A 57671-nucleotide genomic window follows, 5' to 3' on the forward strand; every position below is an offset into this window, starting at 1 on the left:
GTTGTGAGTAGCTTTCAAATAGTTCGTATCTTTGGTTAGCACAACATAGGTAGTCGTAACTCTTAGTAAATCATTGAGTTAGCTCTTGTTGTAGAATTAAAAAAAACGAAAACCCCCATCAGTTTTTGGTAATGATGGGGGTTTTTTACGTTCTATTTCGTCAAAAAAGCATGAGTTGCTGGCTACCCGAAGGTAATTTTCCGCGTTTTACCCCCTGAAAAAGTTGAATCATGCCGAACTGCTTGTCGGTTATTTTCATGATTCCTACTTGCCCTTTTTCGGGCAACCACCGTTTTACTCGCTCAATGTGTACCTCTGCATTTTCAGCACTGCTACAGTGCCGTACATAGATGGAGAATTGAAACATACGAAAACCGTCTTTCTGTAATTTTTTACGAAAGTCGGTATAAATGTGGCGCATTTCGGGCGTGTCCACGGGCAAATCAAAAAAAACCATGACCCACATGATTCGATATTGGCTTAGGCGTGTCATTGTTAAGTAAGTGGAAGTTGGAGTTCCAAATCGGGGGTATCCGATTCCGTAAAGCTTGGAAGGGCAAGCTTGCGAGTTTCGGATTCAAAACAGCGAAAGAGCGATACTGCCACCGTGTGAGTAGCATTAAAAAGGGGACTGCGTTCGGTACGAATACGAACGTCCAGTTGTGGTAACATCATCAGGCGGGCTTTATGTTCTTTGGTAAGCGTATCGTAAGGCTTTTTACCAACCACAATTTGCTGGACAATGGCATCGACAAAAGGGCGGAAAGGCTCCATAAGGTCATCGGCAAGCGCGTAGGCATTGTATTTGTTTGAATGGTGAAGACCTTGGGAGGGAAGTAGTCCTGCACCTACAATGGCTCGGGCTACCAATGCTCTTAAAATAGCATAGCCATAATTGAGTAGATTGTTGGGGGGAAGCTCGTCGCGGCCGCGTCGAAAGTCAAGGTCACTTGGAAAAAGGTGAGCCCAGTAGTAAGCGGCTGCCCGGGCTTCATAATTGTCGGGGTCGCCAGAACGTACGTTTTTGGCGTACGTCAGCAAAGAGGTATGGGGTTTGTTTAATTTTTGAAGTAGAGCGGCTTGGTTTTTAATTTTAGCCACAACTACCTGCTGCCAAAGTTGTTTACGGAGCGGTTCAGAAGAGGCTAGTTGTACCCGTTGACGCTCGGCAAGGGTGTGATGACCTTCAAGTGGGAGCAGGAGTGCAGTTGGCAGGTGTCGGTCATCGCAGTGAACGATAGCGGCATTGTGTTCTAAAAGCCGCGTAATCAATCCTTGGGTAATGGTAATTTGGGGATGATCAAGTACAATGAGGCCGATGTCTTCAATAGGAATTGGGTCGGCTTGTTTGACCAATTTGGGTAAGTTTTTGTCAACAGGTGCTTCGATAATGAGCTGCTCAAGTCGGCGGCTCAAATAATAAGGTTGGCTGAAATAGAGGGTACGTTTTATCATAACGGGAGTAATTGGAGTTATCCAACTACTCCCACTAAAAAGATGCCAAGTTTAGAAAAACTTATTAAACGGTTAAAGTTCTGATTTTGAGGAGCTATTCGCCTATTTTGATGATTTGTCCTAAAGGATTTAAGTGAACTTTAGTACCAGTCATTGAGCTTAAACTCGAAATTCTAATATACTTCTTTAGGGCTTTCGCAATTTCTGACTTATCATTCTGAGTTTCTAGATGGTGCCTAAACCAATAATCCCCTTCGGCAATACTCTGAACTCGGTACAGATGCTTACTGATGAGCGGCCAATCGTGCGATGAAACGGCTTCTTCGAGCAACTCAGGTTCGAGGCCAAAAATAAAATACTGATTTTGCTGAATGGAGACAAGGAGTCTCGCCCCGTTTTCGTGTGTGGGGTGGATAATCGGCTGTCCGTCGCGGCGACGCTCCACTGCTTCCCAAAACGTCACGGCTTGTTCGTAACGTTTGCCGTTGGCATCTTCATAAATGGCCACATGGTGATTGTTTCCAAGTTTAACAAATGCAGTGGGCTTATTATCGGCATCAAACCCAATGGGGGGCGCTTCGTTGAGGCGGGCAAAACAACGAACGGCTCTGATAGGAATTTGCTGGGCTTCGTTAAACCAAATAGGTTCTTTAAAAGCTTTAACTGTGTCGTTATTGAAGTCTTCTAGTCGTTTTTGCACTAATTCACGAACACGTTTATCCACGATAGTACCTGCTTTTTTTAAATCAAAACCTTGCCCTAACGTGTATTTGATGACGTATTTTGATTGTTGATTGTGTTTAATTCTGCCATAGATACTTTCTTCGTGTAGTGGTCCGCGTGGAGCATAACTAATCTGCCCTGTTTTTTCGTTGCGGCTAAGGGTGGCCACCTTTTTACCTGCTTTGAACGATACCAAAATTTGCGCAATGCTTTGGCGAGCATCGCGTACGAAGTGAGGCCAAGGCATCGGGAACTTCCACGCACTTTCTTTGGCTTCGTAGCGTTGGGTGAGCTGCTGGTTTAGGAGGTTGAGCCGTTGAATATAGGCTTGCTTCGTACAAGCAACAACCAAGGCGTCAATCGCGTGGTGGCGATGGTCATCTCGTTTGCTCCAGTCCTCAATCACTTTGCGGTTTCCTTCGATGCGGGTTCGCCCAGCGGCTTCGTATTTTTCAAAATTAAGGTCTTGTAAAACAGCATCAAGCCCCCAACTATGACGCAAATGGCTTGTGACTCCTCCTGTTGTTGTATAAACTTGATAGCATACCTCCGACAGCAAGTCCTTTACCATGCGAGCAATGTACTGCGTTTCACGCAATTGACGATTGACAAAGTCTTGTGGAATGTCGGCGGCGGTCATAAGAAGTCGTTCGCGTTTGGTTTTATTGATGCCATTTTGGCGCTCATACGCCAGTGCAATTCGCTCGGTATAAGCAGTAAAGGTTGCATCCCCTTGGCCGCGCATGAAATCGTAGGCCGTTTGGTCGCCTTTGGCTTCATTGAGATGGCGTTCGCACAGGGTTTTGTTGACAAATGAATCGTCGAATAGACGAGCCTTGGGAATAATGTGTTCTACATCAACTTCACCATTGATGAGAGAACTGAGCGAAATGGGGTTACCAGTGTAGAGCGATAGGTAGCCAGTTTCTTCCCATAATCGGTATTTTTCAATGAGAGAACTTGAAGGTTTCCGAACACCGTGCTCTTGGAGGTGCTTTTCTATTTTTTGCCGTTCGCGGTCGCGTTCATTATTGTTTTTAAAGGTGCGGTTGCGCTGTTCGGCATTTTGCTTGAGTTCTCGCCCCAGTTCTACCCTAATTTCGTCAGGTCGTCCAAGGTCAGGATGGGTTAAGATGGCATTAACAAGGTTCACCAGTTGATTAGTGATTTTTTCAACGGTTGGGTTACGGAGCGAATTAGGTTTGAGCAACGCTAGGGTGTCGGCCAAGGTGCGCTGTTTGTTTTCGGTTTTGGTGAGTGAATCAGAATGATTAAATCCTGCGGCCTCGCAGGCGTCGGAATATACCATACCTTGCTCCAAAAAAGGCAGGAGTTTTCGGATGGCACGGGTACTGAGGCTGCCAAATTCTGCTTTAAAACCCACTTTGGAAAGTTGTTGGGCCTCCTCCGCTTTGAAGAGAAAAGGGGGCTTTTGAAGAGCTGCCAGTAAATGTTCGGGCTCGTCGATGGAATATAACAAGTGCCAAAGCCGATAGAAAGGCTGTTGGTCGGGGTTGTCATAGGGGTCGAATGTGAACAAATCGGGGCGATTTATTTGGGCTTCGTTTGCAACTTTTAAGATAGCTGCGCGGGTTCGGTTTTCCTCAAATTTTTCAAAATTGAGTTTGAAATCGCGCGTTGGTTTTAGACCCAGTTCCTTCAAAACTTCCGTAGCCGAAAGGCGGTCTGTTTCGTTAAGACGAGCAAAAAGCTGTTTTCGTTGTTCAAGGGTGATGTCAACTACCTCACCTGATTTTCGTTCGATGCGAAGAGCGTTTAGGTTTTGCCACAACTTGAATAATTGAAAAACAGGCGAGCTTTTAGGGGCAACTTTATGATTTGGAAAAAAGCGACAGTCAGCCACTGATTCCTTTTGGGATTTTAAAGGTCGTTGGTAGTAAATGATTTCGTCGCGAAGTTGTTTTCCTAATGTGTCGGTGAGTACGTTTGGGTAGAACTCCTGCTGCGTTTTCCAAATAGTATCAAACTCAGTAATGTAACATTCGCGGGGAAAGATTTGTTGTTTGATACGGTAGTGAGTATTGAGCGAAAGCTGTTCGGCAAAATACTGCCCAACGGTTTGATTCTTTTCTTTTAAAATGGCTTTTCGATGGCTAATCGCTTGAAGATAATCGCCTTGTTGCTCGGTTTCAGCAGCATCTGATTTACGGCTACTTCGGTATCCGCGTTTTTGATTAAGGTGGTAGAGGATGCGGCCAATTTCAGCCAAACTAATCTGCTCGGATACGGCTTTAACTCTTAATTCGTACAGAGCTAAAGATGGCAGTCCAAACAACTCAGAGTTGGGTGACATACCGGTGCTGTCGAGCACTTTTTTGAGTAAATGTCGGCGCAATCGGTACCGTTGTAAATTCCGTCGGGTGGTACGTTTTTGTCTTCTTACTTGATTAGGGGAATAAGAAATGCCTTTGGTAAAGTTTTGTTTAGCGTCGGAGTTAAGTGGAACGATTCGTACGCCAGTTTGTAAAATTTGAGAGGTCTCAGTGCTGTTTTCAGCTTCTGATAGGTAAGCCCAGCCAATAGAAGCAACGCCAATGTCAATACCAAGTACTTTTTTCATGATGCAAAATGAAAAGATTAGGAACGCGTTGGAAATCTAAAAAATAAATACTAAGTTTACAACACGAACTTTTGAAAGCGACTCACAATAAGGTTTTACCGTAGTGAGAACATTCTTGGGCGGGGGCATTTGCTTCTCGCCCGTTTTTTTAGGTGGATTAAAGCCCACATCTCTTCTGAAGAAGCGCGTTATTCCTAGTACCTGTCATTTTATTACGTTAAAAGGATATTTCAATACAAAAACTGAACAAAATATGATTTTATAAGCATCTAAATGCCTTTTTTTGCGTATCTATACGAAAAGATTAACAAAAACAGACTAAAAGAAAGATGGTTATACGTTGGGGAATAATCGGGCCTGGGCGGATTGCTCATAAATTTGCTCAAGATTTAAAGCATGTCGAAGGAGCGGTTCTGACGGCAGTTGCATCGCGCGACAAAGGGCGGGCGGAAACATTTGCCAATGAATACGGGGCTAAATATGCCTATGGTAGCTACGACGAAATAGTGTCTTGCCCTGAGCTAGATGTGGTTTACATTGCGTCGCCGCACGTATTTCATTTCGAACATACGCTACTTTGTCTAAGCGCAAATATTCCTGTACTGTGCGAAAAGCCGTTTGCGATGAATAAGTTGCAGGTGGAGACAATGGTGGATTCGTCACGAGTTAGAGATACTTTCTTGATGGAAGCCTTTTGGACGCGCTTTTTGCCATGGACCCATAAGATGCTCGAAATCATTGAGTCGGGAGCCATTGGAAAAGTGATGGGCTTAAAAGCGGATTTTGGTTTTCGGGCAAACCAAGATTTGACGCAACGTGCCTACAACAAAGACCTTGGCGGAGGAGCGCTGCTGGACATTGGTATTTATCCTGTGTTTTTGGCATACTTAGTTTTTGGGATGCCTTACGAAATTGCGTCGCATTGTACGTTTGCCGAAACAAAAGTGGATGAGTCCACTGGGATGACATTGACCTATCGCGATGGTAGTTTTGCTTTTTTAAGCTGCACTTTTAGGGCTGAAACTACTTCTGATGCGGTTATTTATGGTGAAAAAGGCATGATTTTTATTGAACCTCGTTGGCATGAAAGCAAGGCATTTACGGTCAAATACCAGGATGGAACGACTGAGCGCTTCACTTTTGATCGTCCGACTTGGGGCTACCAATACGAAATAGAAGAAGTCAATACTTGTTTGAGGGAAGGAAGAAAAGAAAGTGATTGGTGGACATTGAGGGATAGCCTGAACCTAATCCAAATTTTGGACGCTGTTCGTAATACCATGGAGTTGGTTTATGAAGACCACGATGATGTACCCACGAGGCCGTTTAAGGGTTGATTTGTGAGCGAAAAGGCAGTATCGAGACGGTATGACTGGCTAGCAAGGGGAATTTTTGTTCCTATCGCCGCTTTCGTAGCCTCTCATGTGGTGTTTACTAAAAGCTTTCCATGGCAAGAAGGCTATTCTTTTCCCTGGCCTTATTTTCTGACGGTTGCTACGGTGATGCTGTCATGTTGGGAATTTAACCTCCGTTTGTTTTGGCGGTTAGATACCTCGCTACCATTTTATATCCACCCATTAAAGCGAATTGCTCGCCAATTAGTTTTTAATGGAAGTGCCACCTTACTTACATTTCTATTTATTTTTCCACTTGCACAGTGGGTGTATGTGGGGCGTTGGCCCACATTTGCGCTGTTGTTTACTGGAGCAACTGTTTGTTTTACCATTGCGATTGTTGTAAATGGAGCTTATATCGCCTTTTATTTACTCCGAACGATTTATTGGCAAAGAACAAATTTTTCTACTGAGAAAGGGGAGGGGGGATTACCCGAAAAGCTACCTGATGCGTTACATAAATCGTTGATTCGAATAACGACGCCCCACGGCCAGTTGGTAGTACAGCCAGCAGAAATAGCCTATTTTTATTCTTCGGGAGGGGTGATTTTATTAATCAAAGCCGACGGTAGCAAACATACTACAAGTTATGGTTCTTTGATAGCGCTTACTGAACAGCTGGGAGTTTATACCTGTTTTTTTGCCATTAGCCGCCAGTTTGTGGTTTCTATCAATGCCATAAAAGCGGTGAAGGAAGAGACAAATCGGAAGCTAACGGTGTCGTTAGTGCCAGCATTACGACAAGCAGATACCACAGAAGAAGTGGTGGTGAGTCGCTATCGGAGTAGTGAATTTAAAAAATGGCTGGAAAAAACGGTGCTTTCCTGACCATTCATCTTCAGAATTGTTACCACTCGTTTTTTAAAGAGGCAATATGCCTAAGATGTCGCCAAAAACTACGGTTACTTTGGGTGGGTAATAACGCCCAAATTTTAACCGTTGAATGATGCAGCCTAATCTTGATTTTCTTCTTGTTCCCATTTCTCAGGGGCTTTCTTGGGCTTTTGGAGGAGTCGTTGTTTGTTTTGGGTGGTTTCTTTGGGCTACGTTACGTACCGTTTCACGCCGTATTGCCTTCTATTTTTTGGGTTTTAGTGTGGCGTGGTTGGGTGTGCTTTGGGGACTTACCCAAACCCCCTTTTTTATTCAGTTGGATGCCAGACCTCCTCGCTTTCTAGCGGTATTAGGCCCGCCAATGGCATTGATTGTCTTCCTGTTTTTAACCCGTCAAGGGCGACATTTTCTCGACCAACTTCCGCTGAAAGCGTTAACGTGGCTACATACCGTTCGAGTAGCGGTAGAGGTGTCGCTTTGGTACTTGTTTTTGGAACATCAAATCCCGCAAATGATGACATTTGAGGGTTATAATTGGGATATTTTGGCGGGGATTACTGCACCATTACTCGCATGGTATCTTCAGCGTGAGACACGACCTCGTTGGGTTGTGTTGGGGTGGAACCTATTGGCGTTGGGCTTGCTAGTAAACATTGTAGGCATGGCGATTCTTTCGGCTCCGTTGCCCTTTCAGCAGCTAAATTTTGCTCAACCCAATGTGGGGGTATTCAAATCAACGTTCATTTGGTTGCCAGGATTTGTGGTTCCAGTGGTACTTTGGGCGCATCTGGTGGCTATTCGGCGCGTTTATGCCGTGGGTAATTGAAACCAAAAGCGGCTGCCTAAACCAATTTCACTTTCGACCCCAATGTTTCCTTTTTGGGCTTCGATAAACTCTTTAGAAATAGCTAACCCGAGTCCCGTACCTGCTTTGCTTTGGCCGTTGGAGGGCACTTGAAAGTAGCGTTCAAAGACCCGTTGTTGGTATTTGGGGTCGATGCCTTTGCCCAAGTCTTTGACCGAGAATTCAAGGTAATTAGCTTTTGAGTTGGGTTTAACTTCTACTTCAATGATTGATTTTTCGGGGCTGTGACGGATGGCGTTGGAAAGAAAGTTTAACAATACCCAAGTGGTTTTGTCCGAATCGGCTTGAACCAAAGGCAGAGTCGATGGTATCTGTACTTGAATGTCGATTTGTTTTTGTGAAGCAAAAAACTGAAGGGCTTCCACGGCGGGAGTCACGATTTCGGACGCGGAAACATTTCTAAAGTTAAGCTGAAGATTCCCCGTTTCGACTTGCGACAGGTCCAGCAGTTCCCCAGTAATTTTGAGCAACCGTTGGCTATCTTCTTGAATCTGAGTGACGAGCAGTTTTTGTTCGTCGTTAAGTTCGCCAATGCGGTCGTTTTCGAGCAATTTTAAGCTCATTTTTATACTGGAAATGGGGGTTTTAAGCTCGTGGGAAATGGTGGCTATAAAATTGGTTTTGGCGAGGTCGAGGTCATGAAACGGCGTAATGTTTTTGAGAACAATGACCTGCCCCAAGCGTTTTTCGTCGTTGGTGACTTCAAACGTTTCTTTGGAAAAATAGCTTTCTCGTTCGTTGGCAAAGATTTTGAGTGGCTTGGCCGTCGGTTCGTCGTTGAGGAGGCTACGAAGCAAGTCGTTTTTTAGGGCAATATCGGGGGCGTACCTGCCTACAATCTGGACGGCATCAAGCCCAAGCATGGTGGCGGCGACGGAGTTGATAAACAACAAATGATTGTGCTCATCAAGCCCGATAATCGCATCGTTCATTTGGTTGATGATGGTTTCGGTACGGCGTTTTTCAAACAACACCCTCGCCAAACTACTGTGTTCATATTCGTCGAGCTTTTGTGCCATTTGGTTAAATGCTTTGGCCATTTCGCCTAGTTCGTCGTTTCGTTCTACGCCTAGGCGCGGTTCGTAATTTTTGCGGGTAATCTCGCGTAAACCTTCAGTAAGCTGTTGAATAGGTTCGGAAATATACCGAGGGAAGTTAATAATGAACGAAAAGGCAATAAGCGCACAAAACGTAGCGATGAAAACTAGGTAGGAGTAGATTTCATCGGCTGTTTTTTTGACCTGTTCGTTTTTTTGAAAAATGGATTGCATGTTGAGTTGTACAATCGTATTCAGCTGTTTATTGATAAGCCCAATGCGAGTGCTGTCTCGGGTAGTCCGGAACGCATTAAAATGACTACGAACTTGCCGAGTACTCTCGCCCTCTCCTGGCTCTGTAATGTTTTGTTCTTGTTGAAAAAGGGCTTGATTAAATGATTGAAAATCTTCAGATTTCCAGCTGTTTTCGTCAATAATGCCACGCATAGTACGGGCATATTCGAGTGAAATGTAGTTGTCTTTTAGGACACCTTGAGCTTCTTGAGACAGTTTTTGCAGGTACCAAGCTCCCAATCCGCCAAGGAGAAGAATGACGACGAATAAAAAGCCAAGCGCTAGGCGTAATTTTGCTTTGAGTTTCATGGAGAGGGTTTTATTAAGGTCAGACGATAGTCAGACCGAAATCGTTGGTCTGACTGTCGTCTGACCTTTTAGCTAATAACGATTAAGTCGATGTCTTTGTCGGATACTTTTTGTAGTAATTTAGTAAAGAGAGAGGAGCCTGTTATGTGTTTCCAAAAGCTATCGTGAGGTTTGCCGATACAAATGGTCGTGCTGTTTTGTTTTTGTACTATTTCAAAAATACCCTGAACGACATCGTTGTTTTTGACTCGTATAACCTCACCGCCCAGCTCGGTCGCCAACTTAAAGTTATTGATAAGGTGTCGTTGGGCAGCCAACCCAATTTTGTCCGTGTCTTCTCGGTCGGTCTGTACGTAAAGAACGCACCATTTTCCTTGATAATAACTCGCTAGTCGGGCCGTTTTGCGTAAAATTTTGCGAGCAATTTCGTGGTTAGAACTGATACAGGCCAGAAATCGTTCGGGACGAAGCCCCACTTTTTGAACGATCTCCGTTTCTACTTTTCGTTCCACTTGCGAGGCTACTTCTTTGAGCGCCAACTCCCGTAGTTGTAAGATTTTTTCGGCTTGAAAGAAGTTGGCAAGGGCAGTCTCCACTTTCGATTGATCGTAAATTTTTCCTTCCTTCAGGCGAGTGATGAGCTCGTCGGCGGTAAGGTCGATGTTTACCACTTCATTGGCTTGTTGCAGCAGGCTGTCGGGAACGGTTTCTTTTACCTCAATGCCCGTAATGTTAAATACTTCTTCGTTGAGGCTTTCCAAATGCTGAATATTGACGGCAGAAATGACGTTGATGCCCGCGTCGAGAATATCAAGCACATCCTGCCAGCGCTTCTCATTTTTGGAGCCGTGGATATTGGTATGCGCGAGTTCGTCCACAATCACCACCTCAGGATGGATGTTCAGAATGGCCTGAATATCCATCTCTTCCAACTCTTTCCCACGGTAAAAAACCGTCCGATGGGGTACCATCGGTAGTCCTGCGAGCAGGGCGTGGGTTTCGGCGCGGCGGTGCGTTTCGATAAACCCGATTTTAACATTGACCCCGTGCCGCAAAAGCGTGTGTGCTTCTTGCAGCATACGGAAAGTTTTTCCTACGCCAGCACTCATGCCAATATAGACTTTAAATTTTCCTCGTTTTGACTTACGAATCAGGTCAAGGAAGTATTCAGCGTTGGGTTCGGCGGGGGGCTGAGGCATAGCGGTTGTGTTAGAATGAAATAGCTAGGGAGGTGGTAAGGGCAAACGTTTGTGATATAGCCTTACCTTGCTTCTCAAAAATAGCATCTTTGCTGCTGAGTTTGCGGGCTTCCATTCGCCAAGCAACGTTTGGCAAAGGGGTGTAATCGAGGTTACACGAAAAGCCTTGCGTAATAAAACCGTGAGGGGTTGCAGTGGCAATGACGATTCCTTGTTTATCCGTATATTTTTCGGCTCTTCCTGCCAACGCGAAATGCGGTGTGAGTTGATAACGAAGTATAACGGCCCAACTAGCCCAAGAATCATACACCGACGCTCCTGTTTGACGTTGTTCGATTCCGAAATCAACATCGGCAATCATCCCCCAGCGCTTGGTGAGTTGAAAAATGCCATAAAAGTTGTGAAAGAAACGATTTCGGTTTGTGTCGTCGGGGCGGCTACCAACAAAGGTACTTGAATTGAAAGTTAGCTTGGACGTAGGTTTATAGGTCACTTGAGTGCCAACTGCCAACCGCGTATTTCCGTCGGGACGACGCATTTGTTGCCAGCCATTCAGTACGAGCCCCGCTAGGTACCACTTTTCGTTGGGAGAAGTATAGCCAATTTTTGCCCCAGTTTCGTAGTAAGGCGTATTGTCGGCCATAAGGCTGCGGGTTAAAGCCCAACAATCTTTGGAAACCGCACTTTCAAAGCCAATGTGCGATGAAAACACGCCTGCATCGAGCCAAAGTTGTCGGTTTTTGGAAAGTTTAACTCCAACATTGGCTTCGTAAATGTTGCGTAAGGCGGCAGGTTCGGCTGCTAGATTAGCGTTTGAGTACGTACCTGCCATGAGCGCTACATTGGCCCGTAGTTGTTGGGAAGTGTAAGCCGCTTTCACAAAGCCTAAATTGATGTTGAACTCATTGTGACGGTTGTGGCTATAGACAAACGATGGGCGCTCATTGTGAGTAGGCTGATTGAAATCATAGCTGTAATAGGCTTCTACGTAGCCACTTATGCTAATTTTTGCCGTAGAGTCATTTTGTTGGGCAAAAAGAAGGCATGAAGGTAGCCCTGAGAATAAAGTGATTAAAAGCGTTTTCATCTTAATTTTTGGAAAATTGCCTGATTGATAGAATAAGTGTTATATTCTACCCCTTTTGTTTACTTCATTTTGTCCAATGCGATATTGAGCGCTAAAATATTGACTTTTTTAGGGCCAAACAACCCGAAGAGGGGGGCATCGGTATGCTGTTGGATGAGCGTTTTGAGTTGATTTTCAGAAAGATGTCTTAGGTTGGCGATACGAGCTACTTGAACATAGGCTGCTTGGGGCGACAAATGAGGGTCGAGTCCGCTACCTGAAGCCGTGACCAATTCGGCAGGAATGTCAGCCTTTTTGACGGAAGGGTTGTGTACTAAAAAGGTATCAATACGGGCCTGAACTTGTGCAAGGTATTCGGGGTTGGAAGGGCCTTTGTTGGAGCCGCCCGACCCCGCTGCGTTATAATCGACCGCCGAAGGGCGCGACCAGAAGTAGGCATCGTTGGTGAATTTTTGCCCAACTTTGGCAAAGCCCACCACGCGGCCGTTAAATTCGACCGTTTCACCGCGGCCTTGGGCGGGAGCTACCAACGCAGCTCCCCAAACGAGTAGGGGATATATGACGACCAATAACATAAACATTGCGAATGTCATTGAGAGTGCGGGAACGATGTGTGCTTTCATCTTTATTTTATAATTTTGAAGAAAAGAAATTCGACATGGAAACAATCATTAAAATACGCCCATCAGAATTGACTGTTAACCTCTTAGAAAAGTTACAGTACCTACTAAAGGGAAATGATAACTATGAGATTACCATTCAAGTGGCAGAGAAACCATCAGCTCCATTTTTACGTGTTGAGACGGACGAAGAAGCTAAAGAGCGAATTGATAAAGCGATTCAAAATGTTGAAAAAGGAGAGGAAGTAATCGCCTTTTCCTTTGATGAATTTGCGAGGTTGTCTAAATCGCTTTAATCTATGCGCAATATTTATTTTGACGCTGGTGCCTACAAAGACTACGTCGAATGGTCGTATAAAAACCGTGAAATTTTCAATAAAATTAACGACCTGATTTTTGATGTAACACGAGACCCTTTTCGAGGTATTGGGAAACCCGAGCCATTGAAAGGTAACTGGGCAGGTTATTGGAGTCGTCGGATTAACAGTGAGCATCGTTTGATTTACAAAGTTGACAATGAAAAAGTGTCCATCGTGAGCTGTCATGGTCATTATTAGGGAATTAGACTGTCTAGCTAAACAAGGCTACCCACCAATAAATCAATGAGTTTGATGCCAATAAAAGGAATGATGAGACCGCCCATGCCATACACCAGAAGGTTGCGGCGGAGTAAGGCACTCGCTCCGATGGGTTTGTAAGCGACTCCCTTCAACGCCAAAGGAATGAGCATCGGAATGATAATGGCATTGAAAATGACGGCCGATAAAATAGCACTCTGAGGGCTAGTAAGCTGCATGATATTAAGCGATTGTAAGGCAGGAATGGACGTCATAAACAAGGCAGGAACGATGGCAAAGTACTTGGCTACGTCGTTGGCGATGGAAAAAGTAGTGAGCGTGCCGCGCGTCATCAAGAGTTGTTTGCCAATCTCCACAATTTCAATAAGTTTCGTTGGGTCATTGTCCAAATCTACCATATTTCCCGCTTCCTTGGCCGCTTGGGTTCCGCTGTTCATGGCTACGCCTACGTCGGCTTGAGCAAGGGCAGGCGCATCGTTGGTACCGTCGCCCATCATGGCTACCAATTTCCCATTGGCTTGTTCGGCACGAATATAGTTCATCTTGTCTTCTGGCTTTGCCTCGGCAATAAAATCATCCACCCCCGCGACGGTTGCGATGTATTTGGCCGTAAGTGGATTATCGCCCGTTACCATCACCGTTTTTACCCCCATTTTACGCAACCGCTCAAAACGCTCTTGAATGCCAGGTTTGATGACATCTTGCAGCTCAATGACGCCCAATACCCGCTCATTTTCAGAAACGACCAGCGGCGTTCCTCCGTTTGAGGCAATTTCACGTACTTTGGCTGCCGTATCTTCAGGAAAACTATTACCAGTCTGTTCGACCAATCGACGAATAGCATCCTGCGCTCCTTTTCGAATACGAAGCCCATTTGGTAAATTGACACCAGAACAACGTGTTTCCGCCGTAAAGGGGATAAATAGCCCCCTAACCCCCAATGGGGGAATATTTGTCCCTCCATTGGGGGTTAGAGACGGTACGCCGCGCGGGCTAGCCAACTCAACAATGGACTTACCTTCGGGGGTATCGTCGGACTGAGAGGAATAAAGAGCGGCAGTGATAAATTGTTCTTTTTTAACGCCCGTAGTCGGCCAAAAGTGGGTTGCTCTACGGTTTCCGATGGTGATGGTTCCCGTTTTGTCCAATAAGAGCGTATCTACGTCGCCAGCCGTTTCTACTGCTTTCCCTGATTTGGTAATGACATTGGCACGAAGGGCGCGATCCATTCCTGCAATCCCAATGGCGGAGAGCAAACCACCGATGGTGGTCGGAATCAGGCAAACAAACAATGCAATGAAGGCCGAAATAGGAATGGGTGTATTGGCATAGTCGGCAAAAGGTTTGAGCGTGACACAAACAATCACGAAGATGAGCGTAAAACCCGCCAAAAGAATGGTAAGCGCAATTTCATTGGGAGTTTTTTGGCGGGAAGCTCCTTCCACCAACGCAATCATTTTGTCCAAAAAACTTTCGCCTGGTTGGGTGGTGACTTTGACCTTGATTTGGTCGGAAAGAACTTTTGTCCCACCCGTAACCGACGATTTATCCCCGCCTGCTTCACGAATCACAGGAGCCGACTCGCCCGTGATGGCCGACTCGTCGATGGTGGCAAGCCCTTCGATAATTTCACCATCAGCAGGAATGGCATCGCCTGCTTCACAAATAAAAATATCACCTTTGTTGAGTTGTGAAGAGCTGACTATTTGCCATTTATTACCCCCATTGGGGGCTAGGGGGCTTATTTTTTTGGCAGGCGTTTCTTCGCGGGTTTTGCGGAGGCTATCGGCTTGCGCTTTGCCACGGGCTTCGGCTATGGCTTCGGCAAAATTGGCAAAAAGTAAGGTGGATAATAAGACGATGAATACAAGGAGATTATACGCCAAACTACCCTGAGTAGTATCACCCCCGAACCCTATTTGTAGGCAAACGAAGAACATAACCAACGTACCTAACTCAACCGTAAACATGACGGGATTACGGAAAAGAATGCGGGGGTCAAGTTTGACAAAAGATTGAATTAGAGCTGTTTTGAGCAGTTCCCCTTGAAAGAGAGAAGCGGATTGAGAACGTTTCATATTTTTTGTAATTTTGAATAAAAAATCGTTAAACCATGTCTATTCAGCAGACCGAAGCATTGGTAGCCACAGTAAATGAATTGGGGTATGATTCCGTAGAAATATTTGCTCTGGAAAAAGCCAAAGAAGCCTTGCGCGCCGAAATGGCAATCTATCAGCGTGAAGTGACGGAGTTTGAACACAAGTACGGAATGAATTTTGCGTCATTTTTAGAAAAGTTTGATTCAGTAACTCAGGTTGACTTATTTGAGAAAGAAGATGACGAAATCGAATGGAAAGCGTGTTTAAAAGCAATTACATTGGTTGAAAACAAACTAAAAACGTTAGAAGACTGATGGCGCTACCCGATGGTACTGAAACCAACGTTCAACCTTCGGAACCAATGACACTGGAAAAAGTATTGACTTACATTATGTTACAGATCAACGTAAAGTGAAATATTCCGCCAAAGGCCCAAGGGCTAGGGCAGGGAAAAACGAAAGAGCGGCCACGATGAAAATGACGGCCAACACCATAAAACCAAAAGTGGCAGTGTCGGTTTGGAGCGTTCCTGATGACTCGGGAATGTACTTTTTGTTGGCCAAAATCCCTGCAATGGCTACTGGACCAATAATTGGTAAATAACGACTCAAGAGTAAGACAATGCCGCAAGTGATGTTCCAAAAAGGGTTATTGTCGGCAAGTCCTTCAAATCCTGAACCATTGTTGGCCGATGACGAGGTGTATTCGTACAGCATTTCGGAAAACCCATGAAAAGTAGGGTTATTGAGCCAGCCTACGTTGGGGTCTTGAACAAAAACAAAGCTGGATAAAGCCGTGAAGGCCAAAATCAAAAATGTATGGAGCAAGGCCACCAACGTGGCTATTTTCATTTCCTTTGCTTCTATTTTTTTGCCCAAAAACTCAGGTGTACGCCCCACCATCAAGCCAGAAATGAAAACGGCAATGATGATGAAAATGTAAAAGTTGAGGAAACCTACTCCCACGCCTCCGTAGAGGGCATTGATCATCATATCAAGCATTTGTAACGCGCCCGACAAGGGAGTCATGCTGTCGTGCATGGCATTGACCGACCCGTTGGAGGTAGCCGTGGTGGCCATTCCCCAAAACGCCGAAGCGGCCGCTCCAAATCGAACTTCTTTGCCTTCCATGCTTCCAAGTGATTGGTCAATTCCTAACCGTGATAGTGCAGGGTTTCCTTGCATTTCGGCGTAAATGGATGCGCCCGCCATTAATAGAAAGCCAAAAGTCATTACACCAAAAATCATCCAAGCCAATTTTTTGCGGTTGAGGTAGAAGCCTAACGCAAACACAAACGCAATGGGAATCAGTAGGATAAGAATGTTTTCGACGGCATTGGTTAAGTAATTGGGGTTCTCCAAAGGGTGTGCTGAGTTTACGCCAAACCAGCCACCGCCGTTGGTTCCCAGCTGCTTAATGGCAATCATGGCCGCAGCGGGCCCGCGCGACACCTGTACCGAATCGCCTTGCATCGTGACAATGGAGGCTTTGCCTTCCCAGTTCATAGGAACACCATTGAACACAAGCAATAACGCCGACGCCAACGATAAGGGGAGTAAGATACGGGTGCAAGATTTGAGGAAATAGACGTAAAAGTTGCCTAACCCCTCCCCAGCCCTCCCCTGAAGGGAGGGAGTTTTTGAATAAGAATCAGTAGCAGCGTATTTGCTACTTCCCTCCCTACTGGGGAGGGATTGAGGGTGGGGTTTCATCGCTTTAAAAACAATCGCTCCTGCGGCCATGCCTGTACCAGCAGTGACAAATTGCATAAACATCAACCCTGCCAGTTGCGAAAGATAAGTGACACCCGTTTCGCCTGAATAGTGCTGTAAATTACAGTTGACCAAAAACGAAACCGCAGTGTTAAAGGCTAAATGCGGGCTCATGGAAGGGTTCCCGTCGGGATTGAGTGGGAGCCAGCCTTGATTCATCAGAATAAACATCATCCAGAAAAACCAGAGGAAGTTGATGGTCAGTAGCGCGATGAGGTGCTCTTGCCATGTCATCTCCTTTTTGGGGTTGATGCGACAAAGCTTGTAAATGCGGTCTTCGAGAGGGGCAAGAAAATCTAGCCACGTAGGTTGGCCAAGGTAAACTTTGGCGATATAGCGCCCCAGCGGAAGGGCCAAAAGGACGCTCAAACTAAAAATGAGGATGATACCGAGAATTTCGTACGACATAGGAGTAAGATTAAAATTTTTCGGGCTTGAGAAGGACGTACACGAGGTAGCCAAAGACAGCCAATGCAAGAATGAATAGTAGAGAAAACATGTGTTTACCGTTTTGTGATTATCTGTCTCAGATACAGACAAAGCGATAGTTGCCAAAGCTATGCCACAGCGTTGAGTGATTATTTAAGTATTTGAAAATAAGGAGGTTGTGTTTTTGGCGGACGGGCGAATCGAAGTGTTTTCTTTTCAAAATGAAAAAGTCGTTTTTCATTTTGAAAAAGGGGGCTTCTCTGTGAAGCAAAGCTTATGGAATAGTCATGTCGCCCTCTTTTAACCGCATGCCTTTAGGCTGGGGATGATTTCGGGTAGCATTTTCACAATTTATACTCCTCAATCTTTCGATAAAGCGTGGTAAGGCCGATACCTAGCAAGCGGGCGGCTTCGGGTTTTTGTTGTTGGGTATGCTGGAGAACGCGGCGAATGTGCTGTTTTTCGAGTTCCGCAAGGGGAACAATCCCCAGAACCGACGAATCATGGAGCCCTTGTATGTCGTAGGGCAGTTCTTGTGGAGTTAACTCCGCCTGAGGAGGTAATAAGATGATGGCGCGTTCAACGACGTTTTTTAATTCACGGATGTTGCCTTTCCACGAATGTTGCGCCAGTTTTTGAAGAAATTCAGAGGAAATGGAAGGAACTGAACGGTTCATTTTTTTTGCATACAACTGCACAAAATGAGCCACCAAAAGTGGAATATCGCTCGGACGCTCACGAAGAGCGGGTAGCGTAATTTCGAATACCGATAACCGAAAGTATAAATCGAGTCGAAAGTGCTGTTGTTCCGCTTCTTGGCGTAAATTACGGTTGGTGGCGGCAACGAAACGTACATTGACGTGCGTGGGTTTCGTATCGCCCACTTTATAAAACGAGTTCGTTTCGAGTAGGCGTAAAAGCTTGGCTTGTAAGTCGAGGCTCATTTCGCCGATTTCATCCAGAAATAACGTCCCTCCGTGGGCTTCTTCTAGCAGTCCTTTTTTGTCCTTCAAAGCACCCGTAAAGGCACCAGCACGGTGACCAAAAAGTTCGCTTTCTAAGATTTCGCGACTAAATGCGCTGCAATTGAGCGCCACAAAAGGTTTGTCTCGTCGAGGACTTTCGTGGTGAATGGCTTGGGCAAACACTTCTTTGCCCGTTCCTGTTTCTCCCAAAAGTAGAACCGTTGTGTCGGTTTGAGCTACTTTTTGAGCGAGTAAAATGGCTTGTTGTAGTACCGCCGACGTTCCGATAATGCGTTCAAAACCTACTTTTTGGCGTACCTTCTCCTCAAGGCGCTTTACTTTTTGTTGAAGTTCGGCTTTTTCGACGGCCCGAGCCACCAAGGGGACGATTCGGTCGTTGTCATCGCCTTTAGTAAGGTAGTCAAACGCTCCATTTTTGACGGCTTGTACCCCGTCAGCAATCGTGCCGTAAGCCGTCAGAAGAATAAACTCGACCAGTGGGAACGCTGCTTTTAACTGTTTGGTGAGCTCTACGCCGTGGGCATCAGGAAGTTTGACGTCGCATACAACTACTTGAATGTCTTGTTTTTCAAGTAGTTGTATGGCTGATTTGGCATCGCCTGCCTCACTTACGTGGTATCCTTCCAACTCCAAAATGCGCTTGAGCAAGCCACGGAGTTTAATTTCGTCGTCGATAAGGAGTAAGTTGGGCATGGGTTTTTGTCACGCTGTAAGCGTCTATTTGTGGGTACATTAAATAGGCTTTTAGATGCCAACGGCTTGACAAATGCCTTATTTACCTTCATATTCCGCCAACGTTTCGCGCAAAAACTTCAAGAAAGGAGCCGAAAACTCCTTACGCTTGAGCGCAAATTTGACGGTAGTTTTTAAGAAATCAAGTTTATTGCCAATATCGTGGCGTTCGCCTTCGATGCGGTGCGCGTAGATATTTTCCCGACGTAGCAAGAGTTGGAAGGAGTCGGTCAACTGGATTTCTCCGCCTTTCCCTTTTTCTGTTTTCTCGATAGCCGTAAAAATTTCGGGCGAAAGAATATAACGACCTGCAATCGCAAGATTAGAAGGCGCAGACTCAATCGAAGGCTTTTCGATGAGGCTATCAAGTTTCATGATGGTTTCGCTCAAAGCTTCTCCACCCACAATGCCATAACGGTTTACTTTCTCACGCGGAACCGTTTCGACGGCAATCACTGTGCTTTGGTATTGCTCGTAGGTGTCGATGAGTTGTTGCGTTACAGGAATCACGGAATCCATGATGGTATCGCCCAGAAGTACGGCAAAAGGTTCGTTTCCTACGTGTTGTTTGGCGTAATAGATGGCATCACCCAATCCATTGGTTTCCCTTTGGCGAACGTAGTGGATATTGGCCATGTCCGAAAGACGGCGCATTTCGTTCCAAAGCAATTCGTCTTGTTTTTCTTCGAGTTTTGCTTCCAATTCCACATTACGGTCGAAATGGTCTTCGATGGCGCGTTTTCCACGGCCAGTAATAATAAGAATATCCTCAATTCCCGAATCCACCGCTTCTTGTACTACGTATTGAATCGTAGGGGTATCGATGATAGGAAGCATTTCCTTGGGTTGAGACTTAGTTGCAGGTAAAAATCGAGTACCTAAACCTGCGGCGGGTATAACGGCTTTACGAATCATTGTGGGGATTAAAAAATAGAACGTATGATTTTGCTTCTGACAAAATTGTATCTTTTTAACCCCAAGCCTTTAGGCTGGGGATAAAAAGATATAACCATTTTGTGGCTTTAGCCTTGATATTTTCTTATATAATATACCAAAAATTCAGGGCTAAAGCCGAATCCACTTAATTTATTTTGTGCCACGCCTTAAAGGACGTGGTTATTAAAATTAACACTTATTTCCCATACAACGCTTTTGCGGCAGGTTCGTATTTGTCGCCTGAAATCCAGTACGGTTTTTCTGATTTGTTGCCAATGAGACGCGCCGTATAGGCAAACGATTGGCAGAATTTGAGCAAATAATCAAAATCGACCGAGTCGGGGTTGTCGGCAGCTTGGTGGTAATACTTGGCAATTTCGCCGTCGAAGCTCTTAAAACCAGGGGCAAAATCAGGAGCAGGAATACCTTTAGCCGCTAAACTAACGTTGTCTGAGCGGTCAAATAGCCCTTGCTCGGGCGATGGGTCTCCAAAAACACCTAATCCAAATGCCTTACAACCCGCTTCGATTTCGGCTTTGCAGTTGGTGCGGTCAAGTCCAATGACGGATACAAGCGTTTTGTCGGCGTAGCCCGCACCGTCGCTGTTGAGGTTAAAAACGCATTGATTGAGTGGAACAAGTGGATGATCAGCGTAGTATTTACTGCCCAGCAAACCCACTTCTTCGCCCGTGTAGGCAATCAACAAAATAGAACGTTTGGTAGGCTTGAGCGAGAGAGTTTTGGCCGCCGTAAGCATAGCTACCGTTCCGAAGGCGTTATCGCGCGCACCGTTGAAAATACTGTCGGCAGCGGTATAAGTATTCCCTCCTTTTTTGCCCATTCCGACGTGGTCGAAGTGCGCGGTTACGACCACATATTCGTTTTTAAGGACAGGGTCAGTACCCTCAATTACGCCTACTACATTGTGCGATTTGACGGAGGTTTGTTCACGTCCAGTCGTTTTGAAGGTAGCTTGAGTAGCGCCACTTTTAAACAAATCGGCATATTTTTTCTGTTGTCCATTGACCCACACGTGCGCCACAGCGTCGCCTAAGCCATTGTCAAGGCTGGTTTTTTCACCCCCAAAATAGCGAGAAGCAAACGACCACGGGATTTGTGCCGTAAACAACTCAATCAACAATGCAGCTCCTTTTTGCGTCGCTAGTTTTCGTTTTTCGTTGGAAGCCGTAAAAAGTTCTTGGGGTGTTTTTGAGTCGGGCGTTCCAATCTGAGCCACCACAATTTTGCCTTTTACGTCGGTTTTATAGTCGTCGGCTAGGCCATAGCCTACAAAAACAATGTCGGCGGTGAGGTTAGCAGGGGCACTTCCCAAAATCACAAATTCTTTGTTGACCCGTAAGGTGTCGTTGTTGGCAATGAGGACGCCCTCTTTCGCTGATTTCTGAATGGCAAAAGGAACCGACTGTAAATAATCGGTTTGGCCAGGAGCGGGTTTGATGCCTAAAACGCGAAATTGCTCGGCGATGTAGCGCGATGCTACCAAATTGCCCTGTTCGCCCGTTCGGCGGCCTTGTAGTTCGTCAGAAGCTAAAAAACGCATGTGCATTTCAACTTCCGCCCGAGGATATTGGGTTTCGGGTAACTTTTTTGGGGCTTGTGCTATCGCGAATTGCGACGCCAAGGCAAACAAAATGGCTGTGCTTTTACTACTAAAACGCATAAAAATGTATGTTGATGATTGGTTTATGTTTGGATGTTTAGGAGGAAGAATAATTAGTAAGCTAAAAGTATTTCGGCAGGAATACCCAAGTGCTTGTGGATTTGTTTTATCATTTTAAGGGTAAGGTTTCTCTTTTTGTTTAGGACTTCCGATACCCTGTTTTCTCCTCCGAAGTAAGGCGCTACTTCTTTTTGAGTTAGTTGAAGTTGTTCAATACGCTCTTTGATGGCTTCGATGGGGTCAGGCTTAGGAATAGGATAGTGCTTTTTCTCGTATTCACTGGCCAGAATGGTTATAGCTTCCAAAATATCTAGTGCTTTTTGGCGCTCAACTTCATCTTGGATAAGGTCGGCATCAATCAATTCATCAATAATTGCCGAGGCATTGGCAAACTGTTCTTCGTTTGTAATGGGCTCAATTTTTATTGTTGATATGTCTAGTTTAGCCATGATTTTTAGAAATGTTAGATATGGGCAATATCTTTAATGTTATCGTACTCTTTGTGTGTCCCGATAAACCTTACAAAAACCAGCTTTTTCTCATACTCGAACTTCGCAATCAGTCGGTATTTATTACGGGCAATGTTAAAAACAATGGGAAGTTAGAAAAGTTATGCACTTTCCAAAATCTTTGGCCCGTCTTGGTTGATTTGAGAAACGTAGCTTTTGGTAGTGATACCGACACTTCCGAACGCTTCACTCATGGCTTTGGCAACACGGTCGGCGGTTTCGCGGCCACGGCTCAAAGCAAACATCGAAGGCCCCGCTCCCGAAATACTGCAACCCAAAGCGCCGTTGTCGAGGGCAGCTTGTTTTACGTGGTCAAATTCAGGAATGAGAATCGAGCGTACGGGTTCGATAATCACATCTACCATAGAGCGACTCACCAGCTCATAGTCTTCTTGCATCAGCCCTGCAATCAAACCCGCTACGTTGCCCATTTGAGAAATGGTATTTTTGAGCGAAACCTCGTTGCGGAGAATGTAACGCGCGTCTTTGGTGTTGACTTCCACGTCGGGGTGAACGAGCGTGCAGTATAGTTCATCGGGAACTTTCACCTTAAATACGTCGAGAGGCGTATAACTGCGGATGACGACAAAGCCGCCTAACAGCGAAGGCCCCACATTGTCGGCGTGGGCAGCTCCGCAGGCAATTCGCTCACCTTCCATTGCAAACGGTAGCAACTCTTGGCGGGAAAGGGGGCTTCCCAATAGTTCATTGATGGCAAATACCCCAACTACTGAACTCGCTGAACTTGAGCCCATTCCGCTCCCCAATGGCATATTTTTGTGTAAAACTACTTCTACGCCTTGGTTAGATCCGATGTGTTGTAAAAACTTGAGCATGACCACCGTCACGGCGTTACGTTCGGGATTGCGGGGGAGGCGGCCGTTGTCGCCGATAATATCTTTGATAACCACTCCTGGTTCGTCGCGTTTGCGAAGTTCGACGATGTCGCCAGGTTGGTCGAGGGCAAATCCAAAAATATCAAACCCGCAGGCTACGTTGGCAACAGTAGCAGGGGCAAAAGCTTTAATGTAATCCATGTGTCAATCAGATGATAAGGCGGAGTGATAATTTGACAAAAGTACATAAAAACCTAAAAAAACAGCACGACTTCAAAAGCCGTGCCGTGAGGAGTAAAAGAGAGTAAAATGTTAATCAGAGTGCGAAGCCGAGTTTGAGGTCGAGAAGGAAGTTATTAATACCCAAAACGTAGGGTTTTCTGTCCAATAATCCTTTTGTAAGGTTTAGGTCAACAAAGCCATTTTTGAATAATTTTCGTTGGTAGCCTAGCAATAATCCTGTATTGATGAATGTAGGAGTAAAGGTGAATGAATTTTTGTAAAGCTCGGTTTTTAAAGAACTATGTGACCCGAAAAAAATGGTATTCAGCCCCGCATAAAGCCCTGACAGGTTATTGCCAGATTTACCCAAACGCATTTGGCGATTCATAAACAAATACCAACGCGGTTGAATAGCCAACTTCGCTGTCAAAATCAACCCTTGGCTATTCCCTCTGAAAGACGTCCCTGTTTCAGGGTTATAGAGTGATACGTTTTTTTGGAAAGCATTGGAAGCCGATAAGTCCAAATATGAGTTGATGGAGAGCGGCGACTGGGCGATTTTGTGTTCATGCCCGATGCTTCCGTGAAATAGTTGGGTAGAGGTACTTAGATGAATTTTAGGCCAGCTAAACTTCCACAAACTACGTTCGTTTTCGAGGCATTGCAATAGGTTATGGGGAGTTTTTGCCGTTTTTTTGAAATCGGCTAGTGCGACCCCTATTTTGAAATGGGTGGTGATAGACCAATTGTGCTGAGGTTTTGAAGTAATACTTTGACGAATGTTGTTCCAATCAATGGGTTGTTTCACAGAATTATCTCCGTCCAAGAAGGTCAGTTGTCGGTGGACTTGTTGGTCAGTTCTTCGGTTCAATGATAAAGACATGTCAATGAGTCCGTATCTAAATAAACGCCGTTGTATCCCGTAACTCAGACTTAGTTGGGAATTGTAGTAGTTACTGAAATAATCGGTATCCCATTTTCCATTGTAGCCAGAGAGACTGTTGCTAATGGACTGATTATTTTGCCAAAGTTTTTCATAGCGGAGAGACACATAATTTCCAGAGAAGTTGTTACTGCTTTTTCCTTGTTTGATGCGAGAAGCCATGTCGTGGTACCACCGCAGTTCTGCCGATGTCCTCCAATTCCTACTAAAGTTAGACGAATAAATGTAGGAGTAATCGGTAAGTCCGTCAGGAGTTACAGGACGATTGGCAAGGCGAGTTACGTCAACACCTATTGAAAAAGACGGATTTATCTTGTATTCTGCACCTAGTCTAAAGTCAACTACATGCTTTACGTAGCTTCTTTGGAAGAGGTGAGAAGCAAGTAAGTTAATGATGTCTCCATACCCTTTCAGCATCCATTTCGTCGGCTCCTTCGTCATAAACACATAGTCATAACGGTCAATAAACCGCTGCTTTTCGAGCGTACCCGCTTCCTGCGTGTGGGTGATACGGACGGAATCGCTGCTCCCTTGGGCGAATGCGGTGGAGATTCCTCCTAAGGTCGGAATGACAATGAGGAGTGTCGATTGCAGAAGGCAGAGTGTCGAATAGAGGACAGTTAGTGTTTTTTTCATGGCTTGGGGTGGTTAGAGGGCGAAGCCGAGTTTGAAGTCAAAAACGGGTCTTTTATTATAAAACGCTGTTAGACTTTTCGCGGATTCGTGAAAAGGCTTGGACAGGCTAATGTCAATAAAGCCACGATTGAATATTTTTTGTTGAAAACCCACTAATGCGCCTGTATAACAGTACCTAAATGGGACTTGGAGTGATTTGGATTTAGAATAAATTCCAGCAGTGAGTATGTTCAAGCCAGCATAAGGGCCTGATAAATTATTCCCAACTTTTCCTGCTTTGTTGAGTGTACGCATTAGAAAGTACCATCGTGGTTGGAGATTGATGAAGTTGACAATGCTATAAGTGAAAGGTAGCGTAGGAGTTGTTTCGAAAAAACTATCTTGCCTGAGGTGGTTTAGTGAATAGTTCCAGTATGTATTGAGCGAAAAAGCAGAGCGCAATATTTTTTGTTCGAACCCGATACTCCCATTAATGGTTTGAGAAACAGGACTTAAACGTAATTGTGGCCAGCTAAATTTCCATAAAGACTGCTCGTTGACCAAACATTGAAATGCTTCACAGTAAGGAGTTTGTGCGCCTTTGACAATGTCAGCAAATGCAATGCCGACTTTAAAATTGGTGGAAATAGACCAATTATGGTCGGGTTTGTAGAAGATTTCTTCTTTGATAGTACTCCACTGAATCGGAAATTTGATAGGAGTATTGTTGTCTAGAGAGCTTAATTTGCGGTGTACAATCTGATCGGTGCTTCTATTTAGAGAAATGGAAAAGTCGGCAAGTCCAAATTGAAAAAAACGACGTTGTATTCCGTAGGATAAACTAACCTGATGAGAATAATATTGGGCATAATAATCTGTCTCGTTATACCTAAATAAAGTAGTACTAAAATTCTCTTCATTCCATGCTTTTTCAAATTTAAGTGAGAAATAATTGCCAGAAAAGTTATTCACACTCTTACCTTGTCGAATACGCAATGCCATGTCATAGTACCATTTTAAATCAACTGACGTAATCCAACGAGCCGCAGGTGGGTTATGGGCAAAATAAATATAAGCCTGATATGGATTTTCGTCATAAAAACGGGATTTCCTAAATGGCAAAGCTTTGTTTCGAGTAATGTCTAAACCAATTGAAAAAGAAGGGGTTACTTTGTGTTCTACCCCTACACGCAAGTCGGTATTATTTCTAAAATAGTCTTTGTCAATGGATTTTGGTACTTCAAATGCACTTAAATTTGTAAATATTTTTCCCATCCACTTCGTCGGCTCCTTCGTCATAAACACATAGTCGTAGCGGTCAATAAACCGCTGCTTTTCCAGCGTACCCGCTTCCTGCGTGTGGGTGATGCGGACGGAATCAGCGCTCCCTTGTGCGAAGGCGGTGGAGATTCCTCCTAAGGTCGGAATGACAAAGAGGAGTGTCGATTGCAGAAGGCAGAGGGTCGAATAGAGGACAGTTAGTGCTTTTTTCATGGCTTGGGGTGGTTAGAGGGCGAAGCCGAGTTTGAAACTGCTGTAAGGTTCAAAAATTGGCTGATTCTTAGTTGTAGAGCGTTCCTTGTAGAGCAATCCGAGCTGAAAATCAAAAAAGCCTTTCTCAAATATCCTTCTTTGCATTCCCCAGGTCGCGTAGGCCGCTCTGGTGTTGCTCCAATGTGTTTCTCGTTTCACTTGAAAAACAGGATTATAGTCCATGTCGCTAAAGGACAACAGTTGACTGCCCATAATAGCAAAGTAGTTGCCCGAAAGGTTATTGGCCGATTTCCCTTCACGTATTCGCTTCTTTAAATTGTAATAGTACCTAGGCTGTACTAAAAAGGCACCGCCAGCTACCAAAAATTGCGAGCCAAATGATTGGAGTGCTTTTCGGCTCAAGTATGAAAAAGAGAGATTTAACTCCGTATTGATTGACCAAGCAGATTTGGCAATTTTTCTTTCATACGAAATGGGGAGCGAGAAGTTAAATTGGCGATTGGTAAGGGTGAAAGGTGAGGCAATATTGATTTTAAAAAGTTGATTTTCTTCTTTAAAGCACTTCCAAACGTTGCAATTGCTGGCATTAAGAGCGGTTGTTTTTTGGGCAGAAGTAAACCCTAAACCAAATTTTACATCCGAAAATAGAAACCATTCATCTTTGGGGGCGGGAATATTGATACTGGATTGATTAGGTAGGGTCAAATCGTAGGTAGTGCGCCCGATATTGAGAGAGAAGTCGGCAAACCCTCGTCCGAAAAATCTTTTTTGAGTACCTAATTTTAAAACAAAAATTTGAGAATTCTTATACCACTCATTGGATTGGTTTCCGATAAATGGTACTTGTAGTAACGTGGTTACAAACTTAATAGAAGGGATTTCAAACGCTTGTCCGTATTTAAAACCTATATACGAACCTGTTAGATTGTTGGCTTGTAAACCTTTCTGTAAGCGTTTTTTCATATCATAAAACCAGCGGATTTCGGCGCTGGCAAAATGAGATGACCATTGAAAATCATTAATGTAGCCCCCGCTTAAACCTACATCAATGGAGAAGGAGGAGCCAATTTTATGTTCATAGCCAAAAGCATAGGATAACGAACTAGGTAAGCTCCCTGAGATTTCATTGCTTGGCCCTCGTAACTGCAAACGAGGAACAGGACTGGCTGATAAATACCCTTTCAGCATCCACTTCGTCGGCTCCTTCGTCATAAACACATAGTCGTAGCGGTCAATAAACCGCTGCTTTTCGAGCGTACCTGCTTCTTGCGTGTGGGTGATGCGGACGGAATCAGCGCTCCCTTGGGCGAAGGCGGTGGAGATTCCTCCTACTGTCGGAATGACAAAGAGGAGTGTCGATTGCAGAAGGCAGAGTGTCGAATAGAGGAGGGTGAATGCTTTTTTCATGGCTTGGGGTGGTTAGAGGGCGAAGCCGAGTTTGAAATCAAGAATGAAATTGTTTCGTCCCAGTATGTAGGGAGTCCTTTCCAATAGTCCCTTTGTAAGGTTTAGATCAACAAAGCCATTCTTAAATAATTTTCGCTGGTAGCCTAGCATCAATCCCGTGTTTACGAAAAAAGCACTGTTGCCGAATGAGTTCTTGTATCGGTCGTTTTTGGTGTATCCGTATGAACTCAAAAAAACATTATTCAACCCAGCATAAAGACCCGATAAGTTATTGCCAGCCTTTCCTAAACGCATTTGACGATTCATTAATAAGTACCATCGTGGTTGAATATGTAACTGCGCGGCTAAACTCAAGCTTTGGATATTACTTGTAAAATGAGTTTCTGTCGCAAGGTCATACTGTGCTACATTTTCTTGGGAGCGATTGGAAGCATATAGGTTCAGGTACGTGTTGATCGAGAATGGTGACTTAGCGATTTTTTGTTCATACCCAATGCTGCTCATAACTATTTGCGTGGATGGGCTTAGGTGGATTTGTGGCCAGCTAAATTTCCATAAATTGTTTTCATTTTCAAGGCATTGAAATACATCACAGGCGGGTATTTTCGCTGTTTTTTTGAAATCAGCCAGCGCGACTCCTACTTTGAAGTTGGTGGTAATAGACCAATTGTGTTGAGAGCCAGAAGTAATACTTTCTTGAATGTTGTTCCAATCAACGGGTTGTTTTACGGAGTTATCACCGTTTAAGAAGGTTAATTTTCGGTGGATTTGTTCGTCCGTTCGTCTGTTCAAAGACAAAGACATATCAATGAGTCCGTACCTAAAAAAGCGCCGTTGTATCCCATAACTCAGACTTATTTGAGATTGGTATTGTTGTTTGAAATAATCAGTGTTCCATTTGTTGCTAGAACTAGAAAGTCCAGTTGAGGGTAAGAGCTCTTTTTGCCATGCTTTTTCTACGTTAAAAGAGATATAATTTCCCGAAAAATTATTGCTGCTTTTGCCTTCTTTAATACGAGAAGCCATATCGTAGTACCACCGAACTTCGGCCGATGTACCCCAAAGCCTGTCAACACTAAGCGAATAAAAATCAGAGTAATCAATGAGCCCTATTGGCATCAAAGGGCGACTAGGGAGACGAGTCACGTCAATGCCTATCGAAAAGGAAGGACTAATCTTGTATTCTGCGCCTAATCTAAAATCAACCACTTGTTTCACGTATCCTTTTTGGAAGAGGTTAGAAGCAAGCAAATTATTGATGTTTCCGTATCCTTTCAACATCCATTTTGTAGGCTCTTTGGTCATAAACACATAATCGTAACGGTCGATAAAGCGCTGTTTTTCGAGTGTTCCTGTTTCCTCGGAGTGAGAGAGACGAACGGAGTCGGTACCTCCTTGGGCGAAGGCGGTGGAGATTCCTCCTAAGGTCGGAATGACAAAGAGGAGAGTTGAGTGCAGAAGGTAGAGTGTCGAATAGAGGACGGTTAATGCTTTTTTCATGGCTTTGATTTATTGTTTGGCAACGGTGCCGTTGCGGAGTTCGGTGTTTTTGGTTTCTACGTCGAGTTTTACTTGTGCTTTATCCGTCTGAATATCAAGGCTCCCGTATTGCGAACGTACGCGACATTCGCCTTTGATTTGTTGCAAAATCAGGTCGGTTCGTTCGGAGAAAATACTCAATAACCCATTGAAATTCTCCGTTCGTAAGGCACCAAACTGCGTTCTGGCCGTCAATGTCCCGCGTAAATCATGGAGTTCGATGGTGCAAAATTCCGTTTGCAACTGCATGGTTTGAGTTTGTAGCCCTTTGATGAAAATCTTCCCAAAACTGTTTTGGATTTCTACGGCGCAATTGGCCGGCACAAACAACGTAAAACGTGCTTTGAGGTTGGATTGGGGCTTACTTCCGTTTTTGGCCAGTACCACAAAATTGTGCAGACTCACCGTTTTTCCTTTTCGGTCGGCGGTATAATGCAAGGCTTCCAAATCTTTCTCAGCCGTGCTGCGGGTGGGGTGTTTTGCGGTAAGCTCGATGGTCGCTTTTATCTCATTTTTATTCCAAGTCATTATCTCTACGTCGCTTCGCTCTCCCCATACCTGCACCTTTGCGTATTGTGGCACTTCAAAGGTTTTCTCTATTGTTTTGGTAATGACCTGCAACGTTTGAGCAGAGGAGTAAAAAGGCAAAAGGCAAAGGGTGAACCGCAAAATGTTAAATGGAAAACTGAAAAACCGCAAAAGTGGCCAATGGCAAGGAGCAAAGGGCAAAACCCGAAACCATAAACCCAAAACTGTAAACCCAAAACCACAAACCCGAAACCCAAAACGGATAAAGAGAGGTGGGGAAAAGTTGTGGATAAAGTGCAAAATATTCTTCATGGCTATTTTTGGTGTAATATTATCAAATCCGTTCTGACAGCTTTTTCAATAACTCCGCTCGTTCGTGTTCAATATCAGAGAGTTGAGACGAAAGCGAGGCGTCCGTGTTGTACTCGCCCAAAGCTTCTTTGAGTTGTCGGCTGGCGATGGTAAGTTCGTCGAGTTGCTGTTTTAAGTCCTTAAATTCTGGTTTTTCGCACACGGGTGTTTTGGTTTCGCAGAACGCCTGTAATTGCTCGTATTGTTGGTCGATGGCCTCATTTTGAGCTGGCAGGGCGCTAGAGAATGCTTTTTCTTGGGAATAGGTAAGTTTGGTGTCCTCCGATGGAGAGTGCAGAAAAACGTATCCAACAAAACACAGCAAGCCTGTTATTGTGGCGGCTGCCGCGTATCGCCACCACCGTAGCGGACGAGCAGTGGGTAGCGATTCTGTCAACTCCAACCACACTTGCGCGGGAGGTTCGTGCATGGGCAAGTGCTGGAGCGCTTCTTTCAACGGAGCCTCATTTAAGCCCTGCTCCACCGCCTCCCAAACCGATTCGGGCGGGGTGTAGGTAGGTAGTTTATGTTTGAGTAGGTCTGACATAATGCGCTTGTTATTATTTTAACAACTCCCTCAGCCGCTTTTTGGCATAGTTTAATTGCGACTTCGACGTTCCTTCCGAAACGCCCAACAACTCAGCTACTTCTCGATGGGTGTAGCCTTCCACCTCAATGAGCACAAATACCGCCCGTGCACCTTCGGGTAGGCTCAAAATGACTTTTTCGAGGTGGGCAGCATCAATGGCATCGTTGCCCCAATCGACCGACGATGTATCGGTGGGGAGCGTTTCCATCAATAAATAAGCAGGTGTTTGCTGCGAGCTTCGGTGTGCTTTACGAACCAAAATCGCTTTTATCCACGCTCCTAACGTCGCTTCACTACGGTACTGACTCAAGTTCTGAAAAACGGCCAAAAACGTATCTTGCAACACACTATTGGCTTGGTCAAAGTCGCCCGTCATCCGATACGCGAGGGTGTACATGGCCGTTTTGTAGCGGTCATAAAGCAGCCGTTGCGCAGAGCGGTCGTGTTGGAGGCAGCGTTGAATCAGTTCGTTTTCAGTCATGAGTGGCACGTTCAACTACAAAGAGGAGCCGAACAACCCAGAAGGTTGGAATGGGAGAAAAAATAAGTAAAAAGAGTTGAGAGATAAGCGATGAGAGGGTTAAAAACCTGAGGTAGAGAGCCAGTGCAAGCAGCGACCAAACCACTCATCGAACGATGGTGTTTTGAGGTAGCCGTGTTCGCCTTTGGCATAAATGTGGAGGTCGCTCAAGATGCGCTTTTTCTGCAAGGCTTCGTAAAAAAGTAGGCTATTTTTGACGGGTACGACCGTGTCGTCGCTGGCGTGGGTGATGAAAGCTGGAGGCGTATTTTGGGTTACTTGGAGTTCGTTTGAATAACGTGCCAGCTGCTCGGCGGAGGCATTTTTGCCCAAAAGATTCACGCCCGAACCCTTGTGCCCGACTCCATCGGCAAAACTAATGACGGGATAAACCAGCACCAAAAAATCAGGACGTAGGCTAGTACCCTGAGGATTAGGTAAAACGGTGCGCTCAAAATGAGTACCAGCCGTAGAGGCCAAATGCCCACCCGCTGAAAAGCCCATGATTCCGATTTTTTGTGGGTTAATGTTCCATTCGGCGGCCCGTTCGCGTACGGTTTTAATCGCCTGTTGAGCGTCTTGCAGCGGGCCAATGGATGGGTCAATCATGGTACGTTCGTTAGGTAAACGGTACTTTAGGACAAAAGCCGCAATACCGCGTTTGGTAAATTCCTCGGCCACATCGTAGCCTTCGCGTTTTATCACCAACACTCCGTACCCTCCGCCTGGACAAATCACCACTGCCGTGCCCGTTGCTTTGTCTTTTGGGGGAAGAAACACGCTTAACGTTGGTACCGAAACATTAGAAACAACCTGCGACGCGGTGCGTTTTTCTTCGTTGGTAGCCTCTTTGGCGTTAGGAATGGCACCTGCATACAACGGTATTTCTTGTTGGGCAATGCTTACAAAGGCCGAGATACAAAAAAACAGAGACAGAAAAACGGAGCGTAGCATGGTTATTAGGTTTAAAATGGAGGATTAAAGTCGTTTTCCTATAAAGACAAAAGTAGGTCTTTTCTGCTGAGTCTGACATTTTACATTTTTCGGCGTATTATTATTCCGTTCCTTACCTACCTTTGTAGCATGAATCAGTACCCTGTTTTTTTGTTGTTGGGAGCCAACTTGGGCGACCGCGAAGCAACACTCTCAAAGGCGATTACGCTGATTTCGGAGCGAATCGCTCCTGTCATTTCAGCATCGTCGTTGTACGAAACCGCGCCTTGGGGCGTTGAAGAGCAACCCGCTTACCTCAATCAGGTCGTTTTGCTGACCACCGAAAAAGAAGCAAAGCGCGTATTGCAAGCAGCCCTTGCGATTGAAAAAGAGCTGGGACGAGAGCGGCGACTGCGCTGGGGAGCACGGGTTATCGACATTGATGTGTTGTTTTATGGCAATAAAATACTGACATCGGAGGAGTTAGAAGTACCCCATCCACGGCTGCATCAGCGTAAGTTTACGCTGGTTCCGCTCGCGGAAATTGCCCCCGAGTTTGTTCATCCTTTATTAAAAAAAACAATCCAACAACTGCTCAATGAATGCACGGATGAGGGGATTGTGAGCTTGTTTAAACGTTTTAAAACCAATTGATTGTCACTATGCAACGTCGCGATTTTATCAAACATACTTTGCTCGCCACGGGAGCCGTAGCGTTGGAAAATTGCCAACCCAAAGATCCCTATGCTCCCCGCAAATACGAAGGCCAAATCGCCATCATTGGAGCAGGAGCGGCGGGATTGTACGCGGGCTATTTGCTAGAACAACAGGGCGCGAATTACACCATCTACGAAGCTGCCGAACAAATCGGGGGACGGATTCGTCCGTTGAAAGGTCTGGCTGATTTTGACGTGGAGTTGGGGGCTGAAAAAATCCGTGGTAGCAAATCGACCCTGTACGATTGGGCCAAAGAGTCAGGAGCTTCGTTGTTGCCTACTTCTGGAACCGATTATTATCAAATAGGTACTTTACTTCGTACCGAAGCACAATGGAATACCGACCTCGATTTTCGCTTGGCTATGTTGCTTTCTCAGCAGGCACGGGCGTATTCGGGCAACGAAACAACCTTGGCGCATCTCATGGAAACCACCAAGCTTGTGGCCAAAGTACGGCACATTCCTGATGCGCTCATTGCCAACAATTATGGCACCTCGGCCAGCCGTTTGGGGCTTTTGGGCGTAGCTGAGGCCGAAGTAACTTGGAGTGCGGGAAGGGACAATTATTTGTTGGGCAATCGCTCGTTGTTGTCGTTGCTGGAAGAAAAATGTAAAAACGTTATTCCTAAAGTGGTGCTCAATAAACAAATCAAACGCATTGATTTTACCAATAGTCCAATCGTCTTGGAAGATGCACAAGCCCAGCGGCGTTTTGCAGATAAGGTGATTGTGACGGTACCACTGTCGATTTTGCAAGCCAACGACATTCAATTTACTCCCTCACTGCCCGAAGCCAAGCTCACGGCCATCCGCAACATTGGAATGGGCGCGGGCATCAAAGTGGCTTTGGTCTTTAATCGTCGGTTTTGGGAGGCCAATACGGGTTCTATTTATACGTCGGGCTCAGTGCCCGAATATTGGGTGAGTTCCGCAGGGCGAAGCACTTCTTCGTTTGTGTTGTCAGGGTTTGTGACGGGAGAACGAGCCGAAGCACTCAGTGGACAGACCTCTACGGTCATTATTCAGAATTTGCTAAAAGAATTGGACACCATTTACGGAAAAGGGACGGCTACAGCTGCCCTGACCAACGCCAAGGTGATGGATTGGGGTAAAGAACCTTTTATCAAAGGCGCTTACTCTTTCCCAATTCCCAACGGCGGTGGCTTACTCACGCGCCAAACGTTGTCGCAGCCTATTCAGCGTAAAGTCTATTTTGCGGGAGAAGCTACCCACTACGGCGGGCACAGCGGAACAGTACACGGTGCCATGGAATCAGGCCGCCGCGCGGTGGAGGAGCTGCTGAGGGATGTGGTGTAGTTGCAGCGGTCGGGTTGTGAGCAACCCTTAACACGAAGAGCGGGTTGTACGCAACCCGCCCCACACGCATTCGACATTCTCCCCTCTCCCCTCGACACTCCTTTTATCCTGCCCAGTTTTCGCGGTCTAGACTTCGGTACTGAATAGCCTCAGCCAAGTGTTCAATCTTAATGTCTGGACTGGCGGCGAGGTCGGCGATGGTACGAGCTACTTTCAGAATACGATCATACGCCCGAGCCGACAACCCAAGCCGTTCCATAGCGGCCTTGAGCAGGGCTTTGCCTGCGGGGTTGATTTCACACACCTCTTTCACCATCGGCGAGGGCATCATGGCATTACAATAAATCCCTTCTTTGTCTTTGAAACGCTCCGTCTGAATTTCACGGGCGGTAATCACACGCTGGCGAATGTCTTCGCTTTTTTCAGCTTTGCGGTTTGACGAAATTTGGTCGAACGACACGGGCGTGACTTCTACGTGCAAGTCGATGCGGTCGAGGAGTGGCCCGCTGATTTTATTCAAATAGCGCTGAACTGTTCCAGGTGGACAAACACATTCTTTTTCGGGATGATTGTAATAGCCGCACGGGCAGGGGTTCATGCTGGCAATAAGCATGAAGTTGGCAGGAAATTCAATCGCCCATTTGGTGCGAGAAATCGTCACGCGGCGTTCTTCGAGCGGTTGGCGCATCACTTCGAGTACTGTTCGCTTAAATTCGGGTAATTCGTCCAAAAACAACACGCCGTTGTGCGCCAACGAGATTTCGCCTGGCTGTGGGAAGGTGCCTCCGCCAACCAGCGCGGCATCGCTGATGGTATGGTGAGGGGCGCGAAAAGGGCGCCGTGCAATGAGCGATGCCTTAGTACCAAGCTTTCCTGCGACGGAATGGATTTTGGTCGTTTCGAGCGATTCGTGCAGCGTCAACGGGGGTAAAATCGAAGGTAATCGCTTGGCCAACATCGTTTTACCCGCTCCTGGAGGGCCAATCATAATTACATTGTGCCCGCCCGAAGCGGCGATTTCGAGGGCTCGCTTGATATTTTCTTGGCCTTGAACGTGTTCAAAATCAGCGTCGTAATCGTTGAGGGTATTGAAAAATAAATCGCGCGTGTCCACCTTCAACGGGGTGATTTCTTTGGTTTCCTCAAAAAAGCCGATGGCATCTTGTAGCGTTTCTACAGGAATAACGTCGAGGCTATTGACGATGGCGGCTTCGTGGGCATTGGCAGCAGGCAAAATAAATCCTTTGTAGCCAAGCTTCCGAGCTTCCACGGCGATGGGAAGGACGCCTTTGATGGGGCGGAGTTTGCCATCCAGCGAGAGTTCGCCCATGATAATGTAGTCTTCGAGGCTTTTCTTCGTTACGATTTGGTCGGAGGCCTGCAACACACACAGGGCAATGGGCAAATCGTAGGCCGAGCCCTCCTTGCGGATGTCGGCGGGAGCAAGGTTCACCACTACTTTTTGACGAGGCATTCGGTAGTCAAAAAACTTGAGAGAGGCTTCTACGCGCTGTTCACTTTCTTTGACGGCGCTGTCGGGCAAGCCTACCATAAAAAAACGCATTCCTTGCCCCACTGTTACTTCAATGGTTATCATTGTGGCATTGACACCATAGACCGCACTACCGAATGTTTTTGAAAGCATATTATCTTTAGATTTTAAAGCTACAATCATTACCAAATGATTACCTTTGCCGTCCATTTTTGGCAGAACTTATTTTTCTATACACCCAAAAGACGAAAAAAATAAGGTTTGGTAACTTATTTAGACCCGTCAATTTACAATTTTTCGTACCATTATGTTACAACGTATTCAAACACTCTTTTTAGCCGTAGTGGCCGTTGGTATCGTCGGTTTGTTGGCTTTGCCCGTATGGGACAAGACCGCCGTTGATGGCACCCAATCGGTGCACCTTACTGCCCTTCGATTGGTTCACGAACAAGGAACAAGTTCGTTTATTACTCCTGTTTGGTACATCGCGCTTGTCGGCGGGATAGTGGCGGGGGTGGCAATTTTTGCCATTTCTCAGTACAAAAACCGCTTGCTTCAGTCGGGGTTGTGTGCCGCAAACTCTATCCTGATGACCATCATTATGGGGTTAATCATGTATTTTATTTTTGGGAAAGCCAAAGATTTGTTCGAGCCCAATGTCACAGGTAGCTTTGGTTTTGGCTTCTACGCGCTCGTGACGTCAATGCTAGCGAATGTTTTGGCCAACCGTTTTATCCGTCGCGACGAAAAACTGGTTCGTTCGCAAGACCGTATGCGTTAAAATCAAGCTTGTATTATGCTAATTTTAGGGTAAAAAAGCACCTTTTTTGAAATGCTCTTTATAGGTTAAGTGCTTGATTGTAAGTTGATTTGTGAGAGCGTGTAAGCCTGTTTTTAAAAAAAGTCAACTTTTTGCTCTCAAAAATTTGTTGCGTCAAATTTGATTATTTTTACTAATTTCAAACGTAGTTAGTGACTTTGCCCACTTTGCCACTTCTCAGCAGGAGCAATCTTCAGTAACTTCCCATTGATTTCCAATTAACTCACTAAAAAAGCTGTTTAAGTACCTGTTAACCAAGGGTATAAAGGCAAAAAATACAACGAAAGAGGATGATTCAGGTAGATACGAGCGTACAGCATACGCTAAAGGAGCGACTCAAAGAAATTTTTGGTTACAGTCAGTTTAGAGGCGAACAAGAGTCGATTATTCATAGCATCATGGGAGGTAATAACACCTTCGTTATTATGCCTACAGGTGCGGGGAAATCGCTTTGCTATCAGTTGCCTGCTATTACCAATGAAGGCGTTGCCATCGTTATTTCTCCGTTGATTGCCTTGATGAAAAATCAAGTAGATCAACTGAACGCTTTCGGCATTAATGCGCAGTTTTTGAATTCTACTCTCAACAAGGCTGAAATCACAAAAGTTAAAAAAGATGCCCTCGATGGCACCTTGAAACTATTGTACATTGCGCCAGAATCGCTAACGAAAGAAGAAAACCTTGACTTTTTACAGCGAGCTAACATTTCTTTTGTGGCAGTTGACGAGGCACACTGTATCTCGGAGTGGGGGCATGATTTCCGCCCAGAATACCGCCGTATTCGAGGAATTATTGATAACATCAACCCCAATCTGCCACTGATTGCGCTGACAGCTACAGCCACCCCGAAAGTGCAGCAAGACATTGCGAAAAACTTGCGGATGGAAGAGGCTGCCTTGTATAAGTCGTCGTTTAACCGCAAAAACTTGTACTACGAAGTGCGCCCGAAATTGGGTGACGTCAATAAGCAGCTGATTAAATACATCAAAAACAACAAAGGAAAGTCGGGTATTATCTATTGCTTGAGCCGTAAGACGGTAGAAGAGGTAGCTAATTTGTTGACAGTGAATGACATTAAGGCGCTTCCTTACCATGCGGGCTTAGACGGACAAACGCGGATGAACAACCAAGATGCGTTTTTGAACGAAGAAGCCGATGTCATTGTTGCGACCATTGCGTTTGGAATGGGTATCGACAAACCCGATGTTCGTTTTGTCATTCACTACGATGCGCCTAAGTCGTTGGAAGGTTATTACCAAGAAACAGGTCGTGCAGGGCGCGATGGCTTGGAAGGAAATTGCGTGATGTTTTATAGCCTAGATGACATCCAAAAGTTAGAGAAATTTAACAAGGATAAGTCGGTAACGGAGCGCGACAACGCCCGCCATTTGTTGAACGAAATGGTGGCGTATGCCAACCTTGGCGCGTGCCGCCGTCGTCAGTTGCTGAGTTATTTTGGCGAATACATGGAGAAGGACTGCGGTTTCTGCGACAACTGTATCAAGCCAACGCCAAAATTCAAAGTGCAAGAAGAGGCAGTTATCGTTTTGAAAGCGATTCAACTGACCGACCAGCGTTTTGATGGCGATCACATCGCAGATTTGATTACCGCCACTGACAACATGTACGTGACGAGCTATGAACATAACAAGCTCGAAATGTATGGGGCAGGTAAATTTAAAGATGAAGAAGAAGGTGAAGAATATGGCGTAGAGTATTGGCGCTCAATGATTCGTCAGCTGGTGATTTTGGGGTATTTGGGGAAAGATGCTGAAAATTTTGGTGTCCTGAAAATCACCGAAAAAGGCATCAACTACATCAATGACCCGTATCCGATTACGATCTCAAAAGACCATACTTTCGACGAAAACGACACGCAGAAGTCAAACGACGACGAAGATGTGACGGATTTGGCACCGTCGGGCGGTGGAAATGCCTACGATGAAGCGCTTTTGGGGCTTTTGAAGGCACTCCGCAAAAAAATAGCGAAAGAGAAAAACCTTCCTCCGTATGTTATTTTCCAAGACCCGTCGTTAGAAGAAATGGCGACGACTTACCCCACTACTTCCCAAGAAATGGCCCAAATCAACGGGGTTGGAATGGGGAAAGTGCAAAAATTTGGCCGTCCGTTTATCGACCTCATCACGCGTTATGTGGAGGAAAATGAAATCGAAACGGCCAAAGATGTGGTGGTAAAATCGGCGGCTAATAAGTCGAAAGTAAAGATTTTTATCATCCAACAAATCGACCGCAAGGTGGACTTGGACGAAATAGCCGAAGCCAAAGGGTTAGCAATGGACGAGCTGATTGAGGAGATTGAACACATTTGCTACTCGGGTACGAAGCTTAACTTGGATTATTATATCAACCAGATCATGGACAAAGACCGCCAGTACGATATTTACGATTACTTTATGGCGGCTGAAACCGATAGTATCAAAGTTGCGTTAGATGAATTGGCCAAGGATGACGTCACCGAAGATGAACTTCGTTTGATGCGTATCAAGTTTATGTCCGAAGTGGCTAACTAAGATAAGTGAAAAACTCCTAGTAAGGCGCGAAACAAATGAAAGGGATTTCGCGCCCTACTCTATACACTTTAACCTCAAAAAATGAATATTTTAATTCTGGGTTCGGGCGGACGCGAACACGCGTTTGCTTGGAAAATAGCCCAAAGCCCACATTGTGCTGAGTTGTATGTTGCGCCAGGAAATGCGGGTACCGCACAAGTGGCCACCAACTTGCCCATTGGGTTCAATGACTTTGAAGGCATTGCAAAAGCTATTGTTGATTTACAAATTAAATTAGTAATTGTCGGCCCCGAAGAACCACTGGTCAATGGAGTTGTTGATTACTTAAAAGCTCAACCAGCGTTGGAAAGGGTCAAAATTGTGGGTCCTGATCGCCTGGGAGCGCAGCTGGAAGGAAGCAAAGATTTTTCCAAAAACTTCATGGCTAAGTACGGAATCCCTACGGCAGCGTCGCAGACATTTACGTCTGAAACACTAGACCAAGGGCTGAACTACTTGAGCACACACGCACTCCCAATCGTGTTGAAAGCCGACGGATTGGCGGCGGGTAAAGGAGTAATCATTGCCGAAACACTCGATACGGCCAAAGCTGCCATGACAGACATGCTCGTGGGTGCTAAGTTTGGCGAGGCGGGCAATAAAGTGGTGGTAGAGCAGTTTTTGCGCGGCATCGAGTTGTCGGTATTTGTGCTTTCGGATGGTGTCAATTACAAAATCCTTCCTGAGGCCAAAGACTACAAACGCATTGGCGAAAAAGATACAGGCCCCAACACGGGAGGAATGGGAGCGGTGTCGCCCGTGATTTTTGCGGACGAAAACTTCCTAAGAAAAGTAGAACAGAAAATTGTAAAACCGACGCTCGCGGGCTTGCAGGCCGAAGGGATTACGTACGTTGGCTTTATTTTTATTGGATTGATGAACGTGAAAGGCGAGCCGTACGTGATTGAGTACAACGCACGCATGGGCGACCCCGAAACGGAGGTTGTTTTGCCACGTATTCAGTCGGATTTAGTGACGCTTTTGCTGGCCGCAGCCGATCAAAAATTGGCCGACAGCGATTTCGTTATTTCGCCCCAAACGGCCGTCACAACGGTGATTGTGTCGGGTGGGTACCCAGATGCCTACGAAAAAGGCAAGGTAATTGCTGAATTAGAAAAAATGGAAGACATCACGGTGTTTCATGCAGGAACTACCACCAATGACAAAGGAGAAGTCGTAACCAATGGCGGACGAGTACTGGCACTGACAGCACTCGCAAACTCCCTCGAAGGAGCTGTGAATAAGTCGCAAAAAGCGGCGACCGCAGTGCAGTTTGAAGGAAAATATTACCGCAAAGACATTGGTTTAGATTTGATTCGTTATACGGATTAGTTTGGCGCAAAGCGGGTCGTAACGTCGTTGAAACCGTAACGACCTCGTATAAACGTCAGGCTGTAAACTAAACAGAAATGAGTTGTAAATCATGTTCAACGGGCGGATGCGGAACGAAAGGAAGCAACGGAAAAACCGCTGGTTGTCAAAATAATGGCGCGTGCAACACAGGTGGTTGCAATAAAATGAACGTTTTCGATTGGCTCAGTGATATGGATGTGCCCATCGCAAAGCGTTTTGACGTAGTAGAAGTGAAGTTTAAAGGAGGGCGGAAAGAATATTTTCGCAATATCAACCAGCTTGAACTCCTCACGGGCGACTACGTTGTGTGCGAGATGGCTTCGGGCTATCATATCGGATCGGTATCGCTGCAAGGTGACTTGGTGCGTTTGCAAATGACCAAGAAAAAAGTAGCCGACGACGAAAACATCAAGAGCATTTATCGGGTGGGGAATCCACGCGATATGGAAAAACACGAGCAGAGTGTGGCGCGTGACTTGCCAACGATGTACCGCGCTCGCGAATTGGTCAAAGAGCTAAAACTGAACATGAAATTGTCGGATGTGGAGTTTCAGTCCGATAATACCAAAGCGACGTTTTACTACTCGGCCGACGAACGGGTTGATTTCCGTGAACTGATCAAGGTATTGGCGGGTGAGTTTAAGGTACGCATCGAAATGCGCCAAATCAGCCTACGCCAAGAAGCAGGCCGTTTGGGTGGTTTGGGCGCGTGTGGCCGTGAATTGTGTTGTTCAACTTGGTTGAGCGACTTTAAAAACATCACGACCTCAGCTGCTCGTTACCAAAACCTATCGCTGAATCCAACGAAGCTTTCGGGCCAATGCGGACGTTTGAAGTGCTGTCTCAACTACGAGCTAGAAACCTACATCGACGCCCTCAAGGATATTCCGCACGTGGATGCCCCCCTCCAAACCCAAAAAGGGAAGGCGCACTTGCAGAAAACCGATATTTTCAAGAAAATCATGTGGTTTGGCTACGAAAACGATAGCACGACCTGGCACCCCATCACGATGGAGCAGGTGAGCAAAATCTTGCAAATGAACGCAAGAGGCGAAAAACCTGTGTCGTTGGATGTGTTAGATATCGAAGAGGCAGTGTTGGCATTACCTGCGGCAGGTATCAACAGCGACTTGGCCAAAATGGATAAGAAGTTTAGCCACCGCGACCAGCAAAATGGAGGTGCAAACCGCCGTCCTAAGAAGAAAAAAGGAAGTGGTACTAACAATACCAGCGCGGCCAAAGAAACGGCACAGCCAGCGGCAACCGCTGCGCCTTCAGCTCCTGCGCCGAAGCCACAGGCCTCGGCTCCCAAGGCACCAACTGCCCAGGCTCCTGCAAAAGTGCCCAGTGCTCCAGCGGGAAATCCTGCACAGAAAGGAAATAATGCCAATAATAGCAACAATGACGCAACAAAGCCTGCCAAACAACACTCCAACAGGGGAAATCATCACCGTAGAAATCATAATCAGCCAAAAGGTGGTGGCAATAATGGCAACAGCGGCGGAGGCAACGAGAAGAAGTAATAGGAAGTACTAAAGGTGCGTACAAGGGAATCATCGAGAGGTGATTCCCTTTTTTTGTGGCCAGTTGTTACTTAGGGGTGGAGAGCTGAAAGCTTGCGCTGAAGCGCTTGTATGGTTACTTGGTATTGCTCCTCTCGCTGACGAAGCAGTGCTATTTCGGCTTTTAGTTGAATAATTTCACCGTCTTGGTGTAACTCTTCTTTGGAAATATAGTTGGTAAATTCGTTGAAACTTACCCTGAGCTCCCTAGATAATAAGATAAGGTATTTGGTTTTTGGGAGACGAACGTCACTTTCCCACTCAGAGTACGTGCTTTGTGAAACAGGAATGGCAATAGCTACCTCTTGCTGAGAGAGATTGCGTGCCTGGCGTAATTGGCGTAAAAAAGTCCCTAATGTCATAAAAGTAGAGATAGGTGTTTTGTAACGAATAGGCTTTGGAGGCATACCCGTGGTGGTTGTTAAATTTCATAAACGTATCAAAGTAGGGACGGTATAATGTGCAAACGCTCAAACATACAAAACGAATACAAAAAATACAAAAAATCTTATCGAACGGTAAAATTGGGTAGTATGGCCTAAAATTATCGGTTTTTCGATTAAAATTATCGAAAAACCGATAATAAATCTTGAAAATACTATATTTATTTGTGCTTCCTAAATCTTTAAACGTTCAGATGAAGCCACGCGTACTCATTATCCCCGCCGCTATCCGAAGCCATGTATTGCCTTCGCTGTACGTGGCTGATAAGCTGTCGGAGGAGGGCTATGAGGTACATTACGCTGTTACAAATGATATATTGGCGGAGTTGGTCACGAAGAATGGCTACCAAGCTGTGAAAAATACGGGCTGGCGTGCAGGCTACGGCATGGAGGCCTCTTATATAGGGGTTAAAAAGAAAAAGGTATCGTACCGACGGCTTCTAAAAGCTTACCGAACAAACGAGCTATACTGGGAACGAAAACGAGAATTGGACGGGCTGATTGAAGAACTTCGTCCCACAACTATTTTGATAGATTTATTTGTTTGTACTGATTTTTGGGTATTATATCCACGCCGTTCAGAATTTACTATTGCCTTTTTTAATCCCATGCCTTCTACGTATCGGGTAGGAGAGTGGCCGATAGTGTCAAGCCCCCTCAATCCCCCGATGAGGGACTTAATACCCAGCGGAAGCAGCCATACGAGTCGGTCCGACGCCCAACAAGGGGGATTAAAATCTGAATTGAAAAAACGAAGTGATTTGTTTCTTCAGTTTTTACGCAATCCCAGACAGGCTTGGTTGCGTCAAGCGATAACCCGTCATCGCCAATTTTTAGCACAAATCGCCCCCCTTGCGCAAGACGCTACTGTGACGCAGGTGATTGCCAACGTGCCTGAATTGGTGTTAGCGCCGTTGGAATTTGAATTTGCGCCCGAAATTCGCCAACCCAATCAACATTATTTGGGGCTGTGTATGCGCGAGCATCGGCAAGACACCGAGCTTGATTCCTTATTTGAGCAAGCGTGGGAGCATATAATTGGTTCTAAAAAAGTCCCTCAACCCTCAGGGGAGGGATTTAGGGAGGGGTTTCATCGCCTTGTTTATTGCAGTTTTGGTACTTTTCACGAAGGAGCCGATGCTACCCTTTTACGTTTTGTGACTAACCTGCTAGAGGTGATTGCCGAATTACCACACGTACATTTGATATGCTCGGTTAACAAATACGTCATAGAAACGCTCCGTGCCAGAAAGCTACTCACCGAGCGTACCCACTTTTTTAGCCGAGTACCACAGCTGAAAGTATTGGCCGACGCCGATGTGTTTATTACCCATGCGGGTTTTGGCTCCATCAAAGAGGCCATTTATTATGGTGTACCCATGTTGGCGTATCCCCTCGACCCGCACTACGACCAAAATGGCAACGCCGTTAAAATAGAGTATCATGGTTTGGGGCTACGCGGTGCTTTTGCGCACGAGCGACTTGGGGATTTAAAAAAGAAACTCGAACGATTGCTGGAAGAAAAGACATTTCGCGAGAGAGTGAGGCAGTTTAGGGAAGCTGTAACGGAAAATTACCACGAGGAAGATGTAAAACAGAAAGTACAAAATATCCTGATGAATAAGCATTCAGCCGTATTGGCCTAAGATAGTTTAGACCCTTGCAGGGTGACAAAAATAAAAAGTCTATGAAACTAAATCCAACTGAGAAAAACGCCTTTGAAGCTACCAATATGCTCTTGTATTTGAGTAAGGTACGCATTACTGCGCGTGGTTTGCGCAATGCGCTGTGGCAACATCCCGATTTTCCAAGCCTAAGTTCACTGAGTGATGTATTGACCGATTTCAATGTACCCAATATGGCTACACGCCTTACACCTGACCGTTTGTCTGAAATACCGCTGCCAGCAATGGCATATTTGCAAATTGACGGGGGGATTTTTGCGCCTGTGCGAAAGGTGGGTAATACGATAGAATGGTTGCATACGCAACGAGGATGGCAAACCGATACTTACAATGATTTTGTTCATAAATGGACGGGTGTGGCTTTATTGGCAGAACCCAATGATACCTCGGGTGAGCAAGACTATGCTAATAACCGCCGCCGTGAGATAGTAGCATCTTTACGTATTCCGTTTATTGTTAGTGCGATAGTGTTATGTTTAGGGGTAGTGCTATGGAGTTTGCTTCAAAAATTTCCTTTGGACTCCCATCTCCCATATTATGGACTTTTAGTGACTAAATTGGCAGGAACCATTGTGAGTGGGATGTTGGTTTGGTACGGTATTGATTCTCAGAACTCTTTTTTACAGAAGGTATGCCAAATCAATCGTCATAGTAATTGTCAAAATATCCTTCAGTCACCTGCTGCTAAGGTAACCGAGTGGTTGAGTTGGAGTGAAGTGGGGCTGTTTTATTTTGCAGGGGGCTTGATATGCCTGATGAACCCCACCCTAAGCCTCCCCAGTAGGGAAGGGATTTTGCTCCTTCTTGGGGTACTAGGATGCCTTGCTTTGCCCTATACCTTTTGGTCTATTTACCACCAGTGGCGAGTAGCGCGGGAGTGGTGTGTGTTGTGTTTGACGGTGCAGGTATTGCTCTGGGTAGAATTTGGATTGGGAATTACAGCTCTTAACGTTACCAACTTATCCGAGAAAGGAAATTCCTTGCTGACGTATGATTTTTCGCTAGCTTCGGTGCTGTATTTGTTAGGTTCTTTTGCTATTGTACCTGCATTTTGGGCCTTATTTAAAAGAAATTTACAGAAATCAGTCGGCTATGATTCCTTATTTCGAGAATTTCAAAAAATAAAATTTTCGCCTGAGTATATTCAGGGTTTGTTCAGAAATCAACGCGTATTGCCTCCTATTTTTGAAGGAATGGAAGTGATTAAATTAGGGAATCCGAATGCTGAAAATACGTTGATTATGGTGACAAACCCTACCTGTGCGGCTTGCCGTCGCAATCATTCAGAACTCAAAAAATTGCTTGAAACCAATGATACAGTGCAGATACAAATCATTTTGGCGGCAGGTTTTTCAGATGACGATGTAGCAAGCAAAGTAGCGAGACAAATACTGAGTTTGCCTACTGATCAAATGGAAGAGGCACTACATGAGTGGTTTAAAACAAATGAAAGATATTATAATGAATGGAGTAGACATACGAAGGTGGATTACAGGAAGGCGGAAGCTATTCAACAGCTGCAATCACATGTTCGTTGGCTTGAATTAGCGGGAGTAATGACTGCCCCAACCACTTTTTTAAATGCAGTAGAACTGCCTAAATATTACCAAGTGCGAGAGATAAGCAAACTCTGTACTTATTATTCTACCATAGGAATTGGCCAATTCAGATAAATTAATTTTTAAACAATTTAACTTTTCAAACAAAATGAACACATTATCAAATTTTAGTCAATTTGCACTTACCCGCAGTGAGATGAGGAGTTTATCAGGAGGAACGTGTCATGCAAGATGTCTAAACATAGGTTCAAATGGATATTGGGATGGTACAGGTTCTGAACTTTATTCAGGGAGCCTTTCAGGGGCTAAAGATGCAGCCTCTAGCTGTGGGAGTGGTGCAAGAGGGTACTATTGTTGCCAACAATGCAAAAATGTATCTTGGATGTAACTATCTTTTTTAATACTATACAAGACTGGTTCTATTAATAACAGAACCAGCCTTTATTTAAATCTAAAAGAAAATATGAAATATTTATCATTTCTTGTATTACTAATTTCGAACGTACTATATTCACAGATAAAACTTTCTCTTAATAATAAAAACTCTGCAGTAGTGTTTTGGGACGATATGGGCAATTATAATTTTTTGAATAAGGGTTTGTTGGATTTGGATACAAAATATGGTACTTATTATCTTGAATATCAAAATGATTATGTAAAACAAATTTTTTTGATTCCAAAAAATATTTATATATATATGGAGGAAGGGGTTGGTAATTCTCTTATTTGTAAGGATATAACTGGATATGAGAATTTTCAATTTAATTTTTATGCGCATTATATATTAGATAACAAAGTGTCTAAAGAGCCATTTTTATTCAATCGATCCTACTTGGGAAATAATTATATTCAAGATACTAAACTTAGAGATAATATGATAAATAAAGAATATTTGTTACAACTTAATTACTTGAATAAGTATAAAATAAATCATAAATTGTCTAAAGATTTTTATGATTTATGGCAAAAATATTTTTTCTACAAAATGCTTGAAAAAAAATTGTATGTTAAAGACGTAATTAAACAATTGCCAGCCGACTATATAGGCCAACTTTGTGCCTTGACTAGAGAATTTAATCAAGATAATTTGCTATTCTTGCATGAATATAAAAATGCCGCTGAAATTCTTGCTTATTTATTAGCAATATCAAAAGAAAAAAACTTCATTACGACACCTGAAAAAAAATTTAAGGTCATTATAGAAAATTTTAATAATGAAACGAGAGATTATCTTTTAGCGAAAACACTTGAAACGGTTTACACTCAATCTTGGTATTCTGATAGTTCTTGGAATCAATTAGCAAAATTATTTTTTGATACATGTAGAACATCAATTTACTCTGACTATGTAGAATTTTTGTACAAGAAGAGAAATCAAAAATATGCATCCTCCTCTTTACTATCAATAAGTCAAAATCTCAATACATTTGAAAAAGTAACTAATAATTGTATAAGTTATATTGATTTCTGGGCTTCTTGGTGTGCCCCTTGTAGGGCGGAAATGCCTGCGTCAAAAAAACTACATATTGAGTATGAGCGTAAGGGAATTAATTTTGTCTATATATCTACTGATGAAAATAATGCAGCATGGATAAAAGCATCTGAACAACTTGAAATTTCCAAATTAAGTAGTTACTTAATTCCTAACCCTAAAAATTCAGACTTGATAAAGAAATTTCGAATAAACTCTATTCCTCGCTACATGATTATCGGTAAAGACGGGAAAGTCATCAACGCCGATGCTCCTCGACCAAGTGATCCAAAAATTCGAGAATTGTTTGATGAATTGCTAAAAAAATAGTGTTTTATGTTCAATGGTCTCAAATACAATCTACTTACTTGGCACAGTCAATTCCAAAACCATCGGAAGTTGGGTCGAGAAAAAGCACATTATCAAGCCTCAAAAAAGAAAAGTATATCTACCATTAAAGTTCCTGGTAATCAATTTATTCCAAAGGATATATCCGAAATCAGGCTCTTTGCCATCATGCGCAATGAATCACTGCGCCTGCCACATTTTATTAACTATTATAAAAACTTGGGTGTAGCGCGTTTTTTTTTGATAGATAACAATTCGACAGATGATTCGGTAGCGTTGGCTTTAGAACAGGAGAACGTGCATGTATTTGAGACAAAGGAAAACTATCAAAATCATTGGTTTTGGATGGAATATTTATTGGAAACTTATGGCAAAGGGCATTGGTGCGTAGTGGTAGATATTGATGAGTTGTTTTCTTATCCTTCTGCGGAACATCTTTCTTTACGCGAACTACGTTCTTTTTTAGAAAGTAAAAATGAGTCTGCAATTCGTACATTTCTATTGGATATGTACTCAGACCAAAGCGTGGTGGCAACGAAGTACAGAGCAGGAAACAATCCTTTGAGTGTTGTAAATTGTTTTGATAAAGACTATGTGAACCTTAAATTCCTCTTCTATGATAGAATTCGGTGGCAAACGTACACTTTTGATACGTTCACAGGTGGAATGCGGGATCGGGTTTTTGGTAGGAGTAATCCACCTTCTATTTTGTCTAAAGTCCCCTTTTTCAAAAATACCGAGGGTACATATCTTTCCCAAGGGATGCACGCTATCAACGGGGCTACCTTGAGTGAAGTACAGGGAGTGGTATTTCATACCAAGTTTTTGTCGGATTTTATTACCGAAGTTGAAGAAGAATGTCAGCGTGAGCAGCACTACGGCAATGCGTTTTATTACAAAATCTTTCACCAAAAACTCAAAGAAACACCTGATATACAGTTTTATCACGAAGGCTCGGCCAAGTTAGAGGGTTTGCAGCAGTTAGTGGAATTAGATTTAATGAAAACAACTCCCGAATTTGAAGCCTTTGCGCAGTCGGTTTTAGCAGAAAAAACAACATGAAATTCCCCCACTACCGTCAACTCGATGCCATGGACTGCGGCCCTACTTGCCTACGCATGGTGGCTAAGTACTACGGGCAAAGCTACGCGGTGCAACCGTTGCGGGCAGCAGCGGAGATTGGGAAAGAGGGCGTTAATCTATTGGGTATCGCGCAAGCCGCCGAAAGCATTGGTTTCAAAACGCTGGGCGTAAAAGTTACCTTAAAAAAACTACTAGAAGAAGCCCCATTGCCGTGTATCGTACACTGGGGGCAAAATCATTTTGTGGTGGTACAGCCTCAGTCCCCAGCCCCCCGATGGGGGCGTTTTTTTTCCTCCTCGTCAGAAAGGGGAGGGCAGGAGGTTGCTGTCGCTGACCCTGCCTCTGGCATGATTACCTATACTTACGAAGAGTTTGAAAGTAAGTGGGCTACGACGGTTGTAGATAACGAAAAAGTGGGCATAGCCCTGCTACTAGAGCCCACACCCCAGTTTTACAGCCCCCTAGCCCCCAATGGGGGAACAAATATTCCCCCATTGGGGGCTAGGGGGCTAGGCCTTCAATACCTATTGGGGTATTTGTGGAAATACAAACAGTTGGTGGCGCAACTGGGGTTGGGGTTAATAGTAGGCAGTATGTTGCAATTAGTACTCCCTTTTTTGACGCAGTCGGTCGTAGATGTGGGCATTCAAACGCGTAACCTCCATTTTATTACACTGGTTTTGGGGGCGCAAATCATGTTGTTTGTGGGCCGTGTTTCCGTCGATTTTATTCGTTCGTGGGTGCTGCTACACATTAGCACGCGCATCAATCTCAGTATTTTATCTGACTTTTTGACCAAATTGCTCAACCTTCCACTTTCCTTCTTCGATACTAAACTTACTGGCGATATTCTTCAGCGCATCGGAGATCACCATCGTATTGAGCAGTTTCTGACGGGTACTTCCTTGCACACCCTTTTTTCGTTGTTTAATCTACTGGTTTTTAGTATTGTTTTGGCCTATTACAATCTGACAATTTTTGGCGTTTTTTTGGCGGGTAGTATCTTATACGCGCTCTGGGTGGTGCTTTTTCTTCGCTACCGAAGGCAGCTCGATCAAAAGCGATTTGCCTTGGCGTCTCAGAACCAAAGCAGCTTGATTCAGTTGATAACTGGAGTACAAGAAATTAAACTCAATAATGCCGAACACCTCAAACGTTGGGAGTGGGAAAACCTACAAGTTCGTCAATTTAGATTGAGTATGAAAGGGTTGGCGGTAGGTCAGTACCAGCAGGCAGGGGCTCTTTTTTTGAACGAAGGCAAAAATATGACCATTACTTTTCTGGCGGCTATGGCGGTGGTAAACGGCCAGTTGACCCTTGGTGGGATGATGGCCTTGCAGTATATCATTGGCCAACTCAATAGCCCAGTAGAACAGCTGGTGCAATTTATGCAGCAGTGGCAAGATGCCCAAATGAGTTTGGAACGGCTCAACGAAATCCATGAATTGGAAGACGAAAGTCCTGCTATTTTTAACAAAGGAATCCTGATTCCTGCATCGTTAACACAAAAAAGTATTGTCATCAAAGACCTTACATTTACCTATCCTGGGGCAGGAAATGAGCCAGTGTTGAAAAATATAAATTTACACATTCCAGAGGGAAAAGTGACGGCTATTGTGGGTAGTAGTGGAAGTGGAAAAACGACGCTTTTAAAATTATTACTACGCTTTTATCCACTCCAAAAAGGAGAAATTAGCCCAGTATTGGGCGAAGGAGGGGTTCGTCAATGGCGTAGTCAGTGCGGAACGGTGCTGCAAGATGGTTTTATCTTCTCCGATACAATTGCTAATAATATAGCAGTGAGTGAAGAAGTACCCAATATCCAGAAACTTCTTCATGCCGTAAAAGTGGCTAATATTCAGTCGTTTATTGAAGAGTTGCCACTGGGATATAATACCAAAATAGGGGCAGAAGGTAATGGCATCAGTCAAGGCCAAAAACAACGATTGCTCATTGCAAGAGCAGTTTACAAAAACCCCGATTATTTGTTTTTTGATGAAGCAACCAATGCGTTAGATGCTAACAATGAGCGGGCGATTATGCAAAATTTAGAGTCGTTTTTCCAAAACAGAACCGTAGTAGTAGTAGCACATCGGTTGAGCACGGTTAAGAATGCGGCTCAAATTGTTGTATTGGAAAAAGGGGAGATTGTCGAAATAGGCACACACATAGAATTGGTTCAACGTCGAGGAAAGTACTATGAACTGGTTAGTAATCAGCTGGAATTGGCCGTATAAACTTATTATTCGTTTACCTAATGAATTCAGACGAAGCGATAACTCCCAATGAATGGAGGCTCAACACAGGGGGACGAGCAAATGGCTCATTTTCTTCCTTCCCGTTTGAAAATTCCGAACCAGTCAAAGAAGTAAATCTTCGTAGCTCAGAAGTAAACGAGTTGCTGAGTACGCCTCCCGTGTGGTTGGTACGCTGGGGAATTACTGTTTTTTTCTTTGTATTGCTATTACTTGGGGCAGTAGGCTGGTTTGTAGCATACCCAGACTTGGTAAAAGGGCAATTGCGTGTCATCTCACTCCACTTTCCTAAATCAGTCCACGCAAAAACAGAAGGGGTTCTAACGCAGCTTTTAGTACGAGAAGGGCAAAGAGTCCAACGTGGTCAGCAACTGGCCTATTTAGAAAGCACTGCCAATCCAGGGGAGGTTTTTCGATTAGACTCAGTTGTAGGAAAGCTTATTAACCAAACGGATGTAAATCAGCTACATGCGGTGTCTATACCGCTGTATTTTCAATTAGGGGAGCTTCAAAAATCGTATCAAACGTTTCAAGATGCGTATGTCCGTTCTAGGGCGTTATTGAAAGGAGGGGCTTTTGAACAAAAGAAATCCGCATTGCAAAATGATTTAGCCCAACTTGAACTATTGCGCGAAAACCTTCAAACACAACTTAGTAATTATCGGAAAGACTTAGAACTTACCGAAGATGATTTACGAATGAATCGTAAACTGCACGAAGAACGAGTAATTGCTGATGTCGAACTGCGACGTACTCAGAGCCAGCATTTATCTAAAAAACAAGTAGTTGACCAAGCCCAAACCGCTTTCAATAACAACGGAATGTCGAAAAACCAGAAGCAGCAAGAACTGCTGGAGCTAGAAAAGACGAGTACTGAGCAGCTTAATGGCTTATTGCAATCTATTAATACTTTGAAAAGTGATATTGAAGCTTGGAAGCTTCGCTACATTACAATGGCTCCAACGAGTGGTAAAGTGGCTTTCGCTGCACCCTTACAAGAAGGACAAACGGTAAAATCGGGGCAAGAACTATTTTATGTGCTACCAAGTGGTAGTGGTTATGAAGGGGAGATGTATGTAGGGCAGTATAACTTCGGAAAAGTAAAGAAAGGCCAAGAGGTTATAGTTAAACTTACAGGTTATCCTTACCAAGAGTTTGGTACAGTTAGAGGCAGAATCACTTCAATAGCCACGATGCCTAAAGATACGGCGTATCTTATAAAAGTAGGCTTTACTGAAGGTTTGGTTACTTCAACGCACCAAAAACTACCATTTCGCAATGGCATGACCGCAACAGGAGAAATCATAACAGAAGATTTACGGCTGATTGAAAGGTTTTTCTATGATTTTCGTAAAATGCTTAGGTGAAATTAACATTAGATAAAATTAAAAAATAATTTGTATCATGAAAACAGCACTCTCTGTCTTGTTAACTATGACATTTTTGTGTCAAATTAATACGTTTTCAAATGATACAGAAGGTGTCATTCATGTTTCCTTTAAAAATACTCAAAAAATTGATAATTACTTTTACTATACGAAAACAGCTTGGACTCAAAATAAGTACTTGTTACGATTTATGTACGATGATGAGATGAAATGGATTGAAGTGGAAAGTGAAGTTAAAAATAAAGATATTCGATTGAAAATGAAAAATAACCATTGTGTTCTTCGTCACTGGGTTAATTACTTTGATTATAATGATTACATTTTGCAAAAAGGAGACTCAGTTGTTATTGAATACAATAAAAATATTCCTATTGTAACTATTCTCAACAGAAAGAGCTCTAAAAATGATTATAAAGTGGATGACATAGTAAGGAGCCACTTTGAGTTTGTGAATTATTCTCCAATTGGGGAATATTTTGGCGCTGTTAGCTTGCATGGAAAAAAAATATTGAATGATAAAAGTGCGCTTACTCAGTCAAAAAATATGACAGGAGAGCAAATTATGAATATAAACAAAAAAGAGGTTTTATTGATGAAAAATGAATTATATCCAAAGTATATGATGTATCTTGACATCAACAAAAGGGTTATTGATTCACTTAGAAAACAAGGCCTTATATCTGAAAATGTGTATAAATTTCAGGAAAATAAAATAGGGAATTTAAAAAAATTAATAGAAGTTGAAACAGAGCGAATTTCGATAGATGAAGTCTATCGTTGGTGTAATTCTCAAGAAAATACCCTCGAAAATTATGAAGGAATTTACTTCAAAAATTTTATTGATGCAGCAGAGTATAAATTTGTTGCGGAGAAAGCCCCTTATTTGGATTTGAAAGATGGAACTAATAGAGATTATAAAGTGATTTATGATGAAATAAATACAAAATTTAATTTTCCAGAAACAGTTAAAAATTATTTGTTGATAAAAAATGTTAGTAGAATTTCGGAGTCACTTTCAAAAGATGACTTTTTGAACTACTTTAACAAATTAGAAAAAGATATAAAAAATAATTCCCTGATTGAGAAACTTAAAGTAAAATATGTCTTAGAGCTCGACACAACGCGCTATGTGCCTACATCACTTACGTTGATGGATAACAATAAAGAAAAAACGTCACTTGATGATATTATTAAGAAGTCCAAAGGAAAAGTAGTTTATGTTGACTTTTGGGCAAGTTGGTGTGGCCCTTGCCGAGCTGCTTTTCCATATTCTGTAAAGCTGAGGGAGTCATTAAAAGATAAAAATGTTGTATTTATTTACTTATCCATTGATAAATCCATGGAAGCTTGGACAAAGGCTTCTGAAAAAGAATTGCTTAATAGTTATGCTAATAGTTTTCTTGTGCTAAACTCAGGAAATGCTGACTTCTTGAAACAACAAAAAATAGAATCAATCCCTCGTTATATGATTTTTGATAAACGAGGAAAGTTGATGTATCCGAATGCTCCTAGAGTAGAAAGCAAAGAACTTACGCAACTTTTGGCAGAGTTGTCGAAGTAATAGAATGCTTTATTTCTAGAGGAATAATTAATACTATTAACACGCCAATAAAAAATCACGAATATGACTAGCTATTTACTGTCTTTACTATTTTGTATTTGTAGTAGTGGCTTTAATAAGCCATTGGTAATACAAGATAAAAACACCGTTAAAATAACTGGATTTTGTTATGATCCAGCGAGTGGCTTCGATTTGAAAGTGCATATTTTTGCATTAGAAGGCGAGAAAAAAATAAGTTTGGGAGAAAGTAGAGTAACTGGTCGCATCAATAAATTTCAAATTCAATTACCTAACTCAGTAGAGTTTTTATTGTTTGAATCAGAAGGTTATAGAACTATTAAAATGCCAATAAGGCGCATCGGAAGTATCGAAGAAAACTTTGAATTTGAAATGACCGTACCGATGGCATCCCAAAATTCGCCGACACTGCCTTCAGAAAATCAACTTCATTGGCATTTTACGTTTACTGACAATAAAAATGTAGAATTTAAAGTAAATAACATACTGGTTATAAATCGTTTAATAAGAAATAAGCATTTATACTTAATTCCTATGCAACCTGGCAAACATTTAATTCAAGCACGGTCTGAAGAGGGGCGTTTATTGCTTAATCAGGAGTTTGTACTTGAATCGGGGTTGACACTTATGGACGTTAGAGTCAACAATGCCGAAGTACCCTTAGCTGATAAATCTAGAGACGTGCGTACAAATAAAAACTCATTTGATACTAGAACATTGTATTTTGACCAAAGTAATTATGATTTAAAAAGTGAAGTGAAAACCGTCTTAGATTCAATTGCAACGTTTTTGATAGAAGAACCACAATTCAAAGCTCAAGTGACAGGATATACAGATAATGTCGGCGACAGAAATAAAAATATGATTTTGTCCGAATACAGGGCACGCGCTATTGGTGGATATATTATTCAAAAAGGTATTTCTTCCGAAAGGATAAAAATGGCTTGGAGAGGCGATGAAGGATTTAATAGTAACGATGAATCTGAAGAAAATAAGAAAAAAAATAGAAAAGTGATTATTCAAATATCAGCTAACTAGAAGGTAACAATATCCGTTATGAAAAAAATATTTTTCTATTCACTGTTGCTACTTCTTATAATAGGTTGTAGTGAGCCAAAATCAAGCAAAATTGTTCGTATTGCTGGTAACTTGAAAAACTTGCCTGATGGTACAATAAATGTAATTACTGACGTTACAAAAATTATTGATTCTACCAAAACTAAAAATGGGAAATTTGAATTTTCGCTCCCCGTAGCCGAAAATAATATGCCTTTACTTGTTGAATTTCAGCACATTGATTCAGTTGGTAATAAAAGATTTTTTATCTATGATTCAAAGCAAAAATATAGAAATGGAAAGGTAAGTCTGTCGTATTTTTATTTAGAAGAAGGGGTTGGGCTAAATGGAGAAATTGAAGAGATAAAAACTACAAGTATTAAACTTCCTAATAAAGTTAAGTTTGTAACAGCGCCTATAAAATTTGGAAAGCAAACGAAAGTAATGTTTGAAGATTCACTAGGATTTTCATCAATAACGAAGATAGATGATTTAAAACGCCTGATTAAATTACACCCTTATTCGTACTATTATTTAGATGGTTTAAGAAAACAAGTTTCTAGATTTTCTAATAGCCAGATGATTACACTTTTAAATCAATTTGACGGTGATGTTAAGAAAAGTAGTACATGGCTTACTTTAAGCGAATATGTTGAAAATAGGAATACCAAAAAGTTGGATTTTAATACAGTTATGGAAACAAGAAATGGTAGTGAAGCCAATGTGTTGACCGAAAATGCTTCTTTAAACATGGTGATTCTGTGGGCATCGTGGTGTGCTCCTTGCCGAAAGGAAATTCCCCAATTGAAAAAAATTAGTAGCCAGTTTTCTAATAATCCTCGTTTTAGTATGGTTTCAATATCCCTAGATGAAAACAAACAACACTGGCTAAAAGCGCTTGACAAAGAACAGATGCCGTGGAAACAATTATTGATAACAAAAGAGACTAGAATTTACGCCAAAGAGCTGTTTGAATTTGATGGAAGTATTCCAACCACGCTGTTTGTGGATAAGGAAGGAAAGATTGTTAAGAAGTTTGTGGGTTATGATGAAAGTAGTTTACGTGAATTTGAAAAACTAATCAACAATCACTTCAAAACTCAGAAAAATGATTTGTAAAAGTAGGTCAAGCAACTTTTCGCTCGACCTACTTTCTATCTTTTTTACAAAGCCAATTTCAGCGTTTCGCGGTCGTACAGCGCCTCGTCGAGCTTTTTAGAATAGCTGTTGAGGAGGATTGCAATGCTGATTTTTTGTTCGGGGAAATAATAAGTGATTCCGTTGAAACAATACACATTTCCACCGTGGCCAATCCCTTTTTTTCCATCAAGGTCAAGTAAGAAAAGCCCCAACCCATAGTCTTTGATGTAAGAGAGGTTTTCAGGAATATCTTTAATCACAATGTTGGTTTTGGACTCCATCAACGCCATCGACGCTGCCGACAGGATTTTACTCGTTTTGAGGGCTTCTACAAACAAGGCCAAGTCGTACGAATTGGAAATCATCCCTCCGTCGAGCATACTTTGTCCACCCACGGCAAAAGTGTCAAATTGGGTCATGTCACGCATCATGCCGTTGTTAAAAGAGTCGTAGTAGCCCCTCGACAAACTTGCGGGAAGGGTAGTGGAAGCATACGTATTTTGGAGATTAAGCGGCCTAATGACCTTCTCGGTTACTACATCGTAGGCATTTTTTTGGGTCACATTTTCAATGATTAGTGCCAACAGCAGGTAGTTGGAATTGGAGTAGCTCCAGTTGGTGCCGACTTCAAACAGCGCTTTCTTGTCAAAAATCGTTTTTAGATTCTCCGCTGCTGACTGTTTTTGGGCAGATTCGTTATAGATATTAAGCACCCCTTCAATCTCCAAATAATCACGAATCCCAGACGTGTGTTGAAGCAAGTTTTTAATGGTTGCTTTATCAAGATTTTTGATGTTTTTAGTATATTCTTGGGAAAGGTACTTGCTTGCTAAGTCGTTGATGTTGAGTTTGCCTTCCTCCTGAAGTTTCATGACAGTGACTGCCGTAAAGGTCTTTGAAATACTCCCGATGCGGAGGGTATGGCAGGGCGTAAGGCTGATTTGGTTAGGAATGTCGGCTTTACCAGCGGCGGCGCTCCACGTTCCTTCGGGCGTACGCACCGTGACGCTCACACCCACGGCACCCGCCGCCATAAACTTGTCGATGATTTTTTGGTAATTAGAGGCTCTAGGATGGGGGGTATTACCGAGGGAGCAGTTGGGGACTAGCTGGGCAGAGCCAATGTCGTTTTGGCAAGCACCGAGCGTTACTAGCGTGACAACGAGCAGAAATGAGATAGCTTTCATGGACTGTGGGGTGATTATGGTTTTAGATGGATGTTGAGGCCTACGCCCAAAAATGTGTTTGCCGAAAACGGAAGGAGACGGTCGCCGAAAGGAGCGACGGCCATCGCTTTGTAGTCGGCGGTGATAGAATAGCGTTTCGACAATGGATATTCCAAGCCTAAGCCTACTTTTAGGTTGGCTTGAGCCTTGCCAAAGTGGGAAGTAGGCTGGTATTCTCCGTCTTTTAAACTGTACTTCTTGCCTGCTAAAATGGCGTGTTTGTACCCAAGAGCCGTGTGGAAATTGGCCTGTAATCCGAAGTTGAACCGATACCCGAGCCGATAGGCGACATCGAGCATAAGCGTGTGCTCAAACGAACGTTGGTAATAGTAATACAGATCAAGCCCCAAAGCTTTTTGCCAGTGTTTGCCAGACCGTACTCGAAAGTCGGTGCCGAGGCTAACGGCAGGGTGAATAGGTAATTTGGTTATCGGCCCCCACGGCACCCCAAAGGCTTCGTTATAGACAGCCACCCGAAGGGTTTTGGGCGAAAATTGGGCGACAGACTCAG

49 protein-coding genes (1 of these 49 running past the window's edge) are annotated in these 57671 nt (G+C 43.9%); 21 read left to right on the forward strand and 28 right to left on the reverse strand.

The window, feature by feature from the left end:
- Positions 1 to 160: 160 nt before the first annotated feature.
- The 3 genes from cas2 to cas9 form a co-directional block, all read right to left on the reverse strand.
- Positions 161 to 493, reverse strand: coding sequence for a CRISPR-associated endonuclease Cas2 (cas2, locus tag K339_RS0114370; protein ID WP_028524220.1), 333 nt, complete (start codon positions 491 to 493; stop codon positions 161 to 163).
- A 2-nt stretch (positions 494 to 495) separates the two neighbouring features.
- Positions 496 to 1455, reverse strand: coding sequence for a type II CRISPR-associated endonuclease Cas1 (gene cas1 / locus K339_RS33695; protein WP_051398011.1), 960 nt, complete (start codon positions 1453 to 1455; stop codon positions 496 to 498).
- A gap of 94 nt (positions 1456 to 1549) precedes the next feature.
- Entirely contained in the window at positions 1550 to 4759 is a 3210-nt protein-coding gene (cas9, locus tag K339_RS0114380) for a type II CRISPR RNA-guided endonuclease Cas9 (RefSeq protein ID WP_028524221.1), read from the reverse strand.
- A gap of 329 nt (positions 4760 to 5088) precedes the next feature.
- On the opposite strand from cas9, the gene K339_RS33700 reads away from it, so the two are divergent.
- The 3 genes from K339_RS33700 to K339_RS0114395 all read left to right on the forward strand — a co-directional run bounded on the left by K339_RS33700 (position 5089) and on the right by K339_RS0114395 (position 7813).
- Positions 5089 to 6096 carry a Gfo/Idh/MocA family protein gene (locus tag K339_RS33700; protein WP_037300375.1) on the forward strand — a complete coding sequence of 336 codons (1008 nt, stop codon included), beginning with the start codon at positions 5089 to 5091 and terminating at the stop codon, positions 6094 to 6096.
- 90 nt (positions 6097 to 6186) lie between these two features.
- Positions 6187 to 6981 carry a LytTR family DNA-binding domain-containing protein gene (locus K339_RS0114390; protein ID WP_229598739.1) on the forward strand — a complete coding sequence of 265 codons (795 nt, stop codon included), beginning with the start codon at positions 6187 to 6189 and terminating at the stop codon, positions 6979 to 6981.
- Positions 6982 to 7096: 115 nt separating this feature from the next.
- The gene (locus K339_RS0114395) at positions 7097 to 7813 is read left to right on the forward strand and encodes a DUF8737 domain-containing protein (protein ID WP_157607597.1); all 717 of its coding nucleotides are present in this window, start codon (positions 7097 to 7099) and stop codon (positions 7811 to 7813) included.
- On the opposite strand, the gene K339_RS0114400 is transcribed toward K339_RS0114395, so the two are convergent.
- From K339_RS0114400 to K339_RS0114415, 4 genes are all read right to left on the reverse strand, one after another.
- A complete protein-coding gene (locus K339_RS0114400) occupies positions 7795 to 9492 on the reverse strand; it encodes a HAMP domain-containing sensor histidine kinase (RefSeq protein ID WP_028524224.1) in 1698 nt (565 codons plus the stop codon). The two genes, K339_RS0114395 and K339_RS0114400, sit on opposite strands and share 19 nt — an antisense overlap.
- A 68-nt stretch (positions 9493 to 9560) precedes the next feature.
- On the reverse strand, positions 9561 to 10691 hold the full coding sequence (locus K339_RS0114405) for a histidine kinase (protein WP_028524225.1): 1131 nt from the start codon (positions 10689 to 10691) through the stop codon (positions 9561 to 9563).
- A 10-nt stretch (positions 10692 to 10701) separates the two neighbouring features.
- Positions 10702 to 11778 (reverse strand): porin, encoded by a 1077-nt coding sequence (locus K339_RS0114410; RefSeq protein WP_028524226.1) that lies wholly within the window; start codon positions 11776 to 11778, stop codon positions 10702 to 10704.
- Positions 11779 to 11837: 59 nt separating this feature from the next.
- Positions 11838 to 12401, reverse strand: coding sequence for a K(+)-transporting ATPase subunit C (locus K339_RS0114415; RefSeq protein ID WP_028524227.1), 564 nt, complete (start codon positions 12399 to 12401; stop codon positions 11838 to 11840).
- Positions 12402 to 12436: 35 nt separating this feature from the next.
- On the opposite strand from K339_RS0114415, the gene K339_RS0114420 reads away from it, so the two are divergent.
- Both K339_RS0114420 and K339_RS0114425 read left to right on the forward strand, forming a co-directional pair.
- Positions 12437 to 12694: a hypothetical protein gene (locus tag K339_RS0114420; protein ID WP_028524228.1), complete on the forward strand. Its 258-nt coding sequence runs from the start codon at positions 12437 to 12439 to the stop codon at positions 12692 to 12694.
- A 3-nt stretch (positions 12695 to 12697) separates the two neighbouring features.
- Positions 12698 to 12955 (forward strand): Txe/YoeB family addiction module toxin, encoded by a 258-nt coding sequence (locus K339_RS0114425; protein WP_028524229.1) that lies wholly within the window; start codon positions 12698 to 12700, stop codon positions 12953 to 12955.
- A gap of 17 nt (positions 12956 to 12972) precedes the next feature.
- Here K339_RS0114425 and kdpB read toward each other — a convergent pair whose 3' ends face one another.
- Positions 12973 to 15054, reverse strand: coding sequence for a potassium-transporting ATPase subunit KdpB (gene kdpB, locus K339_RS0114430; protein WP_028524230.1), 2082 nt, complete (start codon positions 15052 to 15054; stop codon positions 12973 to 12975).
- A gap of 35 nt (positions 15055 to 15089) precedes the next feature.
- Between kdpB and K339_RS0114435 the strand changes: the two genes are divergently transcribed.
- Entirely contained in the window at positions 15090 to 15389 is a 300-nt protein-coding gene (locus K339_RS0114435; RefSeq protein ID WP_028524231.1) for a hypothetical protein, read from the forward strand.
- Positions 15390 to 15476: 87 nt separating this feature from the next.
- Here K339_RS0114435 and kdpA read toward each other — a convergent pair whose 3' ends face one another.
- The 16 genes from kdpA to K339_RS0114515 all read right to left on the reverse strand — a co-directional run bounded on the left by kdpA (position 15477) and on the right by K339_RS0114515 (position 32118).
- On the reverse strand, positions 15477 to 17255 hold the full coding sequence (gene kdpA / locus K339_RS0114445; protein WP_028524232.1) for a potassium-transporting ATPase subunit KdpA: 1779 nt from the start codon (positions 17253 to 17255) through the stop codon (positions 15477 to 15479).
- A 10-nt stretch (positions 17256 to 17265) separates the two neighbouring features.
- Positions 17266 to 17346, reverse strand: a complete 81-nt coding sequence (gene kdpF, locus K339_RS38110; protein ID WP_084332212.1) for a K(+)-transporting ATPase subunit F — start codon at positions 17344 to 17346, stop codon at positions 17266 to 17268.
- 274 nt (positions 17347 to 17620) lie between these two features.
- Entirely contained in the window at positions 17621 to 18955 is a 1335-nt protein-coding gene (locus K339_RS0114455; RefSeq protein WP_028524233.1) for a sigma-54-dependent transcriptional regulator, read from the reverse strand.
- Between the two features lie 78 nt (positions 18956 to 19033).
- Positions 19034 to 19909 carry a UTP--glucose-1-phosphate uridylyltransferase GalU gene (galU, locus tag K339_RS0114460; protein WP_028524234.1) on the reverse strand — a complete coding sequence of 292 codons (876 nt, stop codon included), beginning with the start codon at positions 19907 to 19909 and terminating at the stop codon, positions 19034 to 19036.
- Positions 19910 to 20126: 217 nt separating this feature from the next.
- On the reverse strand, positions 20127 to 21611 hold the full coding sequence (locus tag K339_RS0114465) for a M28 family peptidase (RefSeq protein ID WP_028524235.1): 1485 nt from the start codon (positions 21609 to 21611) through the stop codon (positions 20127 to 20129).
- 53 nt (positions 21612 to 21664) lie between these two features.
- Positions 21665 to 22060, reverse strand: coding sequence for a helix-turn-helix domain-containing protein (locus tag K339_RS0114470; RefSeq protein WP_037300378.1), 396 nt, complete (start codon positions 22058 to 22060; stop codon positions 21665 to 21667).
- A gap of 14 nt (positions 22061 to 22074) precedes the next feature.
- Positions 22075 to 22206 (reverse strand): type II toxin-antitoxin system HigB family toxin, encoded by a 132-nt coding sequence (locus tag K339_RS36670; RefSeq protein WP_084332229.1) that lies wholly within the window; start codon positions 22204 to 22206, stop codon positions 22075 to 22077.
- A 15-nt stretch (positions 22207 to 22221) separates the two neighbouring features.
- The gene (locus K339_RS0114475) at positions 22222 to 23157 is read right to left on the reverse strand and encodes a homoserine kinase (protein ID WP_028524237.1); all 936 of its coding nucleotides are present in this window, start codon (positions 23155 to 23157) and stop codon (positions 22222 to 22224) included.
- 115 nt (positions 23158 to 23272) lie between these two features.
- Positions 23273 to 24757 (reverse strand): hypothetical protein, encoded by a 1485-nt coding sequence (locus K339_RS0114480; protein ID WP_028524238.1) that lies wholly within the window; start codon positions 24755 to 24757, stop codon positions 23273 to 23275.
- Positions 24758 to 24769: 12 nt separating this feature from the next.
- The gene (locus K339_RS0114485; RefSeq protein WP_028524239.1) at positions 24770 to 26230 is read right to left on the reverse strand and encodes a hypothetical protein; all 1461 of its coding nucleotides are present in this window, start codon (positions 26228 to 26230) and stop codon (positions 24770 to 24772) included.
- 12 nt (positions 26231 to 26242) lie between these two features.
- Positions 26243 to 27637: a hypothetical protein gene (locus K339_RS0114490; protein WP_028524240.1), complete on the reverse strand. Its 1395-nt coding sequence runs from the start codon at positions 27635 to 27637 to the stop codon at positions 26243 to 26245.
- 12 nt (positions 27638 to 27649) lie between these two features.
- On the reverse strand, positions 27650 to 29137 hold the full coding sequence (locus K339_RS0114495) for a hypothetical protein (RefSeq protein WP_028524241.1): 1488 nt from the start codon (positions 29135 to 29137) through the stop codon (positions 27650 to 27652).
- A 9-nt stretch (positions 29138 to 29146) separates the two neighbouring features.
- Entirely contained in the window at positions 29147 to 30016 is an 870-nt protein-coding gene (locus K339_RS33705) for a DUF4097 family beta strand repeat-containing protein (RefSeq protein WP_051398012.1), read from the reverse strand.
- Positions 30017 to 30038: 22 nt separating this feature from the next.
- On the reverse strand, positions 30039 to 30602 hold the full coding sequence (locus K339_RS0114505; RefSeq protein ID WP_028524242.1) for a hypothetical protein: 564 nt from the start codon (positions 30600 to 30602) through the stop codon (positions 30039 to 30041).
- A 13-nt stretch (positions 30603 to 30615) separates the two neighbouring features.
- Positions 30616 to 31125, reverse strand: coding sequence for an RNA polymerase sigma factor (locus tag K339_RS0114510; protein ID WP_037300380.1), 510 nt, complete (start codon positions 31123 to 31125; stop codon positions 30616 to 30618).
- Positions 31126 to 31224: 99 nt separating this feature from the next.
- Positions 31225 to 32118, reverse strand: coding sequence for an alpha/beta hydrolase (locus tag K339_RS0114515; protein ID WP_028524244.1), 894 nt, complete (start codon positions 32116 to 32118; stop codon positions 31225 to 31227).
- Positions 32119 to 32247: 129 nt separating this feature from the next.
- Here K339_RS0114515 and folK point away from each other — a divergent pair, with 129 nt between their 5' ends.
- A complete protein-coding gene (gene folK / locus K339_RS0114520; RefSeq protein ID WP_028524245.1) occupies positions 32248 to 32751 on the forward strand; it encodes a 2-amino-4-hydroxy-6-hydroxymethyldihydropteridine diphosphokinase in 504 nt (167 codons plus the stop codon).
- An 8-nt stretch (positions 32752 to 32759) separates the two neighbouring features.
- Positions 32760 to 34130 (forward strand): flavin monoamine oxidase family protein, encoded by a 1371-nt coding sequence (locus K339_RS0114525; protein ID WP_028524246.1) that lies wholly within the window; start codon positions 32760 to 32762, stop codon positions 34128 to 34130.
- A 103-nt stretch (positions 34131 to 34233) separates the two neighbouring features.
- Here K339_RS0114525 and K339_RS0114530 read toward each other — a convergent pair whose 3' ends face one another.
- Positions 34234 to 35775: a YifB family Mg chelatase-like AAA ATPase gene (locus K339_RS0114530; protein WP_028524247.1), complete on the reverse strand. Its 1542-nt coding sequence runs from the start codon at positions 35773 to 35775 to the stop codon at positions 34234 to 34236.
- A gap of 154 nt (positions 35776 to 35929) precedes the next feature.
- Here K339_RS0114530 and K339_RS0114535 point away from each other — a divergent pair, with 154 nt between their 5' ends.
- From K339_RS0114535 to K339_RS33710, 4 genes are all read left to right on the forward strand, one after another.
- Positions 35930 to 36403 (forward strand): DUF4293 domain-containing protein, encoded by a 474-nt coding sequence (locus K339_RS0114535; RefSeq protein ID WP_028524248.1) that lies wholly within the window; start codon positions 35930 to 35932, stop codon positions 36401 to 36403.
- 329 nt (positions 36404 to 36732) lie between these two features.
- On the forward strand, positions 36733 to 38973 hold the full coding sequence (gene recQ, locus K339_RS0114540) for a DNA helicase RecQ (protein WP_028524249.1): 2241 nt from the start codon (positions 36733 to 36735) through the stop codon (positions 38971 to 38973).
- A gap of 81 nt (positions 38974 to 39054) precedes the next feature.
- Entirely contained in the window at positions 39055 to 40344 is a 1290-nt protein-coding gene (gene purD, locus K339_RS0114545; RefSeq protein WP_028524250.1) for a phosphoribosylamine--glycine ligase, read from the forward strand.
- Positions 40345 to 40421: 77 nt separating this feature from the next.
- On the forward strand, positions 40422 to 41888 hold the full coding sequence (locus K339_RS33710) for a PSP1 domain-containing protein (protein WP_374754634.1): 1467 nt from the start codon (positions 40422 to 40424) through the stop codon (positions 41886 to 41888).
- A 71-nt stretch (positions 41889 to 41959) separates the two neighbouring features.
- Here the strand turns inward: K339_RS33710 and K339_RS0114555 are convergent, their stop codons facing one another.
- Positions 41960 to 42334: a helix-turn-helix domain-containing protein gene (locus K339_RS0114555; RefSeq protein ID WP_028524251.1), complete on the reverse strand. Its 375-nt coding sequence runs from the start codon at positions 42332 to 42334 to the stop codon at positions 41960 to 41962.
- A 230-nt stretch (positions 42335 to 42564) separates the two neighbouring features.
- On the opposite strand from K339_RS0114555, the gene K339_RS0114560 reads away from it, so the two are divergent.
- The 9 genes from K339_RS0114560 (at position 42565) to K339_RS0114605 (ending at position 55913) form a co-directional block, all read left to right on the forward strand.
- Complete coding sequence (locus K339_RS0114560) at positions 42565 to 44016, forward strand: glycosyltransferase (RefSeq protein ID WP_028524252.1); 1452 nt, start codon at positions 42565 to 42567, stop codon at positions 44014 to 44016.
- A gap of 41 nt (positions 44017 to 44057) precedes the next feature.
- The gene (locus tag K339_RS33715; RefSeq protein WP_051398013.1) at positions 44058 to 45728 is read left to right on the forward strand and encodes a vitamin K epoxide reductase family protein; all 1671 of its coding nucleotides are present in this window, start codon (positions 44058 to 44060) and stop codon (positions 45726 to 45728) included.
- Between the two features lie 349 nt (positions 45729 to 46077).
- The gene (locus K339_RS35980; RefSeq protein WP_051398014.1) at positions 46078 to 47415 is read left to right on the forward strand and encodes a TlpA family protein disulfide reductase; all 1338 of its coding nucleotides are present in this window, start codon (positions 46078 to 46080) and stop codon (positions 47413 to 47415) included.
- Between the two features lie 6 nt (positions 47416 to 47421).
- A complete protein-coding gene (locus K339_RS0114580; RefSeq protein WP_028524253.1) occupies positions 47422 to 48495 on the forward strand; it encodes a glycosyltransferase family 2 protein in 1074 nt (357 codons plus the stop codon).
- Complete coding sequence (locus tag K339_RS0114585; RefSeq protein ID WP_028524254.1) at positions 48492 to 50753, forward strand: peptidase domain-containing ABC transporter; 2262 nt, start codon at positions 48492 to 48494, stop codon at positions 50751 to 50753. Before K339_RS0114580 ends, K339_RS0114585 begins: the two co-directional genes overlap by 4 nt.
- 20 nt (positions 50754 to 50773) lie before the next feature.
- A complete protein-coding gene (locus tag K339_RS33725; RefSeq protein ID WP_084332214.1) occupies positions 50774 to 52138 on the forward strand; it encodes an HlyD family secretion protein in 1365 nt (454 codons plus the stop codon).
- Positions 52139 to 52175: 37 nt separating this feature from the next.
- Positions 52176 to 53720, forward strand: coding sequence for a TlpA family protein disulfide reductase (locus tag K339_RS0114595; RefSeq protein ID WP_084332215.1), 1545 nt, complete (start codon positions 52176 to 52178; stop codon positions 53718 to 53720).
- A gap of 63 nt (positions 53721 to 53783) precedes the next feature.
- Positions 53784 to 54776 carry an OmpA family protein gene (locus tag K339_RS35985; RefSeq protein ID WP_084332216.1) on the forward strand — a complete coding sequence of 331 codons (993 nt, stop codon included), beginning with the start codon at positions 53784 to 53786 and terminating at the stop codon, positions 54774 to 54776.
- A gap of 18 nt (positions 54777 to 54794) precedes the next feature.
- Positions 54795 to 55913 carry a TlpA disulfide reductase family protein gene (locus K339_RS0114605; protein WP_084332217.1) on the forward strand — a complete coding sequence of 373 codons (1119 nt, stop codon included), beginning with the start codon at positions 54795 to 54797 and terminating at the stop codon, positions 55911 to 55913.
- A 44-nt stretch (positions 55914 to 55957) separates the two neighbouring features.
- Here K339_RS0114605 and K339_RS0114610 read toward each other — a convergent pair whose 3' ends face one another.
- Positions 55958 to 57121 carry a serine hydrolase domain-containing protein gene (locus K339_RS0114610; protein WP_028524257.1) on the reverse strand — a complete coding sequence of 388 codons (1164 nt, stop codon included), beginning with the start codon at positions 57119 to 57121 and terminating at the stop codon, positions 55958 to 55960.
- A 14-nt stretch (positions 57122 to 57135) separates the two neighbouring features.
- On the reverse strand, positions 57136 to 57671 hold the 3' portion of the coding sequence (locus tag K339_RS0114615) for an outer membrane beta-barrel protein (RefSeq protein ID WP_028524258.1). Its footprint extends 64 nt past the window's final position; the window shows 536 of its 600 coding nt (coding positions 65-600); its start codon lies beyond the right edge, outside the window; it ends in the stop codon at positions 57136 to 57138.

Origin of the sequence: Runella limosa DSM 17973, from assembly GCF_000482465.1 — a bacterium.
Taxonomy (GTDB): Bacteria; Bacteroidota; Bacteroidia; order Cytophagales; family Spirosomataceae; genus Runella; species Runella limosa.

What these genes read in the sequence shown, in the direction of transcription:
- cas2 (WP_028524220.1), bottom strand. Translation starts at nt 493, where the DNA reads ATGACACGCCTAAGCCAATATCGAATCATGTGGGTCATGGTTTTTTTT.
- cas1 (WP_051398011.1), bottom strand. Translation starts at nt 1,455, where the DNA reads ATGATAAAACGTACCCTCTATTTCAGCCAACCTTATTATTTGAGCCGC.
- cas9 (WP_028524221.1), bottom strand. Translation starts at nt 4,759, where the DNA reads ATGAAAAAAGTACTTGGTATTGACATTGGCGTTGCTTCTATTGGCTGG.
- K339_RS33700 (WP_037300375.1), top strand. Translation starts at nt 5,089, where the DNA reads ATGGTTATACGTTGGGGAATAATCGGGCCTGGGCGGATTGCTCATAAA.
- K339_RS0114395 (WP_157607597.1), top strand. Translation starts at nt 7,097, where the DNA reads ATGATGCAGCCTAATCTTGATTTTCTTCTTGTTCCCATTTCTCAGGGG.
- K339_RS0114400 (WP_028524224.1), bottom strand. Translation starts at nt 9,492, where the DNA reads ATGAAACTCAAAGCAAAATTACGCCTAGCGCTTGGCTTTTTATTCGTC.
- K339_RS0114405 (WP_028524225.1), bottom strand. Translation starts at nt 10,691, where the DNA reads ATGCCTCAGCCCCCCGCCGAACCCAACGCTGAATACTTCCTTGACCTG.
- K339_RS0114410 (WP_028524226.1), bottom strand. Translation starts at nt 11,778, where the DNA reads ATGAAAACGCTTTTAATCACTTTATTCTCAGGGCTACCTTCATGCCTT.
- K339_RS0114415 (WP_028524227.1), bottom strand. Translation starts at nt 12,401, where the DNA reads ATGAAAGCACACATCGTTCCCGCACTCTCAATGACATTCGCAATGTTT.
- K339_RS0114420 (WP_028524228.1), top strand. Translation starts at nt 12,437, where the DNA reads ATGGAAACAATCATTAAAATACGCCCATCAGAATTGACTGTTAACCTC.
- K339_RS0114425 (WP_028524229.1), top strand. Translation starts at nt 12,698, where the DNA reads ATGCGCAATATTTATTTTGACGCTGGTGCCTACAAAGACTACGTCGAA.
- kdpB (WP_028524230.1), bottom strand. Translation starts at nt 15,054, where the DNA reads ATGAAACGTTCTCAATCCGCTTCTCTCTTTCAAGGGGAACTGCTCAAA.
- K339_RS0114435 (WP_028524231.1), top strand. Translation starts at nt 15,090, where the DNA reads ATGTCTATTCAGCAGACCGAAGCATTGGTAGCCACAGTAAATGAATTG.
- kdpA (WP_028524232.1), bottom strand. Translation starts at nt 17,255, where the DNA reads ATGTCGTACGAAATTCTCGGTATCATCCTCATTTTTAGTTTGAGCGTC.
- kdpF (WP_084332212.1), bottom strand. Translation starts at nt 17,346, where the DNA reads ATGTTTTCTCTACTATTCATTCTTGCATTGGCTGTCTTTGGCTACCTC.
- K339_RS0114455 (WP_028524233.1), bottom strand. Translation starts at nt 18,955, where the DNA reads ATGCCCAACTTACTCCTTATCGACGACGAAATTAAACTCCGTGGCTTG.
- galU (WP_028524234.1), bottom strand. Translation starts at nt 19,909, where the DNA reads ATGATTCGTAAAGCCGTTATACCCGCCGCAGGTTTAGGTACTCGATTT.
- K339_RS0114465 (WP_028524235.1), bottom strand. Translation starts at nt 21,611, where the DNA reads ATGCGTTTTAGTAGTAAAAGCACAGCCATTTTGTTTGCCTTGGCGTCG.
- K339_RS0114470 (WP_037300378.1), bottom strand. Translation starts at nt 22,060, where the DNA reads ATGGCTAAACTAGACATATCAACAATAAAAATTGAGCCCATTACAAAC.
- K339_RS0114475 (WP_028524237.1), bottom strand. Translation starts at nt 23,157, where the DNA reads ATGGATTACATTAAAGCTTTTGCCCCTGCTACTGTTGCCAACGTAGCC.
- K339_RS0114480 (WP_028524238.1), bottom strand. Translation starts at nt 24,757, where the DNA reads ATGAAAAAAACACTAACTGTCCTCTATTCGACACTCTGCCTTCTGCAA.
- K339_RS0114485 (WP_028524239.1), bottom strand. Translation starts at nt 26,230, where the DNA reads ATGAAAAAAGCACTAACTGTCCTCTATTCGACCCTCTGCCTTCTGCAA.
- K339_RS0114490 (WP_028524240.1), bottom strand. Translation starts at nt 27,637, where the DNA reads ATGAAAAAAGCATTCACCCTCCTCTATTCGACACTCTGCCTTCTGCAA.
- K339_RS0114495 (WP_028524241.1), bottom strand. Translation starts at nt 29,137, where the DNA reads ATGAAAAAAGCATTAACCGTCCTCTATTCGACACTCTACCTTCTGCAC.
- K339_RS33705 (WP_051398012.1), bottom strand. Translation starts at nt 30,016, where the DNA reads ATGAAGAATATTTTGCACTTTATCCACAACTTTTCCCCACCTCTCTTT.
- K339_RS0114505 (WP_028524242.1), bottom strand. Translation starts at nt 30,602, where the DNA reads ATGTCAGACCTACTCAAACATAAACTACCTACCTACACCCCGCCCGAA.
- K339_RS0114510 (WP_037300380.1), bottom strand. Translation starts at nt 31,125, where the DNA reads ATGACTGAAAACGAACTGATTCAACGCTGCCTCCAACACGACCGCTCT.
- K339_RS0114515 (WP_028524244.1), bottom strand. Translation starts at nt 32,118, where the DNA reads ATGCTACGCTCCGTTTTTCTGTCTCTGTTTTTTTGTATCTCGGCCTTT.
- folK (WP_028524245.1), top strand. Translation starts at nt 32,248, where the DNA reads ATGAATCAGTACCCTGTTTTTTTGTTGTTGGGAGCCAACTTGGGCGAC.
- K339_RS0114525 (WP_028524246.1), top strand. Translation starts at nt 32,760, where the DNA reads ATGCAACGTCGCGATTTTATCAAACATACTTTGCTCGCCACGGGAGCC.
- K339_RS0114530 (WP_028524247.1), bottom strand. Translation starts at nt 35,775, where the DNA reads ATGCTTTCAAAAACATTCGGTAGTGCGGTCTATGGTGTCAATGCCACA.
- K339_RS0114535 (WP_028524248.1), top strand. Translation starts at nt 35,930, where the DNA reads ATGTTACAACGTATTCAAACACTCTTTTTAGCCGTAGTGGCCGTTGGT.
- recQ (WP_028524249.1), top strand. Translation starts at nt 36,733, where the DNA reads ATGATTCAGGTAGATACGAGCGTACAGCATACGCTAAAGGAGCGACTC.
- purD (WP_028524250.1), top strand. Translation starts at nt 39,055, where the DNA reads ATGAATATTTTAATTCTGGGTTCGGGCGGACGCGAACACGCGTTTGCT.
- K339_RS33710 (WP_374754634.1), top strand. Translation starts at nt 40,422, where the DNA reads ATGAGTTGTAAATCATGTTCAACGGGCGGATGCGGAACGAAAGGAAGC.
- K339_RS0114555 (WP_028524251.1), bottom strand. Translation starts at nt 42,334, where the DNA reads ATGCCTCCAAAGCCTATTCGTTACAAAACACCTATCTCTACTTTTATG.
- K339_RS0114560 (WP_028524252.1), top strand. Translation starts at nt 42,565, where the DNA reads ATGAAGCCACGCGTACTCATTATCCCCGCCGCTATCCGAAGCCATGTA.
- K339_RS33715 (WP_051398013.1), top strand. Translation starts at nt 44,058, where the DNA reads ATGAAACTAAATCCAACTGAGAAAAACGCCTTTGAAGCTACCAATATG.
- K339_RS35980 (WP_051398014.1), top strand. Translation starts at nt 46,078, where the DNA reads ATGAAATATTTATCATTTCTTGTATTACTAATTTCGAACGTACTATAT.
- K339_RS0114580 (WP_028524253.1), top strand. Translation starts at nt 47,422, where the DNA reads ATGTTCAATGGTCTCAAATACAATCTACTTACTTGGCACAGTCAATTC.
- K339_RS0114585 (WP_028524254.1), top strand. Translation starts at nt 48,492, where the DNA reads ATGAAATTCCCCCACTACCGTCAACTCGATGCCATGGACTGCGGCCCT.
- K339_RS33725 (WP_084332214.1), top strand. Translation starts at nt 50,774, where the DNA reads ATGAATTCAGACGAAGCGATAACTCCCAATGAATGGAGGCTCAACACA.
- K339_RS0114595 (WP_084332215.1), top strand. Translation starts at nt 52,176, where the DNA reads ATGAAAACAGCACTCTCTGTCTTGTTAACTATGACATTTTTGTGTCAA.
- K339_RS35985 (WP_084332216.1), top strand. Translation starts at nt 53,784, where the DNA reads ATGACTAGCTATTTACTGTCTTTACTATTTTGTATTTGTAGTAGTGGC.
- K339_RS0114605 (WP_084332217.1), top strand. Translation starts at nt 54,795, where the DNA reads ATGAAAAAAATATTTTTCTATTCACTGTTGCTACTTCTTATAATAGGT.
- K339_RS0114610 (WP_028524257.1), bottom strand. Translation starts at nt 57,121, where the DNA reads ATGAAAGCTATCTCATTTCTGCTCGTTGTCACGCTAGTAACGCTCGGT.